The organism is Lacrimispora sphenoides JCM 1415, assembly GCF_900105615.1.
GTDB classification, from domain to species: domain Bacteria; phylum Bacillota; class Clostridia; order Lachnospirales; family Lachnospiraceae; genus Lacrimispora; species Lacrimispora sphenoides.
Window position 1 is genome coordinate 1,384,114 of the sequence record NZ_LT630003.1, and the last position, 57,671, is coordinate 1,441,784.

50 protein-coding genes (2 of these 50 only partly in view) are annotated in these 57,671 nt (G+C 45.1%); 42 read left to right on the top strand and 8 right to left on the bottom strand.

Annotated elements, in window-relative coordinates; translation table 11 throughout:
• The 4 genes from BMX69_RS06120 to rpoN all read left to right on the top strand — a co-directional run.
• Nucleotides 1-39, top strand: partial view of a glutaredoxin gene (locus BMX69_RS06120; RefSeq protein ID WP_100041856.1) — the 3' end only. The gene continues 219 nt to the left of window position 1, outside the view; the window shows 39 of its 258 coding nt (coding positions 220-258); its start codon lies beyond the left edge, outside the window; the stop codon is at nucleotides 37-39.
• Between the two features lie 171 nt (nucleotides 40-210).
• Nucleotides 211-1,521, top strand: coding sequence for an L-cysteine desulfidase family protein (locus BMX69_RS06125; RefSeq protein ID WP_100041857.1), 1,311 nt, complete (start codon nucleotides 211-213; stop codon nucleotides 1,519-1,521).
• A 163-nt stretch (nucleotides 1,522-1,684) separates the two neighbouring features.
• On the top strand, nucleotides 1,685-2,713 hold the full coding sequence (locus tag BMX69_RS06130; RefSeq protein ID WP_100041858.1) for a 1-aminocyclopropane-1-carboxylate deaminase/D-cysteine desulfhydrase: 1,029 nt from the start codon (nucleotides 1,685-1,687) through the stop codon (nucleotides 2,711-2,713).
• Between the two features lie 117 nt (nucleotides 2,714-2,830).
• On the top strand, nucleotides 2,831-4,201 hold the full coding sequence (gene rpoN, locus BMX69_RS06135) for an RNA polymerase factor sigma-54 (RefSeq protein ID WP_100041859.1): 1,371 nt from the start codon (nucleotides 2,831-2,833) through the stop codon (nucleotides 4,199-4,201).
• A gap of 57 nt (nucleotides 4,202-4,258) precedes the next feature.
• Here the strand turns inward: rpoN and BMX69_RS06140 are convergent, their stop codons facing one another.
• Together BMX69_RS06140 and BMX69_RS06145 are read right to left on the bottom strand one after the other, a co-directional pair.
• Nucleotides 4,259-4,678, bottom strand: a complete 420-nt coding sequence (locus BMX69_RS06140; RefSeq protein WP_054790616.1) for a pyridoxamine 5'-phosphate oxidase family protein — start codon at nucleotides 4,676-4,678, stop codon at nucleotides 4,259-4,261.
• An 88-nt stretch (nucleotides 4,679-4,766) separates the two neighbouring features.
• On the bottom strand, nucleotides 4,767-5,126 hold the full coding sequence (locus BMX69_RS06145; RefSeq protein WP_100041860.1) for a winged helix-turn-helix transcriptional regulator: 360 nt from the start codon (nucleotides 5,124-5,126) through the stop codon (nucleotides 4,767-4,769).
• A 555-nt stretch (nucleotides 5,127-5,681) separates the two neighbouring features.
• Between BMX69_RS06145 and BMX69_RS06150 the strand changes: the two genes are divergently transcribed.
• The gene (locus tag BMX69_RS06150; RefSeq protein WP_025232794.1) at nucleotides 5,682-6,869 is read left to right on the top strand and encodes a phosphopentomutase; all 1,188 of its coding nucleotides are present in this window, start codon (nucleotides 5,682-5,684) and stop codon (nucleotides 6,867-6,869) included.
• 112 nt (nucleotides 6,870-6,981) lie between these two features.
• On the opposite strand, the gene BMX69_RS06155 is transcribed toward BMX69_RS06150, so the two are convergent.
• Nucleotides 6,982-8,529 (bottom strand): helix-turn-helix domain-containing protein, encoded by a 1,548-nt coding sequence (locus tag BMX69_RS06155; RefSeq protein WP_100041861.1) that lies wholly within the window; start codon nucleotides 8,527-8,529, stop codon nucleotides 6,982-6,984.
• Nucleotides 8,530-8,708: 179 nt separating this feature from the next.
• Here BMX69_RS06155 and BMX69_RS06160 point away from each other — a divergent pair, with 179 nt between their 5' ends.
• From BMX69_RS06160 to mtnA, 10 genes are all read left to right on the top strand, one after another.
• Entirely contained in the window at nucleotides 8,709-10,283 is a 1,575-nt protein-coding gene (locus BMX69_RS06160; protein ID WP_100041862.1) for a PTS transporter subunit EIIC, read from the top strand.
• Between the two features lie 10 nt (nucleotides 10,284-10,293).
• Nucleotides 10,294-11,700: a class-II fumarase/aspartase family protein gene (locus tag BMX69_RS06165; RefSeq protein WP_100041863.1), complete on the top strand. Its 1,407-nt coding sequence runs from the start codon at nucleotides 10,294-10,296 to the stop codon at nucleotides 11,698-11,700.
• Nucleotides 11,701-11,782: 82 nt separating this feature from the next.
• Nucleotides 11,783-13,105 carry a family 4 glycosyl hydrolase gene (locus BMX69_RS06170; protein ID WP_100041864.1) on the top strand — a complete coding sequence of 441 codons (1,323 nt, stop codon included), beginning with the start codon at nucleotides 11,783-11,785 and terminating at the stop codon, nucleotides 13,103-13,105.
• Nucleotides 13,106-13,112: 7 nt separating this feature from the next.
• Nucleotides 13,113-14,297 (top strand): N-acetylglucosamine-6-phosphate deacetylase, encoded by a 1,185-nt coding sequence (gene nagA, locus BMX69_RS06175; protein WP_054790584.1) that lies wholly within the window; start codon nucleotides 13,113-13,115, stop codon nucleotides 14,295-14,297.
• Nucleotides 14,298-15,044, top strand: a complete 747-nt coding sequence (locus BMX69_RS06180; protein ID WP_100041865.1) for an HAD-IIB family hydrolase — start codon at nucleotides 14,298-14,300, stop codon at nucleotides 15,042-15,044. It abuts the gene before it with no gap.
• Nucleotides 15,045-15,550: 506 nt separating this feature from the next.
• The gene (locus BMX69_RS06185) at nucleotides 15,551-16,729 is read left to right on the top strand and encodes a sugar ABC transporter substrate-binding protein (protein ID WP_054790585.1); all 1,179 of its coding nucleotides are present in this window, start codon (nucleotides 15,551-15,553) and stop codon (nucleotides 16,727-16,729) included.
• 42 nt (nucleotides 16,730-16,771) lie between these two features.
• Nucleotides 16,772-18,283, top strand: a complete 1,512-nt coding sequence (locus BMX69_RS06190; protein ID WP_025232802.1) for a sugar ABC transporter ATP-binding protein — start codon at nucleotides 16,772-16,774, stop codon at nucleotides 18,281-18,283.
• A 1-nt stretch (nucleotide 18,284) separates the two neighbouring features.
• A complete protein-coding gene (locus BMX69_RS06195; protein WP_025232803.1) occupies nucleotides 18,285-19,304 on the top strand; it encodes an ABC transporter permease in 1,020 nt (339 codons plus the stop codon).
• Between the two features lie 33 nt (nucleotides 19,305-19,337).
• Nucleotides 19,338-20,570 (top strand): S-methyl-5-thioribose kinase, encoded by a 1,233-nt coding sequence (mtnK, locus tag BMX69_RS06200; protein WP_100041866.1) that lies wholly within the window; start codon nucleotides 19,338-19,340, stop codon nucleotides 20,568-20,570.
• Between the two features lie 121 nt (nucleotides 20,571-20,691).
• The gene (gene mtnA, locus BMX69_RS06205; RefSeq protein WP_100041867.1) at nucleotides 20,692-21,798 is read left to right on the top strand and encodes an S-methyl-5-thioribose-1-phosphate isomerase; all 1,107 of its coding nucleotides are present in this window, start codon (nucleotides 20,692-20,694) and stop codon (nucleotides 21,796-21,798) included.
• Between the two features lie 75 nt (nucleotides 21,799-21,873).
• On the opposite strand, the gene BMX69_RS06210 is transcribed toward mtnA, so the two are convergent.
• Nucleotides 21,874-22,641: a DeoR/GlpR family DNA-binding transcription regulator gene (locus tag BMX69_RS06210; RefSeq protein WP_100041868.1), complete on the bottom strand. Its 768-nt coding sequence runs from the start codon at nucleotides 22,639-22,641 to the stop codon at nucleotides 21,874-21,876.
• A gap of 270 nt (nucleotides 22,642-22,911) precedes the next feature.
• Between BMX69_RS06210 and BMX69_RS06215 the strand changes: the two genes are divergently transcribed.
• The 19 genes from BMX69_RS06215 to BMX69_RS06305 all read left to right on the top strand — a co-directional run bounded on the left by BMX69_RS06215 (nucleotide 22,912) and on the right by BMX69_RS06305 (nucleotide 40,458).
• Nucleotides 22,912-23,874 (top strand): class II aldolase/adducin family protein, encoded by a 963-nt coding sequence (locus BMX69_RS06215; RefSeq protein WP_100041869.1) that lies wholly within the window; start codon nucleotides 22,912-22,914, stop codon nucleotides 23,872-23,874.
• A gap of 9 nt (nucleotides 23,875-23,883) precedes the next feature.
• On the top strand, nucleotides 23,884-25,305 hold the full coding sequence (locus BMX69_RS06220; RefSeq protein WP_054790587.1) for an aldehyde dehydrogenase family protein: 1,422 nt from the start codon (nucleotides 23,884-23,886) through the stop codon (nucleotides 25,303-25,305).
• A 16-nt stretch (nucleotides 25,306-25,321) separates the two neighbouring features.
• Nucleotides 25,322-25,660 (top strand): BMC domain-containing protein, encoded by a 339-nt coding sequence (locus BMX69_RS06225; protein ID WP_025232809.1) that lies wholly within the window; start codon nucleotides 25,322-25,324, stop codon nucleotides 25,658-25,660.
• A 6-nt stretch (nucleotides 25,661-25,666) separates the two neighbouring features.
• Nucleotides 25,667-25,945 carry a BMC domain-containing protein gene (locus BMX69_RS06230; protein WP_025232810.1) on the top strand — a complete coding sequence of 93 codons (279 nt, stop codon included), beginning with the start codon at nucleotides 25,667-25,669 and terminating at the stop codon, nucleotides 25,943-25,945.
• Nucleotides 25,946-25,966: 21 nt separating this feature from the next.
• Complete coding sequence (locus BMX69_RS06235) at nucleotides 25,967-26,326, top strand: BMC domain-containing protein (RefSeq protein ID WP_054790588.1); 360 nt, start codon at nucleotides 25,967-25,969, stop codon at nucleotides 26,324-26,326.
• On the top strand, nucleotides 26,327-26,626 hold the full coding sequence (locus tag BMX69_RS06240; protein ID WP_025232812.1) for a BMC domain-containing protein: 300 nt from the start codon (nucleotides 26,327-26,329) through the stop codon (nucleotides 26,624-26,626). It begins immediately after the preceding gene.
• A 36-nt stretch (nucleotides 26,627-26,662) separates the two neighbouring features.
• The gene (locus BMX69_RS06245) at nucleotides 26,663-27,319 is read left to right on the top strand and encodes a phosphate propanoyltransferase (protein WP_100041870.1); all 657 of its coding nucleotides are present in this window, start codon (nucleotides 26,663-26,665) and stop codon (nucleotides 27,317-27,319) included.
• Nucleotides 27,316-27,576: a EutN/CcmL family microcompartment protein gene (locus BMX69_RS06250; protein WP_054790589.1), complete on the top strand. Its 261-nt coding sequence runs from the start codon at nucleotides 27,316-27,318 to the stop codon at nucleotides 27,574-27,576. Before BMX69_RS06245 ends, BMX69_RS06250 begins: the two co-directional genes overlap by 4 nt.
• Nucleotides 27,577-27,605: 29 nt before the next feature.
• On the top strand, nucleotides 27,606-28,730 hold the full coding sequence (locus BMX69_RS06255) for an extracellular solute-binding protein (RefSeq protein WP_100041871.1): 1,125 nt from the start codon (nucleotides 27,606-27,608) through the stop codon (nucleotides 28,728-28,730).
• A gap of 21 nt (nucleotides 28,731-28,751) precedes the next feature.
• The gene (locus BMX69_RS06260; protein ID WP_054790592.1) at nucleotides 28,752-30,086 is read left to right on the top strand and encodes a CoA-disulfide reductase; all 1,335 of its coding nucleotides are present in this window, start codon (nucleotides 28,752-28,754) and stop codon (nucleotides 30,084-30,086) included.
• A 31-nt stretch (nucleotides 30,087-30,117) separates the two neighbouring features.
• Entirely contained in the window at nucleotides 30,118-30,930 is an 813-nt protein-coding gene (locus tag BMX69_RS06265; protein WP_100041872.1) for a CoA transferase subunit A, read from the top strand.
• 11 nt (nucleotides 30,931-30,941) lie between these two features.
• Complete coding sequence (locus BMX69_RS06270) at nucleotides 30,942-31,667, top strand: CoA-transferase subunit beta (RefSeq protein WP_100041873.1); 726 nt, start codon at nucleotides 30,942-30,944, stop codon at nucleotides 31,665-31,667.
• An 11-nt stretch (nucleotides 31,668-31,678) separates the two neighbouring features.
• Complete coding sequence (locus BMX69_RS06275) at nucleotides 31,679-32,842, top strand: iron-containing alcohol dehydrogenase (protein WP_025232819.1); 1,164 nt, start codon at nucleotides 31,679-31,681, stop codon at nucleotides 32,840-32,842.
• Nucleotides 32,843-32,875: 33 nt separating this feature from the next.
• The gene (locus BMX69_RS06280) at nucleotides 32,876-33,889 is read left to right on the top strand and encodes a dihydroxyacetone kinase subunit DhaK (protein WP_100041874.1); all 1,014 of its coding nucleotides are present in this window, start codon (nucleotides 32,876-32,878) and stop codon (nucleotides 33,887-33,889) included.
• 87 nt (nucleotides 33,890-33,976) lie between these two features.
• On the top strand, nucleotides 33,977-34,594 hold the full coding sequence (locus BMX69_RS06285; protein WP_054790593.1) for a dihydroxyacetone kinase family protein: 618 nt from the start codon (nucleotides 33,977-33,979) through the stop codon (nucleotides 34,592-34,594).
• A 444-nt stretch (nucleotides 34,595-35,038) separates the two neighbouring features.
• Nucleotides 35,039-36,931, top strand: coding sequence for a beta-glucoside-specific PTS transporter subunit IIABC (locus BMX69_RS06290; protein ID WP_100041875.1), 1,893 nt, complete (start codon nucleotides 35,039-35,041; stop codon nucleotides 36,929-36,931).
• A gap of 13 nt (nucleotides 36,932-36,944) precedes the next feature.
• Nucleotides 36,945-38,369 (top strand): glycoside hydrolase family 1 protein, encoded by a 1,425-nt coding sequence (locus BMX69_RS06295; RefSeq protein ID WP_100041876.1) that lies wholly within the window; start codon nucleotides 36,945-36,947, stop codon nucleotides 38,367-38,369.
• Between the two features lie 38 nt (nucleotides 38,370-38,407).
• Entirely contained in the window at nucleotides 38,408-39,265 is an 858-nt protein-coding gene (locus BMX69_RS06300) for a PRD domain-containing protein (protein ID WP_100041877.1), read from the top strand.
• Complete coding sequence (locus tag BMX69_RS06305) at nucleotides 39,262-40,458, top strand: MFS transporter (protein ID WP_100041878.1); 1,197 nt, start codon at nucleotides 39,262-39,264, stop codon at nucleotides 40,456-40,458. The genes BMX69_RS06300 and BMX69_RS06305 overlap by 4 nt, the downstream gene beginning before the upstream one ends.
• Nucleotides 40,459-40,490: 32 nt before the next feature.
• Here BMX69_RS06305 and BMX69_RS06310 read toward each other — a convergent pair whose 3' ends face one another.
• The 4 genes from BMX69_RS06310 to BMX69_RS06325 form a co-directional block, all read right to left on the bottom strand.
• Complete coding sequence (locus BMX69_RS06310; RefSeq protein WP_100041879.1) at nucleotides 40,491-42,164, bottom strand: S8 family peptidase; 1,674 nt, start codon at nucleotides 42,162-42,164, stop codon at nucleotides 40,491-40,493.
• 75 nt (nucleotides 42,165-42,239) lie between these two features.
• Nucleotides 42,240-42,785 carry a nitroreductase family protein gene (locus BMX69_RS06315; RefSeq protein WP_054790595.1) on the bottom strand — a complete coding sequence of 182 codons (546 nt, stop codon included), beginning with the start codon at nucleotides 42,783-42,785 and terminating at the stop codon, nucleotides 42,240-42,242.
• A gap of 104 nt (nucleotides 42,786-42,889) precedes the next feature.
• Nucleotides 42,890-43,948, bottom strand: coding sequence for a hypothetical protein (locus BMX69_RS06320; RefSeq protein WP_100041880.1), 1,059 nt, complete (start codon nucleotides 43,946-43,948; stop codon nucleotides 42,890-42,892).
• 120 nt (nucleotides 43,949-44,068) lie between these two features.
• Nucleotides 44,069-44,650, bottom strand: a complete 582-nt coding sequence (locus BMX69_RS06325) for a TetR/AcrR family transcriptional regulator (protein ID WP_100041881.1) — start codon at nucleotides 44,648-44,650, stop codon at nucleotides 44,069-44,071.
• A gap of 241 nt (nucleotides 44,651-44,891) precedes the next feature.
• Between BMX69_RS06325 and BMX69_RS06330 the strand changes: the two genes are divergently transcribed.
• The 8 genes from BMX69_RS06330 to codY all read left to right on the top strand — a co-directional run.
• Nucleotides 44,892-47,075 carry an efflux RND transporter permease subunit gene (locus BMX69_RS06330; RefSeq protein WP_100041882.1) on the top strand — a complete coding sequence of 728 codons (2,184 nt, stop codon included), beginning with the start codon at nucleotides 44,892-44,894 and terminating at the stop codon, nucleotides 47,073-47,075.
• Nucleotides 47,062-49,299, top strand: coding sequence for a hypothetical protein (locus BMX69_RS06335; protein WP_100041883.1), 2,238 nt, complete (start codon nucleotides 47,062-47,064; stop codon nucleotides 49,297-49,299). Before BMX69_RS06330 ends, BMX69_RS06335 begins: the two co-directional genes overlap by 14 nt.
• A gap of 530 nt (nucleotides 49,300-49,829) precedes the next feature.
• On the top strand, nucleotides 49,830-51,158 hold the full coding sequence (locus tag BMX69_RS06340) for a putative DNA modification/repair radical SAM protein (RefSeq protein ID WP_100041884.1): 1,329 nt from the start codon (nucleotides 49,830-49,832) through the stop codon (nucleotides 51,156-51,158).
• A complete protein-coding gene (locus tag BMX69_RS06345) occupies nucleotides 51,155-51,934 on the top strand; it encodes a TIGR03915 family putative DNA repair protein (protein ID WP_100041885.1) in 780 nt (259 codons plus the stop codon). The genes BMX69_RS06340 and BMX69_RS06345 overlap by 4 nt, the downstream gene beginning before the upstream one ends.
• A gap of 192 nt (nucleotides 51,935-52,126) precedes the next feature.
• Nucleotides 52,127-53,674 (top strand): YifB family Mg chelatase-like AAA ATPase, encoded by a 1,548-nt coding sequence (locus BMX69_RS06350; RefSeq protein WP_054790598.1) that lies wholly within the window; start codon nucleotides 52,127-52,129, stop codon nucleotides 53,672-53,674.
• Nucleotides 53,661-54,761, top strand: coding sequence for a DNA-processing protein DprA (gene dprA / locus BMX69_RS06355; RefSeq protein WP_100041886.1), 1,101 nt, complete (start codon nucleotides 53,661-53,663; stop codon nucleotides 54,759-54,761). The genes BMX69_RS06350 and dprA overlap by 14 nt, the downstream gene beginning before the upstream one ends.
• A 14-nt stretch (nucleotides 54,762-54,775) precedes the next feature.
• Nucleotides 54,776-56,845 carry a type I DNA topoisomerase gene (gene topA, locus BMX69_RS06360; protein ID WP_100041887.1) on the top strand — a complete coding sequence of 690 codons (2,070 nt, stop codon included), beginning with the start codon at nucleotides 54,776-54,778 and terminating at the stop codon, nucleotides 56,843-56,845.
• 132 nt (nucleotides 56,846-56,977) lie between these two features.
• Nucleotides 56,978-57,671: the 5' portion of a GTP-sensing pleiotropic transcriptional regulator CodY gene (codY, locus tag BMX69_RS06365; protein WP_100041888.1), read on the top strand. Its footprint extends 122 nt past the window's final position; only the first 694 of its 816 coding nucleotides appear in the window; it begins with the start codon at nucleotides 56,978-56,980; the stop codon falls past the right edge of the window.

A 57,671-nucleotide genomic window follows, 5' to 3' on the forward strand; every position in this document is an offset into this window, starting at 1 on the left:
AAAACCTTAGACTTAGATGAGGTATTGGAAAAACTGTAATATCCATAAAAGGTGAGTGAATTCAAAATTAAAAAAAACGGGGTATATAGGAAGCTGCCAAAAATCTTCATATAAACCCCGCTTTTAGCCTCATCAAATAGCAAAGCGGGTTGTAAATATCCGATTGATTGTTTAGTAAGTCGGAAGTCTAAGGCAATGGGGAGGATTGATATGGATACGAAAGATTTACGTTATACAACATATGTGCAGATTTTAAAAGAAGAGTTAGTACCGGCAATGGGATGTACGGAACCGATTGCCTTAGGATATGGTGCGGCAAAAGCAAGAGAGGTGCTTGGCAGCTTACCCGATAAAGTAGAAGTACATGTAAGCTATAATATTATTAAAAATGTAAAAAGCGTTGTGGTACCTAATACGGATGGCTTAAAGGGAATTGAGGCAGCAGTAGCAGCAGGAATTGTTGCAGGTGACGCTTCCAAGCATCTGGAGGTTATTTCCGTAGTTAGTAACGATAAAAAGTCAGAGATAAAAGACTTTGTGAATCATGTGCCAATTACGGTAAAAGCGATAGACGGAGAACTGACGTTTGACATCGTGATTGTTTTATTTCAAGGGAATGAGTATGTAAAACTGAGAATCGCCCAATATCATACAAATATCATATTGATTGAGAAAAATGGAGAAACATTATTTAATTTGGAAGCCAGCTGTGATCCAGGGAGCGTAAATAGCTTTGAAAAGACTCTGGAGGTGGGTTTAACAGATAAAAGCCTGCTAAACTTAAACGATATAATCGAATTTGCTGATTCTCTGCAGGTCAATGATATAAAAGGCATATTAGACCCTCAAATCAATTACAACATGGCGATTGCTGAAGAGGGGTTAAAGAATGATTATGGCGCAAACATAGGAAGTACCTGGCTGGCCTCTTACGGAAATGATGTCCGTAACCGCGCAATTGCCAAGGCAGCGGCCGGCAGTGATGCAAGAATGAGCGGCTGTGAACTACCGGTAATCATTAACTCCGGCAGCGGTAATCAGGGGATCACGGTTTCAGTACCCGTGATTGAGTATGCAAATGATTTGGAGGTAACAAGGGATAAATTATATCGTGCCCTTGCTCTTGCAAACCTGGTATCCATCCATGAAAAGACTGGAATTGGCCGTTTGTCAGCTTATTGCGGCGCTGTCAGTGCTGGCTGTGCTGCCGCTTGCGGTATCGCCTATCTGTTTGGCGGCGGATTTGAGGAGATAGCACATACTCTTGTAAATTCTGTTGTCATTACATCTGGCATGATCTGTGACGGAGCCAAGCCTTCCTGTGCAGGGAAAATAGCCACCAGCATTATGGCAGGGCTCTTAGGCCATGACATGTTTAAAAATGGGGAGCAACAGTTCCGTTCTGGTGAAGGAATTATTAACCGTGATGTTGAGGAGACCATACGTAATGTCGGGCGGCTTGGCAAGGAAGGAATGCGTGAGACGGACCGCGAAATTGTTAAGATCATGATTGGCGAGTAACTGGAATATAAACGGTCATTGCCACATGTAATATACAAAAGGCCGTTTTTTTACAGCGTCGGCAATTGACCCTCATCAAGCAGCGAGGCGGACTGCGAATATCGGATTGATTTATTAATATTTACAGCTGAAAATATTGGCATCTATGTAAGGAGGTATTATTATGGTTTTAGGTCAAGAGAAAGTCTCATTATTGAATTTACCCACTCCTTTGGAGTTTCTTAAAAATATATCAGAAGAATTAGGGATCCAAATGTATATTAAGCGTGATGATATGACTGGTCTGGGCATGGGAGGTAATAAGCTTCGAAAGCTGGAGTATATTTTAAAAGAAGCACAAAACAAAGGGGCGACCATGCTTATCACTGAGGGCGGCGTACAAACAAATCATGGCCGTTTGACAGCGGCTGTGGCAGCTAAGCACAATATGAGGTGTGCGATTGTTGCAATTGGGGATTACCCAGGAGAATTGTCGGCAAACTTACTGTTGGACCGGTTAATGGGCGCTGAAGTAATCATTAAAAAGGATGACGGCCGTCCATCTCTTGATCAGTATAAAGAGTTGGTTGGGGACACAATTAAAAAATATGAAGCTCAGGGAGAGATTGTTTATTACATACCCCTTGGTGGCTCTGATGATGTCGGTATCCTGGGGTACTATGAATGTGCAGTTGAACTTACAAAGCAGGCGGCTGCCATGGGAATCGGAGATGCACGGGTTATTTCTGCAGTAGGCAGCTTAGGGACCTATATGGGTTTATATTGTGGATTCCATAATGAAGACTCCGGCCTGGAATTAACCGGTGTGGCGATTTCTCCCTTTGATGATTACAAAGAGCATAGTATTGTTGAACTGTTTGACAGCGTCAAAGAAAAATATGGAATGAAAATAAGTGCTGGACAAAAAGATTTTGATATTGAAAAAGATTATGTCCGGGGCGGATACAATCTTCCTTCAAAGGAGGTAAGAGATGCGGTACGTCTGATGGCAGGAAAAGAAGCCATCCTGCTCGACCCCTGTTACACAGGAAAATGTTTTGCCGCGATCATTGATATGGTTAAGGAAGGGAAAATCAAAAAAGGTGAGAAGATCATCATGATCCATACAGGAGGAGCGCCGGGATTATACACGAAGCATCATAGGGTGGAATTTGAAAAGGAATTAATTGATGGGGTTACAATTCTTGAATGAATAAAGTGACATACTCCGTGATAAAAGTGAGCGAGGTGATATAAAACTTCGCTCTTTTTACTCAGACTGCCTTGTGGTATAATATTTCTAACGCAATGGTTGCAAAGGGAGGTTGCCATGAAACATAAATTAACGGTTGAACAACGTCAGCTGCTATCTCAAAACCAGATATCTTCACTGGAATTGCTTGCATTATGCAATTGCGAGCTGAACCGGTATATGGAACATGAATATATGGAAAATCCTTTACTGGAACAAATAAATTCCAGAGCCGAATCTTATACTCAGGAAGATTATCAAGCGTGGTATCAGTCAAATTACTGCAAGCCTTTAAAAAATACTGCAGTTTTTTTAGAGGAAGGCAATGAGAGCAGCAGCCAGGAGTTTGATGCTTCAAATACGAAAAATATTTATACCTATATTTATGAGCAGCTGGAGTTAGAACGTTACACGGATAAACAATTAAGTGTTATTGATTTTTTAATTCAATGCCTGGATCGTAATGGGTTTATCGATTTGGAAGTTCCGGAGATTGCACAGTTAACCGGTGTGAATGAACAGGTGATCAAAGGCTGTTTATCAGATTTGAAAAAGTTGGAGCCATACGGTATTTTCGCAAAGAATCTGGCAGAATGCTTATTAATCCAGATCGAAATTCTGGGATTGGATGATGAAATTCTAAAAAATATGATCACAAATCATTTAACAGATATATCTCAGGGGAAGATCAGTTCAATCACCCGTGCGTTGGACATTTCATCGGCTCAGGCCAGAAGATATATTGCTCTTATAAGTACATTGAATCCAAGGCCGCTGCAGGGGTTTGGAGAGAACGAAAAGCAATATATTGTTCCGGATGTTATCGTTACTATGGGCCCGGATGGGAAATGGAATATAGAAATCAATGATAATTGGTGCGGCGACTATCAGTTAAATGATTACTATCTCCAGATGATGGCGGAAGTAAAAGAACAGGAGCTTTTTGAATACTTTAAGAAGAAGCTGGAGCGGGCGAAATTTCTCATTCATGCAGTGGAACAGAGGCGAAAGACGATTATCCTAATAACAAATGCAATATTGGAAGAGCAGGATGAGTTTTTCCGGTACTCCGGGAAGCTCAAACCGTGTACCATGACACAAATGTCAGAAAAGCTGTCAGTTAGTACCTCCACCATAAGCCGTGCTGTTAAGGATAAATATCTTCAGTTTCCCGCAGGCTGTATTCTGATGAAAAATTTATTTTCTGCGTCAGTTCCCGTGAGTGGCGGAAGCTTGATTAATTCGGATGGCGTCAAAGAATTAATACGTGAACTCGTGAATGAAGAGAACAAAGAAAAGCCGTATAGTGATTCAAAACTTGCAGAATTACTTAGTGAAAAAGGGTGCCGCCTTTCTCGCAGAGTTATCGCCAAATACCGGGAAGAGATGGGGATCTCAGGTAGTTTTGAACGGAAAATGAAAAATGATATGAATAAAAGAGTCAACTAAAATTAAAGTTTTAGTTGACTCTTTATTGTCCGCAATTCATTTCCCGGGTTAAAAGGGCTATTCAATCATAAAGTTTTCAGAACTGAAGTTAGCATAATACCTGCCTGTCTGGGCAATAAATTTCAGCACACAATAATCCGGATCCGTAACTCCTTTTGGATAATACATGGTATCTCCCTCTTGCCAGATCATTTCCTTGCTTGCTGCATCCTCTAAGACCTCCATTGTACCCTTTAGCATAACTCCGCGAAAAAACCGTTTGTCACAAAAATAGATACATGCTTTTGGGTTGCTGCGAAATTGCTTGACACGAATGGAAGAGGTATTTGTAGTAAAATAAAAGGTCTTAATCCCAACCCGTTTTCTTGGCGGCAGCATTGCTTTCGCATTGGGGAATCCCTCATCATCCAAAGAGCTTATTAAGGAAACTCCCTGCTTGTCAATCAAATTGCCGATCGTTTTCTCTGCATCCCTCATCATTTTATATTCCTCCTGAGATTGTTTATGAGAAAACTATAGCACAGAAGAATCAGGCAGTAAATTACACACATTTTTGTAGGTAAGCTCAGTTTATAAACCCGTTTTCTTTTAAAAGGTCAGTCATATTGTTTTCTTTCATGATGTCAATGCCTATGCTTTGCATGATTGTGACGGCCTCCAACAGCATTTTGCCGCGTTCGGTCAAAAAATATTCAACTTTTAGCGGATATCCTTCAAAAGAATGCTTGCCTATCATTCCGTAATCCATAAGCTCTTTCAGATGCTCAAGAAGCATTTTCTGATTAATGCCTTTAATGTCTTTTTCAAGCTGGGTCAAAGACATAACTCCCTTCCCCAGCTGCCATAAAATGATTGGTTTCCACTTGCCTTTCGTAATATCATGTGTCAATTCCAAAGGGCATGTGTATTCATCGCGTATTTTCATATTTTCACCTGCAAAATAATGGATTCAATTCTGTTCCCAAAATACATATGTCCAAGAGTAGCGCTCAGCAGCTCAAAGGTATAGCTGACAGAATGAATGATCATGGCCATCATAAGGAGTAGCTCCTTTAGCTGATTTGAGCTTCATCAGACCCAGCTAATACGAATTCCGATTACTCATAATTACAAACATCTTAATTCTTCCCATGGTATTTGTCAACGAAGAAGTAATTACGATAGGCCTAGTAAAAGAAAGGAGAAATTGGAAAATTCATAGAAAACAGAGAAAAAGATTGCAAAAATTCTACAAAATTGTATAATATAGGGGAAAGATATGCTCAAAAGATCTATGCCAATTGCAATGCTGGCGGTGTGTGTATCTGGATCCGAATTTTAAATATCATGAGTCAGACAGGGAATGTTTGAATAAAATAATAAAGCAGACAAGGGTGAGGGCTTCAGGAAATCGTAATCGGAGCCTGTTCAATGATCCTGGAAGACAATTATTTGCAAGCTGTATAAGACTTATGTTGCGATCAAAGCGCAGGGAGGTAATATGAAACGATTTAAACGTATATTTGTAGTTGTAATTGATTCTTTAGGAATAGGTGCTATGAACAATGCCGCCGAATACGGCGATGAGGGCAGCGATACCCTGGGCCATATTGATGCTGCAGTGGATCATCTTAATCTGCCTAATTTGGAAAAGCTTGGTTTGGGAAACCTGCGTTCCTTAAAGCATGTAAAGCCAGTAGCTGAGCCTAAGGCTTATTATGGAAAACTTAATGAAGCCAGTGTGGGAAAGGACACCATGACAGGTCATTGGGAAATGATGGGACTTTACATTACAAAGCCTTTCCAAACGTTTACGGAAACAGGTTTTCCAAAAGAACTGCTTGATGAACTGGAAAAACGCACCGGACACAAGATTGTCGGAAATAAATCCGCCAGCGGTACGGAAATCATGGATGAACTGGGAGAGCATCAGATTGCTACCGGGGACATGATCGTTTACACTTCTGCAGATTCCGTGTTACAGATCTGTGCCAATGAGGAGACCTTTGGCTTGCAGGAGCTTTACCGCTGCTGTGAGATTGCAAGAGAGCTTACCTTAAGGGATGAATGGAAGGTAGGCAGGGTCATTGCAAGACCTTATGTCGGCAGGAAGAAAGGCGAGTTTAAAAGAACTCCAAACCGCCATGATTATGCCTTAAAGCCTTTTGGAACCACTGCTCTTAATGTATTAAAGGATGCAGGCCTGGATGTGATCAGCGTAGGAAAGATCTATGATATTTTCGATGGCGAAGGGCTTACAGAAGGCAATAAATCCCAAAGCAGTGTTCATGGCATGGAACAGACCATAGAGATCGCGAAAAGAGAATTTAACGGTCTATGCTTCGTGAACCTGGTTGATTTTGATGCCCTGTGGGGACACCGCCGGGATCCGATTGGCTACGGAGCTGAATTAGAACGGTTTGATGAAAAGCTGGGAGAGCTTTTACCGCTTCTAAATGATGATGATCTGCTTCTGATTACGGCAGACCATGGCAATGATCCCACCTTTAAGGGAAGCGACCATACAAAGGAACAGGTGCCTTTCCTGGCCTATTCGGCTTCTTATGCCAACTGCGAAGAATTAAAGGAACAGAATACATTTGCAGTGATCGGAGCAACGGTGTTGGATAATTTCGGTTTGCAAAAAGCTCAGGATATGATTGGAGAGTCAATAGAGGAATTGCTTTAGGATTCTAAAAGCACCGCTTTGTCTATGATAATGATTTTACAAAATTTATCATAGACAAAGTCAGGTGCTTTTTTAGTTGTTTTTCATTAGGAATTATACTTGTTTCGATTTCTCACACAAAATAATCTCCGTAATTTTCTTTCAAATATGCTTCTATTTCAGATTCGCTTTTTCCTCCGATTTCCGACACAAAGCTGGTGGTCAGGAATCGGTGCTTCCGTGTAGAAAAGCCGTTTGCCAGAAGGGTTTTCATATCACTGTTGTCTACAAAGAAATTCATGCGGATGACAGGAAGGTTATGAGCATGAAGGATATTAAAAATCCGGGATGAAAAGCAAAAGATATAATCATAATCCAAGTCTTTCAGTCTGTGGATTTCGTTGATGTTTAAGGTCCCCATCCACTGCAGTTCCACGTATTCCTTAATTTGTTCCAGGAAAAAACTGACCCGTTCAAAGTTGATGCTGGTCATCACAACAATTTTCTTATACTGACGGTTTATGGTACGGTTGCGGAGGATGTGCTTTTGCACCAGCAGGGTCAGGGTAGAAAGATGCTCATCCATGAAAGAAAAATTATAGGAAGCTTTAAAGTACACCTCGTACTTTCTGACAGTATCATACAGGTCTGAAAACTGTTCTTTCGTATTTTCTACGGTCTTGTCCACAAACGTGCAATGAAAGTGATCCAGGGTGATTTCCCGGTATAGATAGTTGTAAAGCTCATTGATGAATTCTTCCTGGATGGTAAAAGGGTGCTTTAAATGACTCACCACCTGCTCCGTAAATTGCTCGGTGGTATACCACAGCCGCTTGTCAAAAGGGAAATCCAGACTGCGGGAAAAGTTCATCATGCTGAAGGCCACATTGTACAGCCTGTTTTCCTTGATGTCATCAACAAAGCGGATATTTAGTGGCGCCAAGGGCAGGCGGTAACAAAATTTCATGGATTCGTCAACAGGCCGGATCTCCATGATACAGATAAACAGCAGTAGAAACTTTTTGGAAGGATAGTTTAAAGACAGATTGTATTCTGTTAAAAAGAAGTTCAGCCGTTCCACTGCCTGATGGGAGACGGACTGAAGATCGGTATTTGCCAGATCGTAGCATTGTTTTTCCAGGGGAGTATTGGCTTTGCGGACCGCAATCCGGTTTTCCGGCGTAAACTCCAACAAGGGATGAAGGATGTCGATAACAAGAAACCGAAGCTGAAGTTCATCGCCTTCAATGGTAAGCCCCTTTTTCTTTAAGGTCACAAGGCTGAGACCGTGCCCGGACAGGAATTGCCTTAAATGGGCGGTATCCTGCTTTTTTGTGGTCAGGGAAAGTCCCCAGTTTTCATATAGAGAAGAAGCATTGACATAACCTTCGAAAAAAATGGTCACGATCATGATGCGGATCCGCTCGATGTAGGAACTGTTATAGTCAGTCATGTTGATCTGCTGGATAAAATCCACAAATTCTTTGTAGTTTAAGGGGCTTAGGCAGAAGCCCTTTTGTATTTCCACCAGGGGCTTGCGGGAGAAAAGGTTGATCCGTTCGATGGTCCGGCGTATGGATATTTCATCCTTTTGAAACTGCAGGGCAACCTTTGAAAGGGAAATGCGCTGTCTTTTTTGTATATACCGCAGCAGGCTTAAATCATTGTAGCTTAATCCCATGAAACATACCTCCAGTACTGTTATGCTTATAATGGTTTCATTATAAAGTTAAGGGCAACTAAATGCAACAATAAAATGTAAATTTTTTGCCTTGAAGCAACTCGTAGAATCTGCCATAATGTACACAGTTTAAAAGGCGCCTAAAACACACAATGTCATAACAAAGGAAGGGAAAAAATATGAGCAATAAAAAGTCTAGCTGGAAAGACAGCATCCAAACATTTGGGCGGTCTCTCCTTCTGCCAATCGCGCTTCTTGCACCTATTGGTATGGTTATGGGTATTTGCAGTGCGTTAGGGCAGTCCTACATGATAGAGAAATTTCCGTTTTTGGGAAATCAGGTTCTAAAGCTTATTTTATCCAGCTTACAGACCATTACAAGCATTATATTTAACAATATTCCATTGCTGTTTGCCATGGGCGTTGCTCAGGGAATGGCAAAAAATGAAAAAGGGATTGCTGTCTTTTCTTCAGTAGTCGGCTATTTAACACTGAACGTGGTAATGGGTATTTATCTGAAACAGACGGGAACTCTGGCTGATCCGGAAGTCGCGGCTCAGGTGGGGCAGGGTACGGTTCTTGGTATTCAGACACTGAAGATCGAAGCGCTGGGGGGCCTGATTTCAGGTTTGGTGGCTGCCAAGGTAGCAGACCGGTTTTACCGCCTGGAGCTTCCCCTTGCATTTGCCTTCTTTGGAGGGAAGAAATCCATTCCCATCATTACGTTTGCATCAATGATCCCTATCGGTCTGATCATTCCGGTGTTCTGGAATCTGCTGACTAATTTCCTTATCAGCATTTCCTTTATCTTTACAACACCGTACATAGGAAATGCCATTTATTATGCATTAAACCGTGCGCTGATTCCTTTTGGTTTGCATCACGTTCTTTCCTCCATGGTTCGCTTTACTGAGGCCGGCGGAACCTATATGATTAATGGAACCGAATATGTTGGAATCTTAAATGCCACCAATGAAGTTCTTTTTAACTTAGGACCCAGCAGTGAATACTGGGGTCAGCTGATGCCTACCCTTACCAGTTATCTGGGAGGCGCACAGATGTTAACAACTTTATTCCGTGTACCGGCTGTGGGGCTGGCAATGTACCGAACCTCTTATTTAAAGAACAGAAAGATCGCAAAAGGCGTAATTCTTACCTGCTGCCTGACTGCATTTTTAGGCAATATCACAGAGCCGCTGGAATTCTCATTCCTGTTTATTTCACCGTCTTTGTTTATTCTCTACTGCATTATGAGCGGTATTGGATCGATTCCTTACCAGATGCTTCATATCTCCATTGGTTATATCCGCGGCACGATTTTTGACTTTGGTATTTTTGGACTTTTGTATGAAAATACACATTGGCTGAACCTTATCCTTCTGGGAATTGGAAACTTCATCGTATTCTACCTGGTATTCAAATGGTTTATTGTTAAATTCAATTTGGAGACACCGGGACGGGAAGGGTTTGAAATCGAAGAATCAGCAAGCATTCTTCTGAAGGAAAAGAACTGGCCGGCAATTGCGGAAGTTGTTATTAAGGGATTGGGCGGCAAGGACAATATCCTGAGTGTGGAAAACTGTATTTCCCGCCTGAGGGTGGACTTAAAAGATCCGACCAAGGTGGATCAGATAAAAATCAAGGATTCTGGCTGTGCGGGTATCTTCTTCCCGTCAACGGATCACATTCACGTTGTATTTGGGCCTCATGTGGAATTTGTCCGGCATGCGGTAGATGATGCTATGAAGAAATAAGAGGTGTACGATGAGAGCTTTCTATGATTCTAAGAGTAAACTGGATGACAGAGGGATTAAAAGACTGTTAAGTGAAACATTCAAATATGAGACGTGGCTAAAAGTGGAGGCTGCCCTGGCTCTTTCCCAGGCAGAGGAAGGCTTCATACCGATGGAAGCTGCTAAGGACATTGGGGCGGTCCGGTTTGAAGATCTGGATCTTGAGGAAATGGACCGGATCAAGGCAAAGGTGGGCCATGGGTTTGTCCCCTTTGTAAAGGTGCTGGTGAAGGCCTGCAGTGACGAGGGCGGAAAATATGTCCACTACGGGGTTACGACCCAGAACATCCAGCAGACTTCCCAACTTTATATCGCAAAGCAGGTAAATTCTGTTTTCAAAAGCTTTCTTGCAGATATCCTGGAAAATCTGGGCAGGCTGGCTTTAGACCATGCAGATACAGTCATGGCTGGGAGAACCCATGGCAGGCATGCCATACCCATTACCTATGGATATAAGGTTTCCGTCTGGATCAGCGAGCTGATGAACACTCTGGAACGGCTGGAGGAAAGCGAGAAACGGGTGTTTGTAGCCATGATGGGAGGGGCAGTAGGAGGTTTTAATTCTACGGGTCTTGTTGGCCGCAAAATCCAGAATCGGGTTGCCCATAAACTGGGTATGGGCTCTATGGACGTGCCCAGCCGGAACATGAGTCAGATGAAACTGGAATATTTAATGAATCTGTCTCTTCTATGTAATACGTTTCACAAAATGGCGGAAGAGGTTTATTATACCGGCGTTGAAGAATTTTCTGAGGTCAGCGAATCCTTTACCCCGGGAACCATCGGCAGCTCCACCATGCCCCAGAAGATCAATCCCAAGTTAGCCAAGGGGATTATCGCTAATTCCCAAAAGCTTTACTCCCTTCCCTCTGTCGGGCTTTATTCTGCAGTGCGGATGTTTGAAGGGGACAGCAGCTCCTATATGCTGTTTGAAGGAATTATGGAGGAAGGCCTTCAGCTGACGACCGAGGTCCTTATAAGAGCCGAAGAACTAAGCCGCACCCTGCAGATCAACAAAGAGCGGATGCTTAAAAATGTGAATTTAAATCAGGGCCTTGATAACAGCGAACTGGTAATGATGAATGTGGCTGAAAAAATCGGCAAGGACAGAGCTCATGAACTCATGTATGAAAAAGCCATGATGGTGGAGCTGGAAGGAAATGATTATTATCATGTGCTGACTGAGGATGAAACCCTTGCCTCCATGTTTACGGCAGATGAATTAAAATCCATGATCGACCCCGCAAACTACACAGGGCTCTGCAGCGTGCTTGCAGAGGAGATGGCCCAGAAGGCTCTTATAGGAGCAAAGAAGCTGAAGGAAAAGCTGGAGTCAGAAAAGAAAAACGGCGTTACGGAAGCTGCGGCTGGCGAATAAAAAGCAGTATTTATTCAAATAAGGGGATGCGGCTGTGATTTGCGGCATTCCCTTTCATGATTAAGAATACAAGGAGAGTAACATGAGAAAACAACATGTGATTACAATTTCCGGAGCGGGGAGTGCCCGCGTTCCGGCACTTGTGGGTACGCTGGTCAATTATAAGGAACGTTTTCCCCTTTCAAAAATTATTTTTTATGATATAGATAAAGAACGCATGGGATTAATGGAGGCTTACGACCGTCTGGTATTAAAATCCTATTATTCGGAATGTGAGGTGGTATTTACAACGGATGAGGATGAAGCTTACAGGGATGTTGACTTTATCTTCTGTCAGATGCGGGTAGGAAAGACAATGATGCGCTCCCTGGATGAAAAGATTCCCCTGCGCTACGGGCTGGTCGGGCAGGAGACCTGCGGTCCAGGCGGATTTGCTTACGGGATGCGTTCTCTGGGAGCCATGAAGGAGATGGTGGAAAAGGTCCGTTCCTATTCTAAGGACACCTGGATTTTAAATTATACCAATCCTGCCGCTATTGTGGCATTGGGACTTGACAGGCTGTTTCCTGATGATAAGCGTATTTTAAACCTGTGCGACCAGCCTTTTTCCTTGATGAAAAGCTACTCCAAAATTCTTGGAGTGCCCCAGGAAAGACTTCGGGCACGTTACTTTGGACTGAATCATTTCGGATGGTTTACGGAGCTTACGGACACGGAGGGAAAGGATTACTTTGACACACTGCGGTCTTATTTAAAAGATCACGACTTTAAGCCCTTTAATGCGGAGCAGCGATCAAAATCATGGCTGGATACCTATGTAAGGGTGAACAAATACATGAGATTAATAGATGAATATATTCCTACCACCTATATGCAGTATTACATGTTTCCCGATGAAATCGTGGAGGAAAGCGACCCGGATTACACCCGTGCCGATGAATCCCGGGATTCCAGGGAAAAGGAAGTGTTTGAACTTTGCGCCAGGGCTGTTGGGAAAGACAACATGGATGGACTGGAAATGCTGACCAACAGTGTGTTTGGAAACCTGATGGTGGAGGTTGCGGAATCCATTGCCTATGATCTGAATAAGGAATTTATTGTGATGGTGAAAAACCAGGGGATCATTGATAATTTTGAACCGGAGGCAATTGTAGAGGTGGCAGGAACCATTGGAAAAGACGGAGCAAAGGGGTATCCCTTTGGGCCCATAAAGCCCTATTACAAGGGACTGATGGAAGGCCAGTATGCCTATGAGCTTCTGACTGTGGAAGCATTTTTGGAAAAAGATTATACAAAGGCATTGATGGCGCTGACGCTGAACCGTACGGTTGTGGACCCTTCCAAGGCAAAAGCGGTGTTAGATGACCTGATGGCTGCAAATAAAGATTATTGGACGTTAAGGTAGGTGGATTATGGTACTTTATTCAAAGCATATAATTCTTGAAAATCAGGAATTTGACGGATTTTTAGAGATGGAACATGGGAAAATAAAGGCGCTGCATAAGGATTATACAGGGCAATACGAAGATTTTTCTGATTTTGTCATTTTGCCCGGATTCATTGATATCCATATCCATGGATGGGCGACAGGCTCTTTCTGGTTTGAGAAGAGTGCAGACGCATTAAAAGAAATGTGCCGCACCCTTCCCTATGCAGGAGTTACTTCTTATTTGGCGACCACGGGAGCGGATACCATTCCGGAAATCGAGCGCTGCATCAAGGCTGCGGATGATGCCTGTGAGGCGGATTATCCGGGAGCTGAGATGTTAGGAGTTCATCTGGAGGGGCCTTTTATCAATCCCCTTTACCGGGGGATGCAGAGGGAAGAGTGCTGCATACTTCCAAGCCTTAAGGTGATGGAGGACATCTATAACAGCTTCCGGAACAAAGAGCTTTGCCGGTATATGACCATTGCGGTGGAACAGGATGGGGCAAGAGAGGTACTGGAATTCTGCAAAGAGAAAGGAATACAGACCTCTGTCGGCCACAGCGGAGCCACCTTTTCCCAGATCAAAGAGATAAAGGATGCCGGCATCGGCGGTTTTACCCATACCTTCAGCGGAATGCGTGGGTTCCATCACCGGGAGCTGGGAGTGGCGGGAGCTGCCCTGTATTTTGATGATATGATGTGTGAATTTGCCAAGCAGACAGGTATGACTGTGTCTCATGAGGCCTTTGACATCGCTTTCCGGATCAAAGGCAGCAAACGCATTATCATGACTACGGATTGCAGCGGTCTTGCCCAGACCCGGACGGAATTTGATCATTATGTCAGGAAAATGAAATTTATAAAGGAGGGAGATAAAGTACGGATATCTCACTATGACGGCAGGGAGGAATGGATGGACCCTAAGGATTATCAGGCAGTCAGAGAACTGGAGTTAGGTTACATAGGCTCCATTCAGAACATGGCCAGACATACCTCTGTGGATTGGTTTGATATCATGAGGATGACCAGCTTAAATCCTGCCCGGTATATTCATGCAGATGACAGGAAGGGCAGCATAGAACCCGGCAAGGATGCGGACCTAACGATCGTGGATTCAAATTTGAATCTGGTCAGCGTATTTTGCCGTGGAAAGGAGATACGGGAATAGATGAAATGTGCTGTAAGTGACTTTGACAGGACCTTATATATAGATGGCTGTATCAGTGCCAAAAACTTAAACGCGGTTGGTGATTGGCAGGCAGCAGGAAACCGGTTTGTCATTGCCACAGGACGCAATGAGTCTTCAGTCCGTGTGTTTTTGGAGAAGTATTCGATAAAGCCTGATGCCCTTATATTAAACAATGGCGCTCTCTTGTTAGATGAAACGGGAAAAGAGCTGTTTTGCAGGACCATAGATGATCAAACGGCCAGAGAAGTGCTATGGTACCTTCACGGTCTGGGTGAAGAAGGAAGCGGTGTATCCATGCGAAACGGAAAGGTGAATGTGCTCTCAAGCTCCGGAGCTACCACCCAAAAGCCCTGTGACGGGCAGGTTTCCATAGACCAGATCCATAGCCTGAAAGAGATCATCCAGATTCACAGGCGCAGGCAGGATTTGCAGTGGATCCGAACGCTGTGTGCCCGGCTGAACGAGCGGTTCCCTTTGATATCCGCATACGCCAATGTCTGGAATGGGGATATCGTGGCAAAGGGCGTGAACAAGTCGGCGGCTGTGAAGTGGATCTCCAGGTATTGGGGCGGGTTTGATGAAATCAGGACCATTGGCGACAGTTTCAATGACTTACAGATGATTAATGATTATGGCGGTGCGACCCTGCGAAGCGGGGATCCTGAGGTTCAGGCAACTGCCTCATTGATAGTAGAAGATGTGGCAGAATATTTATCAATGCCTTAAAGAACGTCATAAATCACCTTTGAGAGGCTGAAGATGCAGCCCGTACGGATATTTTTCAGGCTTTCTTATAGAATGGCAAAAGGGGGAAACAGTACCTTTCCGGTTAGAAACAGCTTTTGCTGGATCTGGCCTGCAGGCTGCTGTTTCCCTCTTTTTTGCCGTGTAACTGGCTATGGAAGAATGGAGTAAGATAAAAAACAACGAATACATTACTTTAAACACAAGTAAACAGTGATAAGCTTGATTACAAAAACTTTTTATTTGTTTAACACTATTTTGTATGGAAGAAAATGGGTCGATATATATAATAATGAAAAACACATCCTGAATAGGACATAAAACAACATAAAACACAATAAAATACAGTACAAAACAAAATAAATAAATAAAATCAAATAAAAATATTGCAAAACCGGATACAATATGCTACAATTTCTACAGGAAGGACAGGTTGGGTGTGTCCGGAATAGAAAACTATATTTTATATTTTAAAGGAGGTTTACTTTATGAAAAAGAGGTTAGCAATGGTGCTTGCGGCAGCAATGGTATTGTCAACAACTGCATGCGGCAGCAGCGGCACAGCAGCAACAGCTGCACCGGCATCCACAGAAGCAAAGACGGAAGCAGCTAAGACGGAACCGGCGACTACAGCGGAGAAGGTAGAAAACGCCCAGTCCACAGGCTCTCTGGCAGGAAAGAAAATCGCCGTTGTGCGGAACCTGGCAGCAGGAGACCATACCCAGCAGTTTTTAGATGGCTGTGTATCCGAGGGGAAGAAGTTTGGCTGGACCGTAGACACTTTTGTAACGGACGGCGATGATGCAAAGGCTCAGGAGACTGTGGCTCAGGTTATTGCAAAAGATTATCAGGGAATTATCGTATCTCACGGACAGCTGTCTTATTCCTATGATATGTTAAAGCCTGCCAGAGACAAAGGCATGGAGGTTGTTACCTTTGATACCATGCCATTTAAGGGCGGCGATGCAAGCGGCGAGCTTCTTTCCGGAGTGACTTCTACCGCTCAGAACGATCAGGCGCTGGCCGAGCTTTCCCTTGGTTACATGATGAAAGAGTTTGAAGCGAAAGGCGGAAAGTACCCAATGAAAGTTTTAAAGACCTTCATGGGCCCTGGAATCCCTCCGTTAGACAGACGTAACGAAATCTATACCAAGCTGGAAGCAGAAGGCAAGATCCAGACTCTGGAAGTGATTGCACCATCTGATTCAGCCAATGCCCGCGGCGATATGACCAATAAGACAGCTGCTATTCTTCCCAAATATCCGGAAGGTTCCGTAGATGCCATCTGGGGCTGCTACGATGAGCTGGCAAAGGGTGTATTACAGGCATTAAACGATGCAGGACGTACCGATATCCCAATGTACACCATTGACGTATCCAACGATGACATTCAGTTAATGGTAAAGAATCCTGACGTGTGGAAATCTACCGCAGCCGTTGATCCGAAACTGATCGGTATTGTAGATGCCCGTCTTTTAGCTCTTAAATTTATGGGAGAAGAAACACCGGATTACTTTAACTTAAATGCATGCAACATCGAAACAACCCAGCTGGGTGTTCAGACAACCATGAGTGATTTGAGCAGCATCATTGATGGATGGGGCGATGCCGAAGATCCTAAGGGCGCTCTTTATACTGATACAATCAAGAACAAATATGTAAATTAAAGAAACGCTCTGTATTCATTACATAATTAAGGAAGAGATGCCATGACCGAAGTAAAACTTGAAATGAAAGATATATCCATCGAATTTCCTGGAGTTAAGGCTTTGGATGGAGTTGATTTTGGTCTGAAAAGTGGTACGATTCATGCGCTTGTGGGTGCCAATGGCGCAGGTAAGTCCACCTTAATGAAAGTGCTTGCCGGTGTCAATACGCATTATACAGGACAAATTTACGTTGGAGGGGAACCGGTGGAAATCCGGTGCCCCAAAGACGCTAAAAATCTTGGGATAGAAATCGTATTTCAGGAAGTTGACACCGCGCTGATTCCCTATCTGTCCGTGGCTGAGAATGTAATGTTCAACACGCTGGTCAATAAAATGGGGCGAAAGCAAATCGTGCACTGGAAAGAGATCAGGCAGGCAGCAGAAACGGTATTAAAGAAATTAAATGTAGATGTGGATATTAATAAAAAGGTATCAGGACTTACCCTGGCACAAAAACAGATGGTACTCATAGCCAGATGCGTGGCTGAAAAGTGCCGGTTCCTGATTTTGGATGAGCCCACGGCCCCTCTATCCAATTCCGAGACACTGGAATTGTTCCGGGTGGTGCGTGAGTTAGCGAAAGAGAATGTGGGAGTTGTGTTTATTTCCCACCGGTTAAGTGAGCTTTACGAGATTTGTGAAAATATTACCATTATGAGAGACGGTAAACTGGTGACTGAACTGCCGCTTTCTAGAGAACTGGAAGTAAATACTCTTGTCGAATATATGTTAGGCCGTAGCTATGAGGATAATTACATCAAGAAAAAGTGCGAGATCGGCGGGCCGTTGCTTGAGATAGAAAACCTTTCCGAAAGGGAAGGCAAAGTAAAAGATATCAACATGACCGTTTGCAAAGGGGAGATTATCGGCGTGGCAGGCTTGGTGGGCGCTGGCAAAACAGAGCTTTGCAAGACCCTGTTCTCCGCTTACCAGCAGTCAGGCGGCACCATGAAGTTAAACGGAAAAGTGATCAAGGCAAAAGGGCCTACCCAGGCCGTGAAACATGGGCTTGCACTGGTTCCGGAGGAGCGGAGAAAAGAAGGTGTCCTGATTTCAGACCCGGTAGTTTCCAATATCTCTGTGGCAGCCATGGAAAAATATACGAACCGCCTTTCTGTAGTAAACAAGAAACGGGAAAAAGTGGACGCCAAAAATATGATACGCGACCTTGGAATTAAGACCCCCTCCGAGAACCAGGTTGTCGCCCTGCTGTCCGGCGGAAACCAGCAGAAGGTTGTCGTTGGTAAATGGCTGAATAAGGATTCAGAGGTTTATATTTTTGACGAGCCGACCAAAGGGATCGACGTGGGGGCCAAGCAGGATATGTATGAGTTAATAGAAGGCTTGGCAGCCAGGGGAAAAGGTATTATTTATGCCACCTGCGAATTCCAGGAAATATTAAGTATCTGCGACCGCATCTATGTGATGTATGACGGAGAAATCATTAAAGAATTAAATGCAGCAGATACGAACGAAAAAGAACTGCTTTACTATTCGACAGGAGGTAAATGATATGTCTGGGGCAGAGAAGGTAAAAAAGAAAAGGAACGTCGGGGATTTTGTGACAAAATGGGGTACCATCGCAACGATGCTTATCATGTTCATCCTGTTTACGTTTGGAAACTGGAGCAAGGATACGGGAGCGAGCATGTTTCTGACCCAGTCTAATATGATCACGATCCTCCGTGCGGTATCCATCACCACCATCATCGCAATCGGTCTTACGTTTGCCCTGGCGGTAAACGGCATGGATCTTTCCATTGGAGCTACGGCTCAGTTTGCCAATGTTTTTGTTATGACATGCTTTGTATGGCACAACATCAATATAGGTGTTTCCATCATTCTTACGGTGCTCATATGCTTAAGCGTTGCAGTCATCAACAGCATTTTGATCGTTAAATTCAAGATACCGGATATGGTTGCGGCACTTTCCGTAATGTTTATGTATCAGGGAGTTTCCATGACCTATTCCAAGGGCGGCGCCATCACAGAGCGTATGACCCGCGCCGATGGGACCCAGGCTCCCGGCCTTGTTCCCGAAGCCTTCCGGGCATTGGGAAAGGAACCATGGCTGATCATCATCATGATCTGCGTGGTACTGTTTGCATACTTTTTCTTGAATTACACCAAACACGGCAGATACATGTATGCGGTAGGAGGAAATCCTGAGGCAGCCCAGCTTTCCGGAATTCCGGTAGCAAAGTATAAGATCCTTGCATACTTTCTGTCAGCTGTCTTTGCGTCAATCGGCGGAATCTGTCTGGCAGCACGTGTAGGAACGGCGCAGATTTCAGCAGGTGATTCGTACTTAATGCCATCTGTATGCGCAGCCTATATCGGGTTTTCTGTATTGGGCGCCGGAAAAGCCAATGCTTTTGGTACCTTTGCGGGAGCGGTTCTTGTGGGTATGCTGGAGAATGGCCTTATCATGATGTCCGTGCCTTATTATGCTATGAACATCATTAAGGGTGCAGTCCTTGCCATTGCCCTTGCCATGACCTATGCAAGCGGCAAGACAAAAAATGTAAACTAAAAACGTTATATTGATCAGGGGAAGGTGACAGGAATGTCTAAATACGACAGTTATTTTTTGATGAAAGCGGAAGAGGTGCCGGATTATGTTAAGGAGAAGCTTACCTATTTTGATGCGGATGCCAGGCTGGAATGTAAGGAGATCGGAGACGGAAACTTAAACTACGTATTTCGTGTAAAGGATCCTGCAAGCGGGAAAACCATCATCGTGAAGCAGGCAGGAGAAGCGCTTCGTATTTCAGCAGAAATGCATGTTTCCACCGACCGCGGAAGAATTGAAGCAAAGATTCTTGGAATCCAGGATTCTTATGCACCGGGACTGGTTCCAAAGGTTTACCTCTATGACGGAACCATGTGTGCCATGGTTATGGAGGATATGATCGGTCATACCATGATGCGTACCGGTCTGTTAAAGCATGAGACTTATCCCAAATTTGCAGATCATGTGACCACTTTTATGGTTAATTCCCTTCTGCGTACAACGGATGTTGTCCTGGGACACAAAGAGAAAAAAGAGCTGGTTAAAAGCTTTATCAATCCGGACCTGTGCGAGATTTCAGAGGACTTAGTATACAGCGAACCCTTTATTGATTACAACCACAGGAACAATGTATTTCCGCCCAATGCAGAATTTGTAAAGAAGGAACTGTATGAGGATCAGGCTTTGCATCTGGAAGCGGCCAAGCTGAAATTTGAGTTCATGAACAATGCCCAGTCTCTGATTCATGGAGATTTACATACTGGCTCTGTGTTTATCAATAAAGAGCACACTTACATCTTTGATCCGGAATTTGCCTTCTTCGGCCCCATGGGCTATGATATCGGCAATGTCATTGCAAATATGTTTTTTGCATGGTGCAACGGCGATGCTACCATAGAAGATGAAAAGGAAAAAGAGGAGTTCTGCGGCTGGTGCCTAAGTACGATTTCCGACATTGTGGACTTATTCATTGAAAAATACAATAAGGTTTTTGATGAGCACGTAACGGAAACCATGGCAAAGGTCCCAGGGTTTAAAGAGTGGTATCTGGAAGGCATCCTTTCCGATACTGCAGGTGTGGCCGGACTTGAATCCATCCGCCGGACCGTAGGAATGGCTAATGTCATTGATATTACCACAATTCCCGATGAGGAAAAACGGGCCAGGGCCGAAAAGATCGTCATTACGCTGGCAAAGAATTATATCATGAACCGCCGCAGTTTCCAGAGCGGAGCGGATTACTTGAATGCAATAAAAGAGGCAATAGGTAAGTTTGAAAGCCGGTAATACGGGATTGAAAGCCGGTAACAAAAAAAGGGATAAGGTTGAAGATAAACGTCCTTCAACCTTGAATTTGTGAATCAACTGGATTTGCTTGCATATCCGCTTGATTCATTAGGAGGCAAAAATGAGCGAAGAAACTAAAAAATCCATCATGGACTATGATACCGTTGCCCTTGATGAAGAGAACAATGCCCTGGTCATCATAGACCAGACGCAGCTTCCGTATCATACGGAAATCCTTTCCCTGACAAAACAGGAGGATATCTGGAATGCAATCTATCTTCTTCAGGTAAGAGGGGCACCTGCCATCGGTGTGGCGGCAGCCATTGGCATCTATCTGGCTGCAAGAGAGATCAAAGCAGATGGTTTTGAGGATTTTTATACGGAATTTCAAAAAGCAAAGGACTATCTTGATTCCGCACGTCCCACTGCCGTCAATTTATCATGGGCACTTAAACGGATGGAACAGGTGGTTTTGAAAAATAAAGAGAAAACTGTTCCTGAGATCGTTGAGATTCTTCATAAAGAGGCGATAGAGATCCGGGAAGAAGATATCTGGGTCTGCAAGATGATCGGGGAATATGGTCTGTCTCTTGTAAAGCCTGGCGACGGCCTTCTGACCCACTGCAATGCCGGGCAGCTGGCAACGGTAAAGTACGGAACTGCAACAGCTCCCATGTATCTGGGACACGAAAAGGGCTATAACTTCCGCATCTTTTCGGACGAGACAAGACCCCTTCTTCAGGGAGCGAGACTGACCTCTTTCGAATTAAAGGAGTCTGGTCTTGACGTCACAGTGATTTGCGACAACATGTCAGCGACCGTCATGAGAAATGGCTGGGTCGATGCCGTATTTGTAGGCTGCGACCGGGTGGCTGCCAACGGGGATACTGCAAATAAGATCGGAACCTCCATGGTAGCACTGGCGGCCAAACGCTACGGTGTGCCCATGTATATCTGCGCCCCAACCTCCACCATTGATATGAACACTCTTACCGGCAAGGAGATCCACATTGAGGAACGTCCGGCAGAGGAAGTGGTGGAAATGTGGTATAAAAAACGGATGGCACCGGAAGGCGTAAAGGTATTTAATCCTGCATTTGATGTGACTGATAATGATTTAATCGCAGGAATCGTGACGGAATACGGGATCGCCAGAGCACCCTATACAGAATCATTAAAAGAAATATTCAGGAGAAAGGAAGAAGCCCTGAAAGCAAAGGAAATGTAAATGGTTGTTGGCTAACCTTAAATAGGAAAAGAGGATGTCTCATAGGAACTGGGACATCCTCTTGCCAAAATCAGATCATGCTTCCACAGCTTCAAGAAGCTCTACGTTGTTTTTTAAAAGATATTCTCTCCATTGTTCATTCATCTGCTTGTCGGTGACCAGTCCTTTGATGGCTTCAAAACCGGAGATCCGGATGAATGAGGTTTTATCGAACTTGGAGTGGTCGGCGATCAGATACACATGATTGCTCCGGGTCATCAGTGTCTGGCGTATGGCGGCAATGGCTTCGTTGGAATCGGTGATCCCGTGTTCCATGGAAACGCTTCTGCAGGACATAAAGGTCTTGTCTAAGTAAAAGGATTCCAAGTTCCGGATTGCTGTATTTCCTACAAAGGCTTTGTCCCGGGGGGTATAGGAGCCTCCGATGGAAATGAGGCGGATATCTTCTTTATCATAAAGTTCATTGATGATCAGCAGGGAGTTTGTCACCACGGTAAGGCGCATTCCCTGGAGAGCTTTTGCCAGCTGCAGGGATGTGGTAGAGGCATCTAAGAAAATGGAGTCACCGTTGTGAATAACGGACAGGCACTTTTTTGCGATAGCCTGCTTGCTTTCCATGTACGCGGTTTCCCGGATCGTTAATTCTACGTTATTCTCAACCCCATCTTGTATGAATGCACCGCCGTATGTTCTGGTCAGGAACCCGTCATCCTCCAATTGCTTTAAATCCCGCCGGATGGTTTCTTCGGTCACGGAGAAGATTTTGGAAAGTTCGGTCACCGTAACGCTTTTCTTTTCTAAAATAATATCTTTGATCTTGGCTTTCCTTGTTACTGCTAACATAGGCATATTCCTTTCTTTATGGCAATAAATGTTAATCAAAATAAAATGCAATACAAAACCATAGAAATCATGTGGTATATAAGTATATTGTATAATTATTTTGTTTAAATGTAAAGGAGAAATAGTTGAAATAAAAATAAAACAGTAAAAACAGAAATAAAACAACATAAAACATTGACAAACGGACATAAAAATGGTAAAAATACAGTATAAAAGAGGAAAGTTCGGACAGAGAGAACATGTAATTGTTTGGACTTTGGAGGTAAAGATATGATGACAGTTCAAGGCGTAAAGTACATGTCTGATTTTGAGGCCAAAAAGGCAATTTTGGATATCGGCAGACGTATGTACGAAAAGGGCTTTGTAGCCTCGAATGATGGAAACATCAGCTGTAAGGTAGGGCCGAACACCATCTGGACGACGCCGACCGGGGTATCAAAGGGATTTATGACTCAGGATATGCTGGTAAAGATGGATTTAAACGGGAAAGTGCTGATGGGAAGATGGAAGCCCTCCTCGGAAGTAAAGATGCATTTAAGGGTTTATAAGGAAAATCCGGATGTGCAGGCTGTTACCCACGCCCATCCTTTGGTGGCGACCAGCTTTGCCATTGCCGGGATCAGTCTGGATGCCGCAATCCTTACGGAAGCAGTACTGGGGCTTGGGTCTATCCCGGTCGCAAAATACGCAACACCGGGTACAGAGGAAGTTCCTGATTCCATTGCGCCCTTTGTGAAATCTCACAATGGCGTGCTCCTTGCAAACCATGGAGCGCTGACCTGGGGAAAAGATATTCATCAGGCGTTTTACAGGCTGGAATCCATCGAATATTATGCGACTATATTGATGTATACAGGCAATATCATCGGACGCCAGAATCTGCTTTCCTGCGATCAGGTAGAAAAGCTGCTGGATATCCGGCATAAGCTTGGCATCACGGCAGGCGGGATTCCACCGTGTTCCGTAGAAGTAACGAATATGAAGGATGTGGTTACTGCAGCAGATGTCCGCCCGGCAGAGCAGACAGGAACAGGACCGGTACCGGTACTAAAAGGGGTAACATCCATTGTAAGGCCGGGAGAGAGCCTGCCAGTCGGCTGCGGATGTACCGGCGTGACGCAGAAGACCTTGACCTTAGAGGAACAAAAGCCTGTGGAGGCGGAAGCTTTAGGTAAGGCAAAGAAGGAAATCATAGCCGAAGTAGTGAGAAGAGTGATAGAGCAGCTAAACTAGGAGGCAATCATGGAAATTGGGGCAAAAGAGATAGAACTGATTGTAAAGGAAGTGCTTGCAGGCATAGAAAACAGGGGTGTAAAGCCTTCTTATTTCTCCTCTCAAAGTGAAAATGGAGTATTTGAACGGGTAGAGGATGCCATTACAGCGGCCCACACGGCCCAGCGTGAATGGGTAGAGCATTACAGGATAGAAGACAGGCGGAGAATCATTGAAGCCATACGAATGACTGCAAAAAGCCATGCGAAAACCCTGGCAAAGATGGTTTGGGAAGAAACCGGCATGGGGCGCTTTGAGGATAAGATCCAGAAGCATATGGCTGTTATTGAAAAGACCCCTGGCGTGGAATGTCTGACCACGGATGCCATTTCAGGTGATGAAGGACTGATGATAGAGGAGTGTGCTCCTTTTGGGGTAATCGGAGCCATTACGCCGTCCACCAATCCTACAGAAACCCTGATCAATAATACCATCAGTATGATAGCCGGAGGAAATTCCGTTGTGTTTAATGTCCATCCGGGAGCGAAGAGATGCTGCGCCCATTGTCTGAAGCTTCTTCATCAGACCATTGTGGAAAACGGAGGTCCGGCAAATTTAATCACCATGCAGAAAGAGCCTACCATGGAGGCCGTAAGCAAAATGACGGCTGATCCCAGAATCCGCCTCATGGTTGGTACCGGGGGAATGCCCATGGTTAATGCCCTGCTTCGCTCCGGAAAGAAGACCATCGGGGCAGGCGCGGGAAACCCGCCGGTCATTGTAGACGATACGGCGGATATAGATCTTGCGGCAAAAGAGATCTACCGTGGAGCTTCCTTTGATAACAACATTCTGTGCCTGGCGGAAAAGGAAGTCTTCGTCATGGAACGTGTTGCGGATGAGCTTGTGAATAAGATGGAAAAGGAAGGTGCGTACCTCCTAAATTCCAGGGAGTTAAATGAAATCCTTAAGTTTGCCATGATTGAAAAAGACGGCAGCTATGAAGTGAATAAAAAATGGGTAGGAAAGGATGCGGCTCTGTTTTTAGAAGCCATAGGGGTTTCCGGGCACAAGGATGTCCGCCTTCTGATCTGCGAGACAGACAGAAGCCATCCCTTTGTAATGGTAGAGCAGCTGATGCCCATACTTCCCATTGTACGCTTAAGGACTTTTGAGGAATGCGTGGAGTGTGCAGTGGCGGCAGAGTCAGGCAACCGCCATACGGCATCCATGTTTTCCAGAAATGTTGAGAACATGACTAAATTCGGAAAAATCATTGAGACAACCATTTTTACGAAGAACGGCTCAACCTTAAAAGGGGTAGGAATCGGCGGAGAGGGCCATACGACCATGACAATCGCAGGTCCTACCGGAGAGGGTCTTACCTGTGCAAGAAGCTTTACCAGAAGACGCAGGTGTATGCTGGCAGAAGGAGGCCTGCGGATCATCTAGAGAGGGGAAGGTACATATGGCAATCGGCTTTTTGGAATGTGCAGGTTATGGCGCAGTTCTTTATGCTATGGATAAAGCCTGTAAGGCAGCAAATGTGAGGATCATCGGGATCGACACCATCAATCCAAAGGATGCGACTGCATTCATTCCCCTTACGGTCCAGGTGAAATTTGAAGGCGGAATCGATGATGTGAAAGAGGCCTGTGAGGCGGCAAAAAGGGCAGCTCTTAAGTTTAACAGTCCGGAAGAGGTTTTGGTAGAGATGATCGAAAAACCATATGAGGGAACCAAGGCGTTATCTCATATAACAAAGGTATCGTTTGAGGAAGAAAACATTATTAATTTCAGGAGGTAGCAGGATATGGCATCCACATCAATCGGGTTAGTTGAAACAAGGGGTTTGACGGCATCCATCGAAGCAGCAGATGCGATGTTAAAGGCAGCAGATGTTGAGCTTGTGGGAACCGAGAAAATCGGCTCCGGTCTGGTAACCGTCATTGTAACCGGAGAGGTAGGCGCGGTAAAGGCAGCCACCGAGGCAGGAGAGGCGGCAGCTTCCAGAGTCGGGGAACTGGTAGCAGTCCATGTGATTCCAAGGCCGCACCAGGACATTGATAAAATTTTGCCAAGGATCAAATAGACATCAGCAAAGGTGGGCGTCATGAAAACAAACCGAAACGCCATAGGGGTTTTAGAAATCAATTATTATGCCAATACCGTTGTGGTGGTCGACCAGGCCTTAAAGGCGGCTGAAGTGGAAATTGTAAGCTGCCACAAGAAGCTGGGAGGAAGGATGTGCCACACAGTATTAGCGGGTGAGACCTCGGCGGTTCGTGCCGCCGTGGAGGCGGCCAGAGAGGCAGGACGGATCGTGGGAGACGACAATGTAAAAGTATCCGTGTCCATCGAAAACCCTCATCCAGAGGTATTGAAGCTTTTAAATATGATAGACAGGCATGAAAACGAAAAGAATTCTGTAAAACCAGAGGAAGAAGAGCACAAAATCAAGGAGGAAAAGTAAATGGCAGAGACAGCAGTAAAAAAGGGAATGTTAGCACTTGGAATGATTGAGACAAGAGGCCTTACCGCATCGATCGAGGCAGCAGATGCCATGTTAAAGGCAGCAGACGTTGAAATGGTGGGAACCGAGAAAATCGGCTCCGGTTTGGTATCGGTTATGGTTCAGGGAGACGTGGGAGCTGTCAAGGCGGCAGTGGAAGCAGGAGAGGAAGCAGCCTCCAGAGTGGGAGAGGTAGTAGCAGTTCATGTGATCCCAAGACCCCATAATTCCATAGGCGGAATCCTTCCGTTCCTTAAATAAAAAGAACAGGAAAGTGTTTAGAGGCGGAGGCTTACAATGGAAAACAGGGAAGAACTGATTCAGAAGGTAACCGCACTGGTCCTGGATAACTGGAAGAGGCTCAGCGCACAGCCTTACCAGGTTCCCGTTGGAATCTCGGCAAGGCATGTGCATCTGTCAAAGGAACATGTGGAAGCGCTTTTTGGAGTCGGCTACCGGCTGACTCCCATGAAGGCTTTAAGCCAGCCGGGACAGTTTGCCTGTGAGGAACAGGTTGCTGTCTCCGGTCCGGCCGGAACGCTTCCTAAGGTTCGGATTCTAGGACCGGAGAGAAAACAAAGCCAGGTGGAAATGGCCTCCGGTGACTGCAGGATCCTTGGAATACAACCCCAGGTAAGATCATCAGGAGATTTAAAGGGAACTCCCGGGATCATGCTGAAAGGACCAAAAGGAGAGGTCCTTCTGACAGAGGGCGTCATCATCGCGGACCGTCATATCCATATGACGCCGGAAGACGCCCAGTGGTTTGGAGTATCGGATCAGGACCGGGTAAGTGTTTCAGTCGATGGACCAAAGGGCGGCGTGCTCGGCCATGTACTTATTCGTGTTACCCGTGACAGCAGGCTGGATTTCCATGTGGATACAGACGATGCCAATGCGTTTCAGTTAAAGCAGGGACAATGGGTAACCATTAGAAAGGAAGAGGCCAGGTGATATTAGGAACAATCATGGGAACTGTGGTTTCCACAAGAAAATGCAGGAATCTGGTTGGATTCAAGCTTCTTTTGGTAGAACCATATTATGGGGATCAGAAGGATATTTTTGTAGCGGCCGATACCATTGGTGCAGGAATTGGGGAACTGGTACTAGTAACCACTGACAATACGACTCAGTATGCGCTGGACCGTTCGGCACCGGTAGATGCCTATATCGTTGGCATCGTAGATGCGCCGCCGCAGCCGGGAAGGTAAGGCTTAACGTACTAGGAGAGGTAGTGCTTATGGAACAGGAAACGCTTAAGATTTTGGCAGTGGCAGATCCGGCGGTGGAAGGTTATCTGGATAAAGAACTGGGGATAATAGACGGATATGGAGGAAACGTGGATTTTCATATCGTGCCCTGGGCGGATTACTATCCGATGATGATGAAAGCATTTGCAGGGGAAGCAGATTATGACATTGTCATGGTTGCGGGCCATTTATGGCTTCGTGACTTTGTAGAAAACGGATACCTTTCGGAACTTGCGCTTGAGGAAGAAGACATCCTTCCGGTCATTGCAGAAGAAATGAAGTATAAGGGAAAGGCGTATTTATCTCCCTCTTTCTGTGACGGACATATGATCGTCTACCGTAAAAGCCTGCTTGAACAGGTGCTGGGGAAGGAACTTGGAAGCGTCATCACTCCCCAGGAATACATAGAAACGGCAAAAGCTTACAAGGCGGCCTGCGGGGAACAGGCCGTGGCCATGAAGGCTGATAAGTCTGAGATATTTACCGATGCTCTTCCTTTCCTGCGCATGTACGGAGGAGATGCTTATGATCCTGATGGATCTGCGGCCTGCGGAAAGGAAGATGCGGTAAAAGGCCTTCAGTCTTACGTGGAACTGAGAGCCTGTGCAGTTGGCGGTACGGATAGCTTCGGCAACGGGGAAATTGCAGAAGCTATCCGCCAAAAAAGAGCTGCTATGGCAGTTACCTGGAGCGGTCAGATGGGAGAAGTGTTTAAGGAAGGCTGTATGGATCCAGAGGATCTGGGATTCTCCACTTTTTCCACGGCCTGGAACGTGACCTGGTCCTTTGGAATCTGCTCAAGCTGCAGGAAAAAAGAAGCTGCAGAGGAATTTCTTTCGTACCTTCGGTCACCGGAGGTGGATCAGAAGGTGGGAAGAATGAGTGGCGCTCCTGTAAGAAGAGGAAGCTATCTGGAAGGAGCCGGTGACTGCCCCTGGTTTCCGGTACAGCTAAAGATGATGGAACTTGCAAGACCCCTTCCCGATCTTTCAAAGGCAGGGGAGAAAAACGGAGTCCTTTATGAGAAAATCTTTGAGGCGTTTTCCGGAAAAAAGACAGCAGAAGAAGCCATGAGGGAAGCCGGGAAAATGATGAGTGGCATAACCGAGCTGTAACAATATGATCAGGGAGAAAACATGAAGATTATTATAATTGGAGGAGTAGCGGCAGGAATGAGTGCCGCCTCCAAGATCCGCAGGGTCGACCCGGACGCGAAAGTAACGGTCTATGAAAAGGGAGGTTTTCTCTCTTATGGAGCGTGCGGACTTCCCTACTATGTGGGAGATTATAACGATGATTACCGCAAGATGATCGCCCGTTCACGGGAGACCTTTACCAAGATGGGCATAGAAACCTTCCTCCGCCACGAGGTACAATCCGTTGACGTGGATAGGAAAGAAGTCCTTGTAAAGAACCTTGAAAATGGTCAGGAATTTACGGATTCTTACGATAAATTAATGATAGCTGTGGGAGCATCGGCTGTGGTTCCTCCTTTTCCGGGCAGGGAGCTTATGGGAGTCCATGTATTAAAGTCCATGGAAGACGGGATCTTTTTAAAGGAATATGCAAAAATGCCGGAAATCCGGAACATCGTCATCGTTGGAGGCGGATATATCGGAGTGGAGTGTGTGGAAGCATTTTTGAATCTGGGAAAGAATGTACGCATGCTTGAGGCAGCTCCCAGAATTCTTATGCCCTTTGACGAAGAAATCGCCGCCCTGGCCCATGAAGAGCTGGTAAAGTCAGGGGTCCTTCTTAACACCGGAGAAAAGGTGGAAGGGTTTTATGGAGACGGTCTTTATGTAAAAGGTGTGAAAACAGATAAGGGAACCTACGATGCGGATCTGGTGATCGTTGCCGTGGGTGTCCGTCCCTGTACGGAATTTTTGAAGAACACAGGAATCTCCATGGGGAAAAACGGCGGTCTCATCGTGGACCGGGAAATGAGAACTTCTATTCCGGATGTGTATGCGGCGGGAGACTGTATTTTAGTCTATAACGAAGTATTAGAGGAAGACAGCTTTTTGGCTCTCGGAACAGTTGCAAACAAATGCGGCAGAATCGCAGGCGCCAATTTAGCAGGGGGCCATGAATCGTTTATCGGCGCCCTTGGGTCTGCGGCGATCAAGGTGTGCGGGCTGGAGCTTGGACGTACGGGTATGGGAGAAGGAGATGCCATACGTCTTTCCAAGGATTATAAGACTTTGATAATCCAGGCAAATGACCATCCGGCGTACTATCCGGATCCAACGCCAATTACCATAAAGCTGATCTATGAAAAAGGAACAAAAAGGCTGCTTGGCGCACAGACCTGCGGACAAAAGGGGGCTGTTTTGCGGGCAGATGTATTCGCTGTGGCAATTCATTGCAGGATGACAACGGCAGAGCTTGGAATGACGGATCTCATTTACGCACCTCCATTTTCCGGGGTATGGGATGCCATCCAGATTGCCTGCAATGCAGCGAAATAAAGGAGTGCAGGATAGAAAGTGAGGTCAGACCATGAGTAAAATAATGACTTTACAGGAGGCGGCAGCCCGGATCCATGACGGGGATATCCTTGGTCTTGGCGGCAATGTGCTCCATCGGGCGCCCATGGCAATGGTCCGGGAACTGGTGCGTCAGAAAAGAAGGGACTTAAAGCTGGTAAAGACGGCTGGAGCCATGGATGTGGACGTGCTTTGCTTCGGAGGCTGTGTTACCAGCGTAGATGCCGGCTTTATCAGTTATGAAAGTGAATATTCCCTGGCCGGACATTACCGGAGGGCCGTTGAAAGCGGAGCTGTGAAAGGAAATGAGCATGCCTGTTATACGGTGATCTCCGCGCTCCGTGCCGCCAGCTACGGAGTGGGATTTATGCCTGTAAAAGGACTTGTGATCAGTGACTTAATCGATGCCAATGATTATTTTATCCGGGTCGAGGATCCGTTTACAAAGGAGCCGGTGACAGTGGTAAAGGCCATAAGGCCGGATGTTGCGGTCATCCATGTGCAGGAGGCGGATGAAGATGGGAACGCCAGGATCACAGGACCGTTATTTGAGGATGTTCTGTTTTCCAGGGCAGCCAAAAGAGTCATCCTGACAGCAGAGAATATCGTCCATGGATCAGCATTTACTGGCAGTTCAAAAAAAGCGGATATTCCTCATTTTCTGGTAGAAGCAGTAGTCAGGGTTCCCAAAGGGGCTGCACCCTGTTCCTGTCCGGGTTCTTATGATATTGACGGAAAGAATTTGAAAGAATTTAAAGGGCTGAAAGATTTGGACGGTTTAAATGCCTATTTAAAAGCATTTGAAAAGTCCGATTACAAAGGATAAGGGGGCATGGCATGATGGAAGAAAAATACAGAGTCAGCGATATTATGGTCTGCGCCATGGCCCGCCTCATACCTGACGGCAGCAAGGTGTTTCACGGAGTGTCCTCCCATATGCCCATGATTGCGCTGCTGCTTGCAAAAGCGCTTCATGCGCCTGGGGCAGTGCATTTGAATATTCCGGGCGGAACGGACCCGGATCCGGTGAGACTTAAAAAGTATACCAGTGCAGGGCCGGAGCTTTTGGAACGTGCCACAGCCTATTTTCCTTTAATGGAAGTATTTGACCTGGCCATGAGGGGGGAGTTAGATGTGGCATTCTTAAGCGGAATCCAGTTTGATTCCCACGGCAATGTCAATGCGTCGGTTATTGGAGATTATAAAAAACCAAAGGTGAGGATGCCGGGAGGAGCAGGCAGTGCCGTTCTCATACCAACGGCAAAGAGGGCGATTCTCTGGAGGACAAAGCATGACAAACGCACCTTTGTGAACCAGGTGGATTTTGTAACTACCAGGGGAAATGTGGAACGGATCATCACCCCCTTATGCATCTTTAAAATGGAAAACAGGGAAATGGTTCTGGATACCATTCACCCAACTTCCAGCTTAGAAGAGGTACAGGAAAATACCGGATTTCCCATAAAATACTCCCATATCGCCTATACGCCCCTTCCTACAAAGGAAGAGCTGAGCGCGCTGAAACGGATCGATCCGGGAGATTTCAGAAATATAGAATTCTAAGGAGGCCATTTATGGCACTTGAGAGAATCAATGCAGTAGGGACCAGCTTTTTTGGCCGCGGTTCCATTGGGCTGCTGCCGGATGAGCTTAAGAAACGGGGGTTTAAACGGGCACTTATCGTCACGGACCCCTTCCTGTATAAAAACGGTACCGGAGACAAAGTGGGAGCCTGCCTTTTAAAAGCCGGTGTGGAATACGCCATTTATTACCTGGTTGAGCCCAATCCCACCACCATGGTTGTGGGTGACTGCCTGGAGGCTGCTAAGGCCCTGGAAGTGGATCTTTTGGTGGCTGTTGGCGGAGGCTCTGCCATAGATACGGCAAAGGCAGTCAGCATTGTGATGGCAAACGGCGGTAAGGTGGAGGATTATGAAGGGGTAGAACGCTCTCTTAATCCGGGAATGCCCATTGTGGCGGTGAATACTACTGCAGGAACCGGTTCTGAGGTTACGTCGTTCTATATCGTGACCGATCCGGTGAGGCATTCCAAAATGTGTATGGTAGACCCGAACTGTATGGTCACCATTGCCGTTAATGATGTGGATTTCATGATGAGCATGCCAAAAGCCCTCACGGCCTCAACAGGAATGGATGCCATGACCCATGCCATTGAAGCGGCTGTGGCAAAACGGGCTACTCCATATACGGATAAGGATGCCCTTTGGGCAATGGGTGTGATTGGTACATACCTTCCGGAAGCGGTGGCTGACGGAAGTAATGAGAAAGCCAGGGAGATGATGGCTTATGCGGAATACAGTGCGGGCATGGCATTTTCCAATGCAGGTCTTGGCATGGTGCATGCCATGGCCCATTCTCTTGGAGGCCTCATGAACCTGCCTCACGGCATCTGCAATGCGGTTTTGCTGCCTTTTGTCATGGAATTTAACGGAAGCAGGCCGGAAGCCGCAGAGCGGTATAAGAAGGTGGCAGAGGGACTTAAGCTTCCCGGGGCATCTGCCATGACAGGGGAACAGGCCGTGAAAGAAACGGTGGCCTGTATCAGGCGGCTGTCCAGGGAGGTTGGGATTACACAAAGTCTTAAAGAGCTTAAGGTAAATCCTGAGGATTTCAAAGCTCTGGCTGAAATTGCACTTAAGGATACCTGTATGGAGGACAATCCCTTTAAACCAACACTTGGGCAGGTTATAGAAGTGTATCGGAACGCATATGGTTGAACTGCAATAAATTGTGGGAAGGAGAAGGAATAAATGAAAAAACTGATTAATGTACCGGAAAACTATGTAAATGAGATGCTGGAGGGAATCTACCTTGCGCATCCGGACTATGTTACTTATACGGAAGGCGACTTGCGCTGCCTGGTTACCTCCAATAAAGTGGAGGGAAAAGTAGGGATTGCAACCGGAGGGGGTTCGGGGCATCTTCCTCTGTTTCTGGGTTATGTAGGAAAAGGGATGTTGGACGGCTGTTCGGTGGGAGATGTTTTTCAGTCTCCAAGTGCAGAGCAGATGCTAAACGTAACGAAACGCATTGATTCCGGGGCCGGTGTTCTCTATATTTACGGCAATTATAACGGGGATATCTTTAATTTTGACATGGCCGCAGAGATGGCAGATATGGAAGAGGATATCCATGTGGAAAGTGTTGTTGCAGGAGAAGATGTGGCATCTCCCAAGGCAGCTCCAGGAGAGAAGAATACCAGAAGAGGAGTAGCCGGTATCTTTTTTGTATATAAGTGCGCCGGAGCAGCTGCTGCGGCCGGTAAGGATTTACAGGAGGTAAAACGGATCGCGGAGAAAGCGGCGGCCAATGTAAGGACCATGGGAGTGGCACTTACCCCCTGTACAGTACCGAGAGTCGGTCATCCGGGATTTAAGATCGGAGAGGATGAGATGGAAATCGGCATGGGAATCCATGGAGAGTCCGGAATCCGCCGTGGGAAACTGGAAACAGCAGATGAGATCACATTGGAAATGATGGAAAAAATCCTTGAAGATATTCCATACTGCGCCGGAGATGAGGTTGCGGTTCTGGTAAACGGACTGGGCGCTACTCCTCTTGATGAGCAGTATATTGTGGCAAGAAAGGTCAATATGATTCTGGAAGAGAAGGGAATCAAGGTGCACCGTTATTATGTAGGTGAATATGTAACCTCCATTGAGATGGCAGGCTTATCCATTTCCCTTCTGAAAATGGATGAGGAACTGAGGGGCTATCTGGATGCTCCGGCTGATACACCATTCTTTAAGCAGGGAATTGTCTAAAGATCCTATTGGAGTAGATGACATAAGCGCATACCGTTTGTCACGATTATTTATGCCGCCGGCATCAGCGGCAGAATGGAGGCTGATATGAACCAGCAGGAACTCATAGCCATGCTTGGCAGAATAAGTAAGATCATGGTGGAAAACCGAAACTACTTAATTGAACTGGACAGTGTTGTGGGAGACAGTGATCTGGGACTTACGATGACGGATGGATTCCAGGCAGCTTACGACGCGGTTTCAGATGGATCGGAGCCGGATCTGGGCAAGCTATTGTACAAGGCAGGAAAGACCATGGGAAATAAAGTTCCTTCTACCATGGGGACATTGATGGCAGCAGGTCTGATGCGTGCCGGGAAGACACTAAAAGGAAAGACAGAATTGACCGGTGCAGATGCTGTTTCCTTGTTTGAAGCTTATGAAGCAGGTGTTGCCGATCTTGGTAAAGCGAAATTAGGGGATAAGACCTTTCTGGATGGTTTTCATCCCGGAGTGCAGGTACTTAAGGCTGAAGTGGAAGCCGGAGTGTCCCTTGAAGAAGCTTTTGGGAAAGCGGCAGCGGCTGCATGGAATGGTTTTGAACAAACAACGACCATGATTGCCGTGCATGGAAGAGCGGCAACAAGAGGAGAAGCGTCCCGATCCTTAAAAGATCCCGGGGCTGCTGTGGCAGCTCTTATCATGAAGGCAGTTGCAGACAGATAAAATGATGACCGGAGCAGACAGAAATGTTTTGCTCCGGTTTCTGTTTGCTGATTGTTTGCGGTGGGTGCAAAAGACAGAAGACATATAAAATTAAACCTTGTTATTTTACAGATGAGGGAAACAATCTGCTCCCATAAATATAAAACCACTGTTTTTTGTTAAAATTAGACGATTTTCATGTTGAAAAATTGGGGAAAATGCAGAAAAATCTAAAATTAGTTGCATCAATTTGCAAACGGTGTTATATTGTATCCAGTTGAGTACAACTAAATAGCAAAACAGGAAGACGTGTTACTGGTAATGCAGGCAAGATCGGATTGAGCAAAGAGTTATAAGGCTTATTATTTTTAGTCTTATGATTTATATCGCTTGGTCGGGTCTTTTTTTATTTTATCATTCCGGCCGGATGATGAGACATGATAACACTTGAAAGGGGTTTGGAAAATGAATTATAATCAAATAGCCAAAGACATTATAACAAATGTCGGCGGTTCCGATAACATAAGGGGACTCACCCATTGTTTTACCAGATTAAGGTTTGAGTTAAGAGATACAAAGAAGGCAAAGAAAGAAGTAATTGAACATCTGGAAGGTGTTATCTCCGTAGTGGAAAGCGGCGGGCAGTTCCAGGTCGTTCTGGGAACAAAAGTCACAAAGGTTTACGAAGCGATCCTTCCCATGATATCATTAGAAGAAAACACAGCCGACAGCGAAGAAAAGGGTTCTGTCTGGAACCGGATTCTGATTGCCATTTCCTCCATGTTTACTCCCATGGTTCCGGCGATTGCAGCCTCCGGACTTTTAAAAGGTCTTTTGACCATCGCAAGAATTACAGCCTCCAATCACGGGCTGGATATTACCGTCAACCAGACTTATATTCTCATTATGGCTGCCACAGACGCATTGTTTTATTTCATGCCAATCATACTTGCTTATACCAGTGCAAAGGTATTTAAGGCAAATGAATTTATTGCCATGGCACTTGGCGGTACCATGTGCTATCCGGCGGTTGTTTCCCTGATGACTGGGAGTGAGGCTGTCAGCATGTTCGGCATTGCAATTACAAAGGCAAGCTATGCGTCATCCGTGATTCCCATTATCATCGGAGTATTTATTCTTGCATATATACAGAAGTTTTTAGAAAAGATAATTCCTGAAGTATTAAAAATCATACTGGTTCCAGGCATATCCCTGCTGGTTATGATCCCTGCGACCTTTATGGTGTTTGGCCCCATCGGCATCTACATCGGTAATGGCATTAACTTTATCTACACTGGGATGATGAATTTAAGCCCTGCTCTGTGCGGAGCTTTTGTGGGCGGCATGTGGTGTGTATTTGTTATTTTCGGAGCGCACAGAGCCCTGCTTCCCATTGGTATCAATGATGTGGCCCAGTTCGGCCACCAAAACCTGCTGGCTTTTGCCGGGGCAGCAAATTTCTCTCAGGGAGGTGCAGCTCTTGGAGTCATGTTAAAAACAAAGAGCAAGGACTTAAAAACAGTTGCAGCTTCTGCGGCCATATCCGCTTCTGTTTGCGGAATTACGGAGCCTGCTATTTACGGTTGTAACCTGCGGTTAAAAAAGCCTATGATCTATGCAATTATCTGTGGTGCCATTGGCGGTGCGATCATGGGTGTGGGTGGCGTATACGGTGATTCCTTTGCCAACAACGGGGTGCTTACCTTTGCGACTTATGCGGCTTTCGGTATGAAGACCTTTATTTATTATCTGATCGGTGTTGCAGTATCCTTCTTTGGAGCAATGGGACTTACCTTCCTGTTCGGTTTTGATGACATCAGCGGAAAGGGCGAACGAGCTTCCGGTTCAGATGAAGGAGCCGCCGAATCCCAGGATGTTTTGGGTATTACTTCTGGGGCAGACATATTGATCAGCTCACCGGTGGAAGGTACTGCAGTGCCCATGACATCGGTAAACGATGAGGTTTTTTCCTCTATGGCATTGGGGAACGGAGTTGCGATTGTCCCGGAAAAGGGTGAAGTTGTCGCTCCGGAAGACTGTACCGTGACCTTGGTTTATCCCACGCTTCATGCCCTGGGGCTTATGCTGGACAGTGGTGCTGAAATGATTATTCACGTTGGAATCAATACGGTCCAATTGGAAGGAAAGCATTTTAAAAAACATGTGGAAGAAGGCACCCATGTCACGAAGGGAACCAGGCTTTTATCCTTTGACTTAGATGCCTTAAAGAAGGAAGGATATGATACGGTTGTTCCGATCATCATCAGCAATACTGCTGCTTTTCATGAGGTAACAGGAATAACCGGATCAGGAGCTTCTCTTCAAAAGCCTGTGATCGCAATTAAAAATAATCAGTAAAGGAAATATAGATATGGAAATAACAAAAACAAATTTTCCAAAAAACTTTTTATGGGGAGCTTCCTCTTCGGCATTCCAGATAGAAGGCGGATGGGATGAAGGAGGAAAGGGCATTACAGTTGCTGATGTCAATTCCTTTAAGCGCTCGGATATCCAGGCTGACAGCAAGGTCGCCAGTGACTTCTACCATCATTGGGAGGAGGATATCCGGTTAATGAAGGAACTGGGAATGCAGATTTACCGGTTCTCCATTTCATGGGCCAGAATCATACCGGATGGAGATGGAGAGATAAACCAGGCAGGAATTGATTTCTATCATAAGATCATCGATCGTCTGTTAGAACAGGGCATTCAGCCCTTTATTACCTTATACCACTTTGACCTTCCCTATGCCCTTGCCAGGAAATATAACGGCTGGGAATCCAGAGAATGTGTAAAGGCCTTTGAGCGTTATGCAAAAATATGTTTTAAAGCCTTTGGAGACAGAGTCACTTACTGGCAGGTACACAACGAGCAGAATCTTATGGTAAGAGTAAACGAACGGATGAACATCACAACGGATGATGCATGGGAAGCCGACCGCCAGAGAGCCCAGATGGATTACCACATGTTCCTGGCTCATGCCCTGGCGGTGAAAGCCTGCCATTCCATCATACCGGATGGAAAGATCGGTCCTGCAGTATCCTCCACCTGTACCTATCCGGAAAGCAACAAACCGGAAGATGTCTGGGCGGCCCGGATGAACGACTGGTTTAAGACGGATTACTGCCTGGATATGCATTACTATGGCCGTTATCCCGGATATTACATGCGCTATCTGGAAGAAAGGAATATCGTACCGGTTATGGAGCCGGAAGACGAGGAGATTTTAAAAGGCGGGGCGATGGATTTTATTGCCCTGAATTATTACCGGACCCTGTGTGTTCGGTATCTTCCGACTGATGAGGGGCATCTGGCAGGGGAGAGGGCATTCCCCATCAATGAAGTGGATTTTGACCAATATGGTTATTTTCATCATATTAAAAATGAGCATCTGGTTTCCAGTGAATATGGAGCCCAGATCGATCCGCTGGGCCTTCGGACCGTATTAAACAGTTATTATCAGAAATACCACCTTCCCCTCATTATAACGGAAAATGGCCTGGGTGCCGCCGATACCCTGACAGAGGACGGCAAAGTCCATGATGAGTACCGGATCAGCTATTTAAAGGCACACATTAAGGCGATAAGCCAGGCAATCGAAGACGGGGTTTCGGTCATGGGATATTCTCCCTGGTCGTTTATGGATCTTCTCAGTTCCCATGAGGGATTTCGCAAGCGGTATGGTTTTATCTATGTCAATCGGGATGACCATGACTTAAAGGATATGAGCCGTGTGAAAAAGGACAGTTATTTCTGGTATAAGCGGGTGATTGAAACCAATGGAGACGAACTCTGAGTTTGCTTTCGTGAGAATAACAGAAATGGGGTTGGGTTATGAGGGTTGTAAAAGTAATGAATAATTCCCTGCTGCTGGCACTTGATGACAGCGGCAGGGAAGTGATCCTGATGGGAAAGGGAATTGGATTTAATAAGTCCATTGGGCATCATTTAAAAAGTGAAGACATTGAAAAGGTATTTGTCTTAAAGGACCGGTCAATATCAAAGAATATCATCCGGCTTGCCTCCGAAATAGACAGCACCTATTTTGAACTGGCCAAACAGGTCATTGATTATGCCATTGACACCTATGGAATGGTACTGATGGAGCATATTTATCTGGGACTTACAGACCATTTGTCTTTTGCTGTAAAAAGGAACAATGAGGGGATTTTAATACAAAATTTCTACACACAGACCTTAAAACGTTTCAATCCAAAGGAATTTAAAGTTGGCTTATATGCCCTGCAGCTTGTGAGGGAGCGGCTGTCAGTAGAACTGCCTGAAGATGAGGCTGGAAATATTGCCTTTCATTTTATTAATGCACAGACAAATAACTTAAACAGTATGGATAACCAGAAGATATTTGAGACAGTCAAGGGTATTTTGGATATTGTAAAATACAATTTTTCCATTCTCTACGATGAGGACGGAATCGGATATACCCGCTTTGTGACTCATCTGCGCCTCTTTGCACAAAGGCTTGTAAACGGCAGTCAGGATTTATACGATTATGAGGATTCCTTTTACACCCATGTCCTTGAGAGCTGTCCCAGTGAATACGAGTGTGTTAAGAAAATCGGTGTGTTTATCAGAGAAAAATTTGAATCAAAGCTGTCCAAACAGGAAGAGATGTACTTAGCTGTCCACATCCACAGAATTTTAGAGGAATATGCTCAAAGGGAAAAAACATGAAAGAACAGACTTTAAATCAGCTTACATTTACGCGCAGACAGGAAATCCATTACCTTGCTATGGTATCGCTGTTCTGGTTTGCGCAATATGTATACATTCCATACCAGACGACTTTTTTAACTGCCAGTGGAGCCAGCAGCGCATTTACCGGAATGGTTGTGGGAGCTTATGGAATTTCCCAAATGGTGTTAAGGTTTCCCATAGGCCTTTGTGCGGATTCTGTTGGCAAACATAAATATTTTATAATGGCAGGAGCGATTGCCTCCGGTACTGCCTCAGTTTTCCGGGTATTATGGTGCAATGGCACAGGGTTTCTGGTTGCCAATTTCTTCTCCGGACTGGCTTCTGCCATGTGGATTTCTTATATGGTGTTCTACACCAATCATTTTTCTGCCGGAGATCAGCAGGCTGCCACCAGCCGGATCGTACTGTTTAATAATTTTGGAATGCTTCTTGGCTTTCTGTGCAGTACAATCAGCTATCATCGCATCGGCATGGCAGGAATCTGCATGTTAAGCATGAGCGCGGGCCTGATGGCTTTTCTTCTTTCAGTTGGAATTAAAGAAACGGATGTGAAACCCGGCATACATAAGACCAGAGAACTGCTTTCTGTCTGTAGCATCAGGCACTTGTGGCTGTTCTCTTTCATAGCTCTGATTCAGCAGGGGATCCAGCTGACAACTGCCATGTCGTTTACCAACCAGATATTAAAAGAATTGGGCGCATCGGATGGGATTGTAGGAATATCCTCTGTGATCTACATGATATCATCCGTAGGATTTGCAGCTTTCGCATCTTCCGGGACCTGCAGCCACAAAGGTCCAAGGTTCTGGATCCCGCTGGTATTTGCTGTTGTGGCGTTCTATTGTATCCTGGTTCCGGCCGCCGGAAGCATACCAGTGCTTTTGCTGCTGCAAATTTTACCAGGGATGTCCACCGGCATCTTGTTCTCATTTGCAACCTCGGAAGCAATGCGGGGCATACCGGCCGGCAGCAAATCTACGGCCATGGGAATGTACCAGGCTGTATATGCGCTGGGAATGGCAACCTTCCCGATCTTTACCGGGTCGCTGACCGCCGGGGCAGGAATACAGACCGGGTATTTGCTGCTGGCCGGGATTGCTTGCCTGGGTGGAATTGGGGCAGTGGTGTATTATAAAAAAGTAGCTGCCAACCATGGGTTAGGCAGCTAAAGCTACTTTTCACATTCTTAATTCCAGATTCATCAAATCACAGATATCCTTTGAAACAGTTTGTATATGTCTATCTGCCCATATCCACAACTCTCATTGGGAAAAGAATAGGTGCTGTCTCTCTGTGCCCCCCGCATGATCATATGGTTGATCTGGACGCCGGTGACGGTAGTGTGGTTGCCTTTGCAGTACCCCCATTCCATGACCATGGCAGAGGCTCCCGCTGCGTGTGCGGCGGCGGCTCCGGTGCCTGTAAGGCTGCCATATTGATTTCCTGGGAGTGCGCAGGGAATTAAGTATCCGGGAGCGGCGATATTAGGATTGATTTCCCCGAATCTGGAATAGCCTTTTCCTGATTCACCCAGAATACTGCCATCAAATTGGTTATAGGCGGCAACGGTCAGAGGATTTCTAGCATTTCCCGGGGCTGTTATGGTGGTGCTGGGGTTTGCCTGATAGAAATATGTTTCGTTTGAAATCAAGTTCCCTGACGGCAGCCAGGAATGGAAGGAAAAAGGTTCATTTTCTATGCTTGTGACCTGGAAATACCAGATTCCTGGAGTTGGATTGTCAAACCGCAATAAAATAACCTGATCCCCTGTTGAACCTTCCAAAAGGATATTGTTGATCCAAATGGTAGTTTGGCCCATGGAAAGGTTAAATTTTTGGCAAACACCGGCAGGGGGGGATATGCTCTGAATGAATTCCTGGTTAGGCGGGAATATTTCAATGCTTACTTTCCCAGGAGGAAAGGGCCAGATTTCCATCGTAAATTTTTTATCATTTCTCCCTATTTTTAGGTTAAAGCCATTGCGGAAAGGAGTAGCCGACGAATGGTGGAAATAATGTCTGCGGCTGTCTCCTTCATTCCCTGCGGCTACCAATACGTCAATTTTTGGCATTTGTACGATGTGTTCTAAGTAAGAGCTGATAACTCCCAATCCATCATGGCCTCCCTGGCTGCTTCCCAATGCGATGCATATAACGAGAGGAAGCTCTTTTTCTTGCGAGACGGAGAGCAGGTAACGGATTCCCAGCATAATATCGGATTCCTGATAGCACAGGGCATTATCCGGAGCAAAGAACAGCTTTTTTAAATTTTGCTTCGCTTCTTTTAATTTTACTATGATAAGCTCGGTTTGGGGAGCAACACCGGTAAAAGAGTTTTTTTCATCGGGGCTGCCGGCGATTACACTGGCGATTGCCGTACCATGTCCATTGTTATCAACAGTAGGCACCATGGATAAGGGGTTCTTGGATTTAAGTGCAGTATTGATGTGCTTTTTCGTATATTCTGAGCCGAAACTAAAGTCCTTGGGAGGTTTGCCGGTCTGGTCGGTCTGGTCCCATATGGAAAGAATACGGGTGGTACCGTCATGATATTTGAATGCGGGGTGCTGGTAGTCGATGCCGGTGTCTATGATGCCGATGGCTACCCCAAGCCCCATCAGGCTTAAATCGGGATGCCTCCGGACATTGGTAATGCCTGATTTTTCTATGCTCGCTTTAGAAGTAAGTGTAAAAAGAGAGGGGAAGTTATCGTAAGGGTACCGTCCCAGGTCACAGGCGTCCATATTGTTTTTCCATATATGCATCAATGAATATTTATCATTTAAAACCGTAAGATTATTACCCGTATCAAAACCGGGAACTAAAGAATTACTAATGATCAAGTCATAATATTCGTTATCCAATATTTTATTCATGCGAATGCCCCCAACCTGCTATTTTAAACGCAGTATATAGTTATCTTATGCATGCATATGGGGGTTCATGAAAGGTTACCGTTCTTTGGGGGAGTCAATGCCGCTAAAGGAATTGTAGTAAACAGTATGGTCTATAGCAAACCGTTTCTCATGAAGAGGGTGAGGAGCGCAGTTTTCTCCGGGATAACCCATGGGAAGCAGAGCAACAGGAATTAAATGTTCCGGAATATCAAATGACGAACGGATGCATACAGGGTCAAAATGACCTACCCAGGTACTGCCTAATCCTAAATCAGCCGCTTCAAGCATCATCTGCGTGGCAACTATGCTTGCGTCAACTTCTCCCATATCCTTATTGTCGTAAGACCTTTTCCAGCTGACCGTGGAATCATAACATACCAGCAAAGCCAGAGGAGCATGAAAATGATAGGTGGTGCAGGATTTTAATTTACCAAGATTTTCTTCACTGTCAATGACAAGAATCCGCTGGGGCTGATAATTCACAGCAGTAGGAGCGATTCTTCCGGCTTCCAGGATCAAATCCAGTTTTTCCTTTTCTATTTTCCGGTCGCTGAATTTTCTCATTGAGTAACGTTCTTTTGCCAATTGTAAAAATTCCATAATAACATCTCCTTCTGTTTTTTATAAGCTTACTATAGCATAAAAAGGAAAATAGGAAAAGACGGAACCGGTCCGTAAGGACTGTCCGTCTTTTTCGTGTGAAATCATCCCAGCGGAGTTGTCTTTCCTGTTACTTCATCGTACTGAGAAGCCACATTGCTGGTTTCATAGTCAAATAAATAGGTGGCTATATAAATCAGGGTGCTGTCAGGCTGCCGTTTGTATGTCCTGACTGTATAGTAATTTTTTCCTTCGATTTTAGATAATCCAGGAGATGCGATAAATTCGTAAGAGTCGGCAGCTTCCGCCAGGCCAAGCGTTTCCTGGCTTAGGGAGCGGACGGCATCCTCTGCCTGCTCTATGGTATTGGACGCTTTTGGCTGTTTATCAAAATCCGCAATTATCTTTTTCTGCTGATTCCACTGGTCTTTAAAATAGGTGCTCCAGGGCTGGTTTTCTTTACTGGTGGTTACGGTATAGCTGTCAGCTTCGGATTCCAGGGTAATGGAAAGATAGGAAGCGGAATCTTTAGACGGCCCGGCAAGCTGATAAAACTCTGAGCTTGTCTTAAGGGTCTCGTCTGCAGAAGGCTGTCCGGACTCTGACTGTTCGGGTTTATCCGTTACGTTAATGAAATTCTTTTTCCCTTCCAGATAATCCATGTAGCTTTTTATATCAGCGGAGGTATCATCCACATGAATATACTTGTAACTCGCCCCCGGGCCGGAGGTTCGTGAAGCAGTGCCGGCAGAAGATTCCGCAGGTATATCGTTCTGATCAGCGGGTTCCTTCGTTTCTGTATCAGGGCTGGTTTCAGAAGCCTCCAGCTTTTCAAAATCGCGTTCGCCAACAATTTCAGTTACCGAAGAAATATCTTCTTCTTTCGAAAAGTAGTAGGTTGGCGCTACTCCTGCCTTTTCTTCCGGCTCCCCCTTCTTTTGGGAAGTAAGCAGAATAATGGCCTGAACAGATCCCATAATAACGATCAGCAGGGCGGCTCCCATCAATACGAGAACTCTTTTATTTTTAGGTAATAGACCTTTTCCTTTGTCTTTTGGAACTTTGGCCGGTTTTGCTTTATTTTGTTTGTTTTTTACTGCATTCCCTTTTTTTGAGGGTGTCTTGGGTATCTTCTCATTTTTGGATTTTATATTTTTTAGCATAAAGTTCATCCTTGTGTAATTATTGATGCAGCCTACAGTTAAATGGCTGTATGACATCGCTACCCATATATCGGTTGATTCCAGACAAAAAATAAGGATTCCAGACAAAAAATGATTTGTTTAAACAGCAAGGAGCTTTTGTGCAGTTCCCATGATCATCTTATCCACAAATTCGGCTACCTCTTCCTTTGGCTGCTGCATATCCGTATCAAGCCACTGTTTCAGGACACCGGTCAGTCCATAAGTGATAAATTCAAGGTAATAGTTCAGGGTTACTTCCCTGGCAGCAGGATACTGCTCCCTGATGATTGTTGTGCCGTTTTTTAAAACAAGGGTATGGAAGCGGTTTACAAAATCATTGGAGGAGCTGTTCTCAAAAAGGATCTTACATATCTTTTTGTTCTCCTCAATATAATGAATGATTGGTATGACAACGGGCAGGAGTGAACCCTTTTTAAAGGCATAGCGGCAGTTGCTTACCATATCCTGAAAATCATTTAAGACTTCGGATTCCATTTCCTGTAACAGGCTGTAAGTATCTGCATAGTGAAGATAAAAAGTACCCCGGTTTAAATCTGCCAGTTCCGTGATGTCTTTCACGGAAATATTCTTAAAGTCCTTTTTTTCCATGAGTTCAAGAAGACTTTCTTTCAATAACTTCTGAGTTTTTCGGATGCGGCGATCCTGTTTTTGAGTTTCCATATGATTCCTCCAATTGTGTTTCTGGACTTGTTTCTCATTTCAGCACCTGAATCTCTGAAATTTATGAACGCTATATCAAAGAGTGTTGAGTATTGTATGAAAAAAGATTTTTTGATTATTAATGAATCTTTCTTCATTCATTGATTATTGAAACTTATTTACAAGAGTATTATAATGTACACGTGTTCAAAAGTCAATTAAGGTTCCGTTAAAAGAAAAGTGATGGGTAATGGAGGAAAATATGAAAAAAGACAAAAGTTTATTTGATAGAATCGTACATATCATTGTGTTCAAGGGAAAGGAAATAGAGATTTTTTTCTTTCTTACGGCCATCATCTGTGCAATCTGTTTTCCTTTTGTAAAGGTAAATTACGATTTAAGTAAATACCTGCCGCAGTTTGCCCAGACGAAACAGGCCCTTGATGTGATGGAGGATGAGTTTGGATATCCTGGAATGGCACGGATCATGGTAGAGGATGTAAGCCTTCCGGAAGCTCAAAAAATAAGACGGCAGATATCGGATCTGGAAGGGGTGGATCTGGTCATAGGTCCTGATATGACAACAAATGTCTATATGGGAGCCTCATTTTTGGACCAGGGGATTACCGATATGATGTCTGTGGATGCCTTTTCCATGGAAGACTATTATCATGATGGGTATGCTCAGATGGATGTAATATTTGAAAATGGTGATGATAGTCCGGTGACCCGGAAAGCGGTAGACGGGATTTATGAAATTGTAGGAAAAGACAGAGGCTATTTTGCAGGAAGCGCCGTATCCAGTAAAGAGCGGGAAGAGTCCATAACAAAAGAGATTACCATGGCCATTGGAATGGCGTTAGTAATTATCTGGGTGATCTTAACTCTTACCACAACATCCTGGATGGAGCCGTTTTTGTTTATTTTCGTCATGATAGTGGCCATCGTTATGAATATGGGATCCAACCTGATGTTTGGCACCATATCATTTTTTACCTTTTCCACGGCAGCCATTTTGCAATTGGCAGTGTCCATGGATTATTCCATTTTCCTTTTACATACTTTTACGGCAATTAAGGATACCGGCATAGAGATACACGAAGCCATGGAATTGGCAGTAAAGGAATCCTGCAGTTCTATTCTGGCAAGTGGTGCTACTACTATTGTAGGATTTCTTGTGATTGCGTTCATGCGTTTTACCATCGGCAAGGACGTGGGTTTTGTGCTGACGAAGGGAATTCTCTGCAGCCTGGCTACCGTACTGTTCCTTATGCCGACCTTGATCCTGCACTTTAATGATAAGATTGAAAAAACAGCTCATAAACCATTCCTTCCTTCTTTTGACCGGTTTGCAGTGTTGATGAACCAGATCAGGAAGCCTGTTTTTGTAATTGCCATTTTCCTGGCTGTTCCCTGTTATTTCGGACAGAGCATGAACGTTTTCTACTACGGGGATGATGCCATTGGAGCCGGACCTGGAACCAGAGTTTATGAGGATACCAGGGCAATCAATGAGGAATTCGGAAAATCAAACATGATCATCGGAATTGTTCCAAATGGATCTGTTGTAACGGAACGGCAGCTGACAGAAGCTTTGGAGGACTTAGATTTTGTAAATTATGCCATGTCCATGGCAGGGACCATACCGAAGGGAATTCCGGAAAGCTTTCTTCCGGAAAAAGTGTCGGAGCAGCTTCGTAGTGAAAAGTACGCAAGGCTTTTGATTTCCCTAAACACGGTCCAGGAGAGTCCGTATGCCTTTGAATGCAGCCAAAAGCTGGAACAATTGATCAGGGAGTACTATCCGGAAGATGCCTATGTAATAGGCATGACCCCCACGACGATTGATATCCGTGACATTTTAACGGATGACTACAATAAGGTTTCACTGTTGTCTTTGGCGGGAGTGGCTTTGGTTGTTTTTGCAACCTTCCGGTCTGTTCTGGTACCGATCCTTGTAATTATACCGATTGAAGTGGCCATTTATTTAAACATGACGTTACCTTATGTACTGGGAGACTACATGGTATACATCGGATACATCATCGTAAGCTGCCTGCAGCTGGGAGCTACCATTGATTATTCCATCCTGATGACCAATAATTATCTGGGCTTCCGAAAAACCATGAACAATACGGACTCCGCCAAGGCTGCTATTTCGAAAAGTACCCTTTCCATTCTGACGTCAGGCGGTATCCTTACGGTAGTCGGTTATCTTTTGTATTTTACATCGTCCATACAAGCAATTTCCCAGGTGGGACGCCTGGTGGGAAGGGGAGCGCTTTTAAGCATGATTTTGGTACTTTCCCTTCTTCCTGCCTTGCTTAGCACCTTTGACAAGCAGATCCAGAATCAGCAGTTCCGTGCGGCAAAGAGAAGAGAAAAACGACGTTTAAGATATGGAAAAGTGAAAATCAAAGGAGAGAACGATCATGAAGAAGTATAATAGAATCCTAAGTATGGGCCTGGCTGTCATAGTCTCCCTTGAGTCCGTACTGCCGGCCATGGCCTCGCCTGATGTGCCCCAGTATGATGAAACGCTTTATGTGACCATGGACCCTTATGGGGAGATCAAGGAAAGCAGCATCGTAAAGAATTACCAGATGAATGGAAACAGCATGGTAGTGGATTACGGTGTTTACGATAAGGTAATGAATTTAACGGACCATTCGGAGCCTGTGATAGGGGAAGACGGCTCTATCACCTTTTCTCCGGAAGAGACAGGAAACCGGTTTTATTTTGAAGGCCGGACCAAAACAGAGAAATCCCAGCTTCCATGGGATATTAAAGTAAGTTATCGTTTAAACGGGGTAGAAAAAAAAGCAGAAGAGCTGGCTGGTGAAAAGGGCCTGATCGAAGTCAATGTAGATCTGGTTCCCAATCAAGGAGTTTCCGATTATTACCGGAATAACATGGCCCTAATGGCCAGCACAGTTGTAGATATGGATAAAAACTTAAGCCTGGAAGCGGAAGGCGCTCAGGTGCAGTCCATCGGTAATTTAAATATGGTTGTTTTCTTTCAACTGCCTGGAGAGGAAGGCCATTATTCCATCCGCATCGGTACAGATGATTTTAAATTTTCCGGCTTAATTTTTACCATGGTCCCTTTAACAGTTAGCCAGCTTGATAAAATTGAAGATTTAAGAGATGCCAAGGAAACCATGGAGGATTCGGCAGATGCAATCAGCGACAGTCTGGATGTGGTTTTAGACTCCATGGGAAACATGCAAAAAGGCATCGCAGATACGGCGGATGGTCTCAGGGGACTTGACAGGACCAGGCAGATATTTGCCGATTCCAAGGGTAAGGTGTATGAGAATGCGGATGAGGCTCTGGCAGCTCTTGACAATTTGTCCCAGACTATGAGGCCCTTTTATAACCATACGCAGAATGCCGGAAATGCTTTAAATGAGATCAGGACCCAGACAAATCATATGGTGGGAATTCTTGATGACCTGTCACCGGATCTTGGAGATCTGCAGGACAGTGTCCGGTATTTAAGAAATGAAGTGGATGACCTGCGGAGAATGGCGAAGGATTCTCAGACGGATATGAAATCCCAGGCTTTTATGGGGCAGGTTAAAAAAATAGAAGGACACTTAAATACCCTGACAACGGAGCAGCAGCAGCTGGCAAAGGAACTTGCATCCCTTGGGCAGTCGCTTCCTAAGCTTGCGGCTCTTAGCAATACCTTAAGTACATCGGCGGCAGGGATGAAAAATACTGACTTACAGGATCTGATCCAGGAGATCCAGGATGAAGGCCTGATGGACGAAGACGAGATATCTTCCTATTTGTTTAACGAAAAAGACTACTCTATTCCGGAAATAAATGCTCTTACCGGTTATCTGTCTTCCGCTTTGGCAACCGACCGTAAGGCCACCCCAAGCAATGGATCCAAGGAAATGCTGGAAGCATCCGCACCTTTAGCAGCGCTTCTTCCGCAGATCGTTAACAGCGGTGCGGGGCTGACCGGAGATCTGGGGAAAATGCTGGGGATGACCGAGATGCTGATGGCAGACTTACATTCCTTAAGAGGCCCGATAAACGGAGCGATTAACGGAGTAATTGACATAGCCACTGCTACAGGGAATATCTGTGATACGGCTGATGATCTGATCAACTCTGTGGATGGGTTAAATGGTATTTTAAACCGTCATCATGATGAAATGATCGCGACCTTAAATGATATTGGAAAAATGACAGACAGCGCCTCCAGAGGCATTGATTCCATGAACGTATTTTTCCGGTCCCTTGAAAATCAGATGAAAGTGGTAGGCGATTCCTTAAACAGCAGTACGGAGAAAACCTTAAACGGCCTTGCCGGTACGTTAGATGAGGCAGGGAATGGACTGAATCAGACCGAGGTATTGAGAAATGCAAAAAACACCATTAAGGATATGATTGATGACAAATGGGATGAATATACGATAGAAGATACAACCATTTTAAACATTGATTTGGAAGCCTCTCCGATGTCCATGACCTCGGCAAAAAATCCGTCTCCCAGAAGCATTCAGATGATTCTGCGTACTGAGGAGATAAAAGATAAACAGGACAGTGATGATGTAAAAGTGGATGAAGACTTTCAGCCTGATGGTAATTTTTTCCACCGCGTCGGGAATGTTTTCAAATATATTTGGAGAACTATTACTTCTGTTTTTAAATAACGGTACATAAGGACCTGTCCCATTTTGAACATGAAGAGAAACCATGGGAAAGAGCATTTAATCCATTATTTAGGCAATTATTGTAACCATCATTGATGCAATCAATGTAACCATCGTTCTATCCATCATTGTAACCATCGTTCTATCCTTCATTGTATCCAGCTTTGCAAGGTTTCTAAACTCCAGCCGATTGCTTCAATCAGATGGCGCATGACGGAGCGGAATTTAATGGATATGTGCCGGAATAGCAGATGGTCAACCGCAAGGGGGCGGGGCTTTAAGATTTCAGGTTTATGAATTGGCAGCAGAAAGAGAGAGTATGCATTTCCGCCTCTTTTTCTGCTGCTATTTTAATATGTATATTTTTTCTTATTTAAAAGATCCTCCATATGCTATATCACATTTAGAAATCTCATAAACCCCGGACTATGTTAAATCTATAAAATTCAGAACATACATTCGAAAATACTTGAAAAAAAGATTTGCCTATGCTACAATAAAAGAAAAGAACGTGTGTTCGAGGTGATGAAATGCTGATTCAGGAAGAATTAACGATACAGGAAAAGCTTGAAATATTATCAGATGCCGCAAAATATGATGTTGCCTGTACCTCCAGCGGAGTGGACCGAAAGGGAAAAGCAGGGACGCTCGGGAATGCGGCGGCATGCGGAATCTGCCATAGCTTTTCTGCAGATGGCAGATGTATATCCCTTTTGAAAATATTGTTTACCAACCAGTGCATTTATGACTGCAAGTACTGCATCAACCGATGCTCTAACGATGTTGTGAGAACAGCGTTCACACCTGAGGAGGTGTGCCAGCTGACGATCCAGTTTTACCGCCGCAATTATATTGAAGGGCTGTTCCTCAGCTCGGGAGTCCTTCACAGTGCGGACTATACCATGGACCTGATTTATCAGACCATTAAAAAGCTGCGGGAGGAATACCATTTTCACGGTTATATCCATGTAAAGGCTATTCCGGGTGCAGATCCGGTATTGATCGAAAAAACAGGTTTTCTGGCAGATCGTATGAGTATCAATCTGGAACTTCCCACTGCCGACGGACTTAAGAAGCTGGCTCCCGGCAAAAGCAGGAGCAAGATTCTTACTCCCATGAAGCAGATTCAGAAAGGAATTACGGCTAATCGTTACGAGCTGATGGAATACAAAAAGGCTCCGTCCTTTGTGCCCGCCGGTCAGAGCACACAGATGATTGTGGGAGCCACTGGGGAAAATGATTTCCAGATGATGATGGTAGCAGAGGCGCTTTATCAGAATTATGATTTAAAACGGGTTTTTTATTCTGCATTTGTTCCAGTCAATCAGGACAGCAGTCTGCCGGCTCTTCCTGGGGGGCCTCCCCTTTTGCGGGAACACAGGCTGTACCAGGCAGACTGGCTCATGCGTTTCTATGGATTTCAGGCGGGAGAGCTGCTTTCCGAAGCTCGCCCTAATTTCAATGTATTTCTGGATCCAAAGTGTGATTGGGCTTTGCGCCATCTGGAATTATTTCCAGTGGAAGTGAATCGTGCAGACTATTATACCCTCCTGAGAGTTCCCGGAATGGGAGTGAAGTCGGTGAAGCGTATCGTTGCAGCCAGAAGGAATGGTCCGCTTGATTTTGATGCTTTAAAGAAGATTGGTGTTGTATTGAAGCGTGCGCTTTACTTTATTACCTGTTCCGGCAGGATGATGTATCCCGTTAAGATTGAGGAGGACTTTATTACCAGTCACCTCGTGGGAGAGGAACATAAAAAAGTATGGGATATCGGCTCATCAGGAACCTTCCGGCAGCTTTCTTTGTTTGATGACATGAATATACCTGCTTTGACAGATTGGGGAGGAGTCCGTCTATGAAGACAGTCTATTTGTGTGAGAACAGCGTGGAAGGCATTCTCAGCGGTGTGTACGCGGCATGGACCAGCAGAAAGGGACATGGGAATGTGAAACTTGGGCTTATAGGGGATGAGGATACTATGGAGCTGTTCTGCCAGTACGAGGAGGTTCCGATCAATGCCCAGAGTGTTGATAAGGTGGTACAGGCTATCAGAGGGAAGATTTCAGAGGAAGCCTATATTGCCGTATACAAGGCTGCGTTAAGTAAGGAAAGAGACCGTGGGGATAAAATATACCGTTTTCTAATTTACGGTTTTCATTATGGTGCAAAAATTGTTCATATGCTTCAGGTTCAAGAGGTATACGATATATTTCAGATATGCCGTAATATTGATAATGAGACTCATTTGCTTACAGGCTTTGTGCGGTTTGTGGAGATGGAGGGCGATCTTTTGGTAAGCAGGATCGGACCAAAGAATGATGTACTTGTTCTTCTTGCTCCTCATTTTATGGACCGCCTGTCAGGAGAGAATTGGGTTATCTATGATGAAAACAGGAAAAAGGCAGTTTTACATCCGGCAATGCGGCCTTGGTTTTTGGTGGATTTAATTTCGCCGGAATGGGAAAGGCGAATGAAAAAAGCGTCGGATGAAGACGAATATGAGGAACTTTTTCAGCACTTTAGAAAAAGCGTTTCCATAAAAGAACGGACAAATCCGGTTTGTCAGCGTAATCACATGCCGCTCCGTTACCGGGCCTATATGCCTGAATTTTCCCATGGTTTAAAGGATTCCTGATTATATCTGAATCAGGCGGATGAAGAGAAAAACATTGCCATTTTCCTTTTTTTCGGTTATCATAAAATCAGGTTCCGGTTCAGGAACATTCCAGATGCGTTTCTGCATGTTTTCCAAGCTTGTTTTAATGAAACAGAATAAATTACCCTGCCCCGAAGGCGTGGGCAGGAAGAGTGAAAGGAGAGGCAATTTTTGTATAGTAAAGTTCATAGTGTGGGAATTAAGGGAGTGGAAGGGGTCCCTATCCTGGTGGAGGCGGATGTCAGTGATGGGCTTCCGGGTTTTTCCATGGTTGGTTATCTCTCCTCTGAGGTTAGGGAAGCCCAGGACCGTGTAAGAACGGCATTAAGAAACTCCGGCTTCCGGCTGCCTGCAAGAAAAGTCACTATCAATCTCTCCCCGGCCGACATACGCAAGGAGGGAACTGCTTTTGATTTGCCCATTGCGGTGGCCATACTGGCTGCTTCCGGCATGGTTAAACCTGCCGCTTTATGCAGTTGTGTGATTTCCGGGGAATTGGGGCTAGATGGGGAAATTAAGCCTGTAAGAGGAGCCCTTTCCATTACTGCCGCTGCAAAAAAGGACGGAAAAATCCAGTGTTTTCTTCCCAGAGAGAACGTCAGGGAGGGCTTAGTAATAGAAGGAATAGAAGTTATTGGGGTGGATCATCTGAAAGATTTAACGGATCAGTTAAACGACCCGGAGAAGCAAAAAACAGGCTCCTATGAAAATGGGGAGCTGATGGGGCGGCAGGAAGCTTATGACGTTGATTTTTCAGAGATTGGGGGCCAGCTTTTTCTTAGACGGGCCACGGAAGTGGCTGTGGCAGGTATGCACAACATTCTTTATATCGGCCCTGCAGGGACCGGAAAGACGATGCTTGCGAAGAGGATTCCAACGATCATGCCGTCTCTGTCAATGGAGGAGGCCGTGGATATATCAAAGATATACAGTGTATGCGGGCTGCTTTCCAAAGAAGAGCCTTTGGTGGTAAAAAGGCCCTTTCGAAGCCCCCATCATACTATCAGTCCAACGGCTCTTGCCGGGGGAGGACGAATACCAAAACCAGGCGAGATCTCCCTGGCATCCGGAGGCGTTCTGTTTCTGGATGAACTACCCGAATTTCAAAGAACTACCATAGAGCTTCTAAGGCAGCCTCTTGAGGAGAGGAAAATAACTGTTACCAGAATATTCGGTGCCTATGAATTCCCGGCGGACTTTATGATGGCAGCGGCTCTAAATCCCTGTCCCTGCGGCTTTTACCCGGATCGGACAAGATGCAGATGTTCTGAACTGCAGGTACGCAAATATTTAAGCAGGATATCAAAACCTCTGTTGGACCGGATCGATATCTGCGCAGAATCCGGGGCCGTCACATACGAAGAGCTGCAGGAGAGAAAAGGCGGTGAATCCTCTGCGGCTATACGGAGACGGATTGAGGACGCAAGAAGGATTCAAAAAAAGCGGTTTAAAGGCTGTGGGATATACTTTAACAGTTCCATGAAAAAGCCCCAGATTGAGGTGTCCTGCAGTCTGGGAAACGAGGAGCAGAAGTTTTTAAAGAAGGTATATGAAAATCTGGGACTCAGTGTGAGAGGCTATGAGAAGATCCTAAAAGTATCAAGAACGATTGCGGATCTGGACGGCTCTGAACGGATAAGAAAAAACCATCTGGCAGAAGCGGTAGGACTGCGCAGCATGGAAGGGAAATATTGGGGAGGAATTTATGGACGGTCATGAGGAACGGGAGTATTTATACTGGCTTTGTCATGTTCCCGCTCTGGGAGCGGTAAAAATAAAACGACTTTATGATTCCATCGGAAGCTATAAAGGAATATATAATATAGAAGGAAAAGAACTGGAACAGTCAGGACTTTTAAAACAGGCGGAAGCTTCCGTTTTTGAGGAGATGAAACGTAAAAAAGATGCTTGTATAGCAGAGCTGGAAAAGCTGGAAAATAGAGGAATTCATTTTGTTACACCATATGACATAGAATATCCGAAACGGCTTCTTTCAATTTATGGATATCCTATGGGAATCTTTTTTAAAGGAAAGCTGCCTGATGATGAAAGGCCGGCGGTTTCCATAATCGGAGCCCGAAACTGTACGAATTACGGGAAGCAAATGGCATCCTGCCTGGCCAGGGAGCTTTCCAGAGCGGGAATTCAGATCATAAGCGGATTGGCATTGGGAATTGACGGTGCAGGGCATCAGGGAGCGCTGGAAGCCGGCGGAGACACCTATGGAGTTTTAGGCTGCGGGATCAATATTTGTTATCCTAAGGAGAATTATGGATTATATGAACAGATGCCGGTCAGGGGCGGAATCATTACGGAGTTTATGCCGGGTGAAGCTCCAAGACCTTGTAATTTTCCCATGAGGAACCGGATCATCAGCGGACTGTCAGATGGAATTTTAGTTATTGAGGCACGGGAGAAAAGTGGTTCTTTGATCACGGTAAACTTGGGACTTGAGCAGGGAAAAGAAATTTTCTCTCTTCCCGGAAGGGTCACAGATCCCTTAAGTGCAGGCTGCAATCGGCTTATTTCAGAAGGCGCAGAAATTTTGTTAGGTCCTGATTCTGTGCTGGAATATTTCAAATTGCAGAGTGGTAATATATTAAGAGTTCATGAAAAAAACGAGAACGGACTTGTCAAAAAAGAAAAAATGGTGTATAGTTGCCTAGATTTGCAACCGAAGAATCTGGAAGAGATTATATCTTTAAGCGGATTGTCTGTCAGTGATTGTTTGAGCACTCTTCTGGAATTAGAGCTCAAAGGCTGTGTTGTACAGACATCCCATCAATATTATGGTAAGAAACTATAGGCGAGGAGTTTGGTATGGCGAACTGTTTAGTAATTGTGGAATCACCGGCAAAGGTAAAAACGATAAAAAAGTTCCTGGGAGCGAATTATGAAGTGGATGCCTCTAACGGACATGTGAGGGATCTTCCGAAAAGCCAGATGGGAATTGATGTGGAGCATGATTTTGATCCCAAATATATAACAATCAGAGGAAAAGGAGATATCCTGGCCAAACTTAGGAAAGAAGTGAAAAAGGCCGATAAGATTTATCTTGCGACTGACCCTGACCGGGAAGGAGAAGCGATTTCCTGGCATCTGATGAAGGCATTAAAGCTGGATGAAGTGAAGGATAAGCAGGTGTACCGGATCAGCTTTAACGAGATTACAAAGAATGCGATAAAGGCTTCCTTAAAAACCCCGAGAACAATTGATATGAATCTGGTAGATGCCCAGCAGGCCAGAAGGGTTTTGGACCGTATGGTTGGATATATGATCAGTCCCCTACTCTGGGCGAAAGTTAAGAGAGGCTTAAGCGCGGGCAGGGTCCAGTCAGTGGCATTGCGTCTGATCAGTGACCGGGAGGAAGAAATCAATGCATTTATTCCGGAAGAGTACTGGAATCTGGAAGCCGTTCTAAAACAGGAAGGAAGCAAAAAGTCTTTAACCGCAAAATTTTACGGTGATAAAGACGGCAAGATTGCTATTGGTAAAAAGGAAGAGCTGGATAAGATACTGAAAGGTCTTGAAAATCAGACGTATCAGGTAGAGGAAGTTAAAAATGGAGAAAGAGTTAAAAAAGCTCCCATACCATTTACTACCAGTACCCTCCAGCAGGAAGCATCAAAGGTACTTAATTTTTCAACCCAGAAGACCATGCGTCTTGCCCAGCAGCTGTATGAAGGCGTGGAGGTTGCAGGGCATGGAACCGTGGGACTTATCACCTATTTGAGAACCGATTCCACCAGGATCGCAGAGGAAGCAGATACTGCGGCAAGAGAATATATCGGAAAGCAGTACGGCAGCCAGTACGTAGCAAATGGGGAACCGGTGAAAAAAAGCAATGCAAAGATCCAGGATGCCCACGAGGCGATCCGTCCTACGGATATTGCCCTTACGCCGGTTATTGTAAAAGAATCCCTGCAACGGGATTTATTCAGGCTTTACCAGTTGATCTGGAAACGTTTTACAGCAAGCAGAATGCAGTCTGCCGTTTATGCGACCACTTCAGTCAAAGTAGGGGCAGGAAACTATGTCTTCACACTTTCCGCTTCCAAACTGTCCTTTGATGGTTTTATGTCCGTATATGTACAGGAAGATGAAAAGGAAGATACCAATGTATTGCTTGGAAATCTGGAAAAGGGAAGCATCCTTAAACTGGATAAACTTGAGAGCGGACAGCATTTCACCCAGCCGCCGGCGCACTTTACGGAGGCCTCCCTTGTAAAGGCCATGGAAGAACAGGGGATAGGACGCCCAAGTACTTATGCTCCTACCATCACAACCATTATCGCCAGAAGGTATGTGGCAAAGGAAAATAAAAATCTTTACGTGACGGAGCTTGGTGAAGTAGTTAACAGTATGATGAAGCAGAGCTTCCCAAGTATCGTGGATATTACGTTCACTGCTAATTTGGAGTACCTTCTTGATAAAGTGGGAGATGGGTCTGTTCCGTGGAAAACTGTTGTGAAAAACTTCTATCCGGATTTAAAAGAAGCGGTAGACAAAGCTCTTGTGGAATTGGAATCTGTGACCATCGCTGATGAGGTGACGGAAGAGATTTGCGAAGTGTGCGGACGGAACATGGTTATAAAGTACGGTCCTCATGGCAAATTCCTGGCTTGTCCCGGATTTCCGGAATGCAAGAATACAAAGCCTTATCTGGAAAAAATCGGTGTGCCTTGTCCGAAATGCGGAAAAGAGGTAGTAATAAAGAAAACCAAAAAGGGCAGAATTTATTATGGATGTGAGGCAAATCCTGAGTGTGATTTCATGTCCTGGCAGAAGCCTTCTACCAAAGCCTGTCCAAAGTGCGGTGCTTATATGGTTGAAAAGGGAAACAAATTACTATGCTCAAACGAGCAATGTGGATATAGCACTGACAAATAGGAAAAAGAATAATTATTAAGAAAATCGAAAATCTTCAAAAAACTATTGTTATTTGAAAATAATAATGTTAATATTTAATCATTAGAGGTGTATTTTAGTTTTTCACATAAATTCTTAAGGAGGTTTTCGGCTATGAGCGTACAGTTGTTGGACAAAACTAGAAAAATTAACAAATTATTGCATAACAATAATTCGCATAAGGTTGTATTTAACGATATCTGTGAAGTGCTGACCGAGATCCTGAATTCGAATATTCTTGTGATCAGCAAGAAGGGAAAGGTGCTGGGCATAGGTCTGACACCGGACATCGAGGAGATTCAGGAGCTGATCGCGGACCAGGTTGGCGGTTATGTTGATACCATGTTAAATGAGCGTTTGCTCAGTATATTATCAACAAAGGAGAACGTTAATCTGGAAACGCTGGGTTTCACTGGTGACAATATCAGAAAATACCAAGCTATCATCACACCGATTGATATTGCAGGGGAAAGATTAGGAACCCTGTTCATTTATAAATCCGATTCTCAATACGATATCGATGACATCATTTTAAGCGAATATGGCACCACCGTGGTAGGACTTGAGATGATGCGGTCGGTTAACGAAGAGAATGCGGAGGAGACCAGAAAAGTGCAGATTGTCAAATCTGCAATCAGCACCTTATCTTTTTCCGAATTAGAGGCCATTACTCATATCTTTGAGGAATTGGATGGCAATGAGGGCATCCTGGTAGCCAGCAAGATCGCTGACCGAGTAGGGATTACCCGTTCTGTCATTGTCAATGCCCTTCGTAAGTTTGAAAGTGCCGGAGTGATTGAATCCAGGT

Bases quoted from the DNA above. Each gene is read 5' to 3' on its own strand.
- BMX69_RS06125 (WP_100041857.1), top strand. From the start codon at position 211: ATGGATACGAAAGATTTACGTTATACAACATATGTGCAGATTTTAAAA.
- BMX69_RS06130 (WP_100041858.1), top strand. From the start codon at position 1,685: ATGGTTTTAGGTCAAGAGAAAGTCTCATTATTGAATTTACCCACTCCT.
- rpoN (WP_100041859.1), top strand. From the start codon at position 2,831: ATGAAACATAAATTAACGGTTGAACAACGTCAGCTGCTATCTCAAAAC.
- BMX69_RS06140 (WP_054790616.1), bottom strand. From the start codon at position 4,678: ATGAGGGATGCAGAGAAAACGATCGGCAATTTGATTGACAAGCAGGGA.
- BMX69_RS06145 (WP_100041860.1), bottom strand. From the start codon at position 5,126: ATGAAAATACGCGATGAATACACATGCCCTTTGGAATTGACACATGAT.
- BMX69_RS06150 (WP_025232794.1), top strand. From the start codon at position 5,682: ATGAAACGATTTAAACGTATATTTGTAGTTGTAATTGATTCTTTAGGA.
- BMX69_RS06155 (WP_100041861.1), bottom strand. From the start codon at position 8,529: ATGGGATTAAGCTACAATGATTTAAGCCTGCTGCGGTATATACAAAAA.
- BMX69_RS06160 (WP_100041862.1), top strand. From the start codon at position 8,709: ATGAGCAATAAAAAGTCTAGCTGGAAAGACAGCATCCAAACATTTGGG.
- BMX69_RS06165 (WP_100041863.1), top strand. From the start codon at position 10,294: ATGAGAGCTTTCTATGATTCTAAGAGTAAACTGGATGACAGAGGGATT.
- BMX69_RS06170 (WP_100041864.1), top strand. From the start codon at position 11,783: ATGAGAAAACAACATGTGATTACAATTTCCGGAGCGGGGAGTGCCCGC.
- nagA (WP_054790584.1), top strand. From the start codon at position 13,113: ATGGTACTTTATTCAAAGCATATAATTCTTGAAAATCAGGAATTTGAC.
- BMX69_RS06180 (WP_100041865.1), top strand. From the start codon at position 14,298: ATGAAATGTGCTGTAAGTGACTTTGACAGGACCTTATATATAGATGGC.
- BMX69_RS06185 (WP_054790585.1), top strand. From the start codon at position 15,551: ATGAAAAAGAGGTTAGCAATGGTGCTTGCGGCAGCAATGGTATTGTCA.
- BMX69_RS06190 (WP_025232802.1), top strand. From the start codon at position 16,772: ATGACCGAAGTAAAACTTGAAATGAAAGATATATCCATCGAATTTCCT.
- BMX69_RS06195 (WP_025232803.1), top strand. From the start codon at position 18,285: ATGTCTGGGGCAGAGAAGGTAAAAAAGAAAAGGAACGTCGGGGATTTT.
- mtnK (WP_100041866.1), top strand. From the start codon at position 19,338: ATGTCTAAATACGACAGTTATTTTTTGATGAAAGCGGAAGAGGTGCCG.
- mtnA (WP_100041867.1), top strand. From the start codon at position 20,692: ATGAGCGAAGAAACTAAAAAATCCATCATGGACTATGATACCGTTGCC.
- BMX69_RS06210 (WP_100041868.1), bottom strand. From the start codon at position 22,641: ATGTTAGCAGTAACAAGGAAAGCCAAGATCAAAGATATTATTTTAGAA.
- BMX69_RS06215 (WP_100041869.1), top strand. From the start codon at position 22,912: ATGATGACAGTTCAAGGCGTAAAGTACATGTCTGATTTTGAGGCCAAA.
- BMX69_RS06220 (WP_054790587.1), top strand. From the start codon at position 23,884: ATGGAAATTGGGGCAAAAGAGATAGAACTGATTGTAAAGGAAGTGCTT.
- BMX69_RS06225 (WP_025232809.1), top strand. From the start codon at position 25,322: ATGGCAATCGGCTTTTTGGAATGTGCAGGTTATGGCGCAGTTCTTTAT.
- BMX69_RS06230 (WP_025232810.1), top strand. From the start codon at position 25,667: ATGGCATCCACATCAATCGGGTTAGTTGAAACAAGGGGTTTGACGGCA.
- BMX69_RS06235 (WP_054790588.1), top strand. From the start codon at position 25,967: ATGAAAACAAACCGAAACGCCATAGGGGTTTTAGAAATCAATTATTAT.
- BMX69_RS06240 (WP_025232812.1), top strand. From the start codon at position 26,327: ATGGCAGAGACAGCAGTAAAAAAGGGAATGTTAGCACTTGGAATGATT.
- BMX69_RS06245 (WP_100041870.1), top strand. From the start codon at position 26,663: ATGGAAAACAGGGAAGAACTGATTCAGAAGGTAACCGCACTGGTCCTG.
- BMX69_RS06255 (WP_100041871.1), top strand. From the start codon at position 27,606: ATGGAACAGGAAACGCTTAAGATTTTGGCAGTGGCAGATCCGGCGGTG.
- BMX69_RS06260 (WP_054790592.1), top strand. From the start codon at position 28,752: ATGAAGATTATTATAATTGGAGGAGTAGCGGCAGGAATGAGTGCCGCC.
- BMX69_RS06265 (WP_100041872.1), top strand. From the start codon at position 30,118: ATGAGTAAAATAATGACTTTACAGGAGGCGGCAGCCCGGATCCATGAC.
- BMX69_RS06270 (WP_100041873.1), top strand. From the start codon at position 30,942: ATGATGGAAGAAAAATACAGAGTCAGCGATATTATGGTCTGCGCCATG.
- BMX69_RS06275 (WP_025232819.1), top strand. From the start codon at position 31,679: ATGGCACTTGAGAGAATCAATGCAGTAGGGACCAGCTTTTTTGGCCGC.
- BMX69_RS06280 (WP_100041874.1), top strand. From the start codon at position 32,876: ATGAAAAAACTGATTAATGTACCGGAAAACTATGTAAATGAGATGCTG.
- BMX69_RS06285 (WP_054790593.1), top strand. From the start codon at position 33,977: ATGAACCAGCAGGAACTCATAGCCATGCTTGGCAGAATAAGTAAGATC.
- BMX69_RS06290 (WP_100041875.1), top strand. From the start codon at position 35,039: ATGAATTATAATCAAATAGCCAAAGACATTATAACAAATGTCGGCGGT.
- BMX69_RS06295 (WP_100041876.1), top strand. From the start codon at position 36,945: ATGGAAATAACAAAAACAAATTTTCCAAAAAACTTTTTATGGGGAGCT.
- BMX69_RS06300 (WP_100041877.1), top strand. From the start codon at position 38,408: ATGAGGGTTGTAAAAGTAATGAATAATTCCCTGCTGCTGGCACTTGAT.
- BMX69_RS06305 (WP_100041878.1), top strand. From the start codon at position 39,262: ATGAAAGAACAGACTTTAAATCAGCTTACATTTACGCGCAGACAGGAA.
- BMX69_RS06310 (WP_100041879.1), bottom strand. From the start codon at position 42,164: ATGAATAAAATATTGGATAACGAATATTATGACTTGATCATTAGTAAT.
- BMX69_RS06315 (WP_054790595.1), bottom strand. From the start codon at position 42,785: ATGGAATTTTTACAATTGGCAAAAGAACGTTACTCAATGAGAAAATTC.
- BMX69_RS06320 (WP_100041880.1), bottom strand. From the start codon at position 43,948: ATGCTAAAAAATATAAAATCCAAAAATGAGAAGATACCCAAGACACCC.
- BMX69_RS06325 (WP_100041881.1), bottom strand. From the start codon at position 44,650: ATGGAAACTCAAAAACAGGATCGCCGCATCCGAAAAACTCAGAAGTTA.
- BMX69_RS06330 (WP_100041882.1), top strand. From the start codon at position 44,892: ATGAAAAAAGACAAAAGTTTATTTGATAGAATCGTACATATCATTGTG.
- BMX69_RS06335 (WP_100041883.1), top strand. From the start codon at position 47,062: ATGAAGAAGTATAATAGAATCCTAAGTATGGGCCTGGCTGTCATAGTC.
- BMX69_RS06340 (WP_100041884.1), top strand. From the start codon at position 49,830: ATGCTGATTCAGGAAGAATTAACGATACAGGAAAAGCTTGAAATATTA.
- BMX69_RS06345 (WP_100041885.1), top strand. From the start codon at position 51,155: ATGAAGACAGTCTATTTGTGTGAGAACAGCGTGGAAGGCATTCTCAGC.
- dprA (WP_100041886.1), top strand. From the start codon at position 53,661: ATGGACGGTCATGAGGAACGGGAGTATTTATACTGGCTTTGTCATGTT.
- topA (WP_100041887.1), top strand. From the start codon at position 54,776: ATGGCGAACTGTTTAGTAATTGTGGAATCACCGGCAAAGGTAAAAACG.